General features: G+C 64.7%; 39 protein-coding genes and 1 pseudogene. 21 read left to right on the plus strand and 19 right to left on the minus strand.

Annotated features, from left to right (window positions below; genetic code table 11):
• Positions 1–114: 114 nt before the first annotated feature.
• Entirely contained in the window at positions 115–906 is a 792-nt protein-coding gene (ccsA, locus tag QMX78_RS03690; RefSeq protein ID WP_282266645.1) for a cytochrome c biogenesis protein CcsA, read from the minus strand.
• A 110-nt stretch (positions 907–1,016) separates the two neighbouring features.
• Here ccsA and ffh point away from each other — a divergent pair, with 110 nt between their 5' ends.
• The 5 genes from ffh to cls all read left to right on the plus strand — a co-directional run bounded on the left by ffh (position 1,017) and on the right by cls (position 6,390).
• Complete coding sequence (gene ffh / locus QMX78_RS03695; protein WP_282266648.1) at positions 1,017–2,396, plus strand: signal recognition particle protein; 1,380 nt, start codon at positions 1,017–1,019, stop codon at positions 2,394–2,396.
• Between the two features lie 38 nt (positions 2,397–2,434).
• Positions 2,435–2,869 carry a hypothetical protein gene (locus tag QMX78_RS03700; RefSeq protein WP_282266650.1) on the plus strand — a complete coding sequence of 145 codons (435 nt, stop codon included), beginning with the start codon at positions 2,435–2,437 and terminating at the stop codon, positions 2,867–2,869.
• Between the two features lie 32 nt (positions 2,870–2,901).
• Positions 2,902–3,975, plus strand: a complete 1,074-nt coding sequence (locus tag QMX78_RS03705) for a nitronate monooxygenase (RefSeq protein ID WP_282266652.1) — start codon at positions 2,902–2,904, stop codon at positions 3,973–3,975.
• Positions 3,972–4,766, plus strand: coding sequence for an aminotransferase class IV (locus QMX78_RS03710; protein WP_282266654.1), 795 nt, complete (start codon positions 3,972–3,974; stop codon positions 4,764–4,766). Before QMX78_RS03705 ends, QMX78_RS03710 begins: the two co-directional genes overlap by 4 nt.
• 127 nt (positions 4,767–4,893) lie before the next feature.
• Positions 4,894–6,390, plus strand: a complete 1,497-nt coding sequence (gene cls / locus QMX78_RS03715) for a cardiolipin synthase (RefSeq protein WP_282266656.1) — start codon at positions 4,894–4,896, stop codon at positions 6,388–6,390.
• Between the two features lie 9 nt (positions 6,391–6,399).
• Here cls and QMX78_RS03720 read toward each other — a convergent pair whose 3' ends face one another.
• From QMX78_RS03720 to rlmJ, 4 genes are all read right to left on the minus strand, one after another.
• Complete coding sequence (locus QMX78_RS03720; protein ID WP_282266658.1) at positions 6,400–7,020, minus strand: HD domain-containing phosphohydrolase; 621 nt, start codon at positions 7,018–7,020, stop codon at positions 6,400–6,402.
• Positions 7,021–7,118: 98 nt separating this feature from the next.
• Positions 7,119–10,706 (minus strand): transcription-repair coupling factor, encoded by a 3,588-nt coding sequence (gene mfd / locus QMX78_RS03725; RefSeq protein ID WP_282266660.1) that lies wholly within the window; start codon positions 10,704–10,706, stop codon positions 7,119–7,121.
• Positions 10,707–10,842: 136 nt separating this feature from the next.
• Positions 10,843–11,388, minus strand: a complete 546-nt coding sequence (locus QMX78_RS03730) for a GNAT family N-acetyltransferase (protein WP_282266665.1) — start codon at positions 11,386–11,388, stop codon at positions 10,843–10,845.
• Between the two features lie 96 nt (positions 11,389–11,484).
• Complete coding sequence (gene rlmJ / locus QMX78_RS03735) at positions 11,485–12,342, minus strand: 23S rRNA (adenine(2030)-N(6))-methyltransferase RlmJ (RefSeq protein WP_282266667.1); 858 nt, start codon at positions 12,340–12,342, stop codon at positions 11,485–11,487.
• A gap of 154 nt (positions 12,343–12,496) precedes the next feature.
• Here rlmJ and creB point away from each other — a divergent pair, with 154 nt between their 5' ends.
• The 4 genes from creB to QMX78_RS03755 all read left to right on the plus strand — a co-directional run bounded on the left by creB (position 12,497) and on the right by QMX78_RS03755 (position 16,545).
• Entirely contained in the window at positions 12,497–13,198 is a 702-nt protein-coding gene (gene creB / locus QMX78_RS03740; protein ID WP_282266669.1) for a two-component system response regulator CreB, read from the plus strand.
• Positions 13,199–13,201: 3 nt separating this feature from the next.
• Complete coding sequence (creC, locus tag QMX78_RS03745) at positions 13,202–14,638, plus strand: two-component system sensor histidine kinase CreC (RefSeq protein ID WP_282266671.1); 1,437 nt, start codon at positions 13,202–13,204, stop codon at positions 14,636–14,638.
• An 82-nt stretch (positions 14,639–14,720) separates the two neighbouring features.
• Entirely contained in the window at positions 14,721–16,067 is a 1,347-nt protein-coding gene (creD, locus tag QMX78_RS03750) for a cell envelope integrity protein CreD (RefSeq protein ID WP_282266672.1), read from the plus strand.
• A 79-nt stretch (positions 16,068–16,146) separates the two neighbouring features.
• The gene (locus QMX78_RS03755) at positions 16,147–16,545 is read left to right on the plus strand and encodes a hypothetical protein (protein ID WP_282266673.1); all 399 of its coding nucleotides are present in this window, start codon (positions 16,147–16,149) and stop codon (positions 16,543–16,545) included.
• A gap of 304 nt (positions 16,546–16,849) precedes the next feature.
• Here the strand turns inward: QMX78_RS03755 and QMX78_RS03760 are convergent, their stop codons facing one another.
• Positions 16,850–17,296: a hypothetical protein gene (locus tag QMX78_RS03760; protein WP_282266675.1), complete on the minus strand. Its 447-nt coding sequence runs from the start codon at positions 17,294–17,296 to the stop codon at positions 16,850–16,852.
• Positions 17,297–17,394: 98 nt separating this feature from the next.
• Here QMX78_RS03760 and QMX78_RS03765 point away from each other — a divergent pair, with 98 nt between their 5' ends.
• From QMX78_RS03765 to QMX78_RS03775, 3 genes are all read left to right on the plus strand, one after another.
• Complete coding sequence (locus tag QMX78_RS03765) at positions 17,395–18,987, plus strand: M20/M25/M40 family metallo-hydrolase (RefSeq protein ID WP_282266677.1); 1,593 nt, start codon at positions 17,395–17,397, stop codon at positions 18,985–18,987.
• Positions 18,988–19,682: 695 nt separating this feature from the next.
• Positions 19,683–21,083: a glutamate--tRNA ligase gene (gene gltX, locus QMX78_RS03770; RefSeq protein WP_282266679.1), complete on the plus strand. Its 1,401-nt coding sequence runs from the start codon at positions 19,683–19,685 to the stop codon at positions 21,081–21,083.
• 13 nt (positions 21,084–21,096) lie between these two features.
• Positions 21,097–21,582, plus strand: coding sequence for a Fur family transcriptional regulator (locus QMX78_RS03775; protein WP_282266682.1), 486 nt, complete (start codon positions 21,097–21,099; stop codon positions 21,580–21,582).
• 303 nt (positions 21,583–21,885) lie between these two features.
• Here the strand turns inward: QMX78_RS03775 and QMX78_RS03780 are convergent, their stop codons facing one another.
• The 7 genes from QMX78_RS03780 to QMX78_RS03810 form a co-directional block, all read right to left on the minus strand.
• Positions 21,886–23,586, minus strand: a complete 1,701-nt coding sequence (locus QMX78_RS03780) for an amidohydrolase (protein ID WP_282266684.1) — start codon at positions 23,584–23,586, stop codon at positions 21,886–21,888.
• 483 nt (positions 23,587–24,069) lie between these two features.
• Positions 24,070–25,227, minus strand: a complete 1,158-nt coding sequence (locus tag QMX78_RS03785; RefSeq protein WP_282266686.1) for an HlyD family secretion protein — start codon at positions 25,225–25,227, stop codon at positions 24,070–24,072.
• Positions 25,224–26,888, minus strand: coding sequence for an MFS transporter (locus QMX78_RS03790; protein ID WP_282266688.1), 1,665 nt, complete (start codon positions 26,886–26,888; stop codon positions 25,224–25,226). The genes QMX78_RS03785 and QMX78_RS03790 overlap by 4 nt, the downstream gene beginning before the upstream one ends.
• Positions 26,885–27,454 (minus strand): TetR/AcrR family transcriptional regulator, encoded by a 570-nt coding sequence (locus QMX78_RS03795; protein WP_282266690.1) that lies wholly within the window; start codon positions 27,452–27,454, stop codon positions 26,885–26,887. The genes QMX78_RS03790 and QMX78_RS03795 overlap by 4 nt, the downstream gene beginning before the upstream one ends.
• A gap of 76 nt (positions 27,455–27,530) precedes the next feature.
• Complete coding sequence (locus QMX78_RS03800) at positions 27,531–28,742, minus strand: MFS transporter (RefSeq protein WP_282266692.1); 1,212 nt, start codon at positions 28,740–28,742, stop codon at positions 27,531–27,533.
• Positions 28,739–29,167 (minus strand): MarR family winged helix-turn-helix transcriptional regulator, encoded by a 429-nt coding sequence (locus QMX78_RS03805; RefSeq protein ID WP_282266694.1) that lies wholly within the window; start codon positions 29,165–29,167, stop codon positions 28,739–28,741. Before QMX78_RS03805 ends, QMX78_RS03800 begins: the two co-directional genes overlap by 4 nt.
• Positions 29,168–29,742: 575 nt before the next feature.
• Positions 29,743–31,941 carry a TonB-dependent receptor gene (locus QMX78_RS03810; protein WP_282266696.1) on the minus strand — a complete coding sequence of 733 codons (2,199 nt, stop codon included), beginning with the start codon at positions 31,939–31,941 and terminating at the stop codon, positions 29,743–29,745.
• Between the two features lie 138 nt (positions 31,942–32,079).
• Here QMX78_RS03810 and QMX78_RS03815 point away from each other — a divergent pair, with 138 nt between their 5' ends.
• Positions 32,080–32,496, plus strand: a complete 417-nt coding sequence (locus tag QMX78_RS03815; protein WP_282266698.1) for a MerC domain-containing protein — start codon at positions 32,080–32,082, stop codon at positions 32,494–32,496.
• 105 nt (positions 32,497–32,601) lie between these two features.
• Positions 32,602–32,781, plus strand: coding sequence for a 30S ribosomal protein THX (locus QMX78_RS03820; RefSeq protein WP_282266700.1), 180 nt, complete (start codon positions 32,602–32,604; stop codon positions 32,779–32,781).
• A 105-nt stretch (positions 32,782–32,886) separates the two neighbouring features.
• On the opposite strand, the gene QMX78_RS03825 is transcribed toward QMX78_RS03820, so the two are convergent.
• From QMX78_RS03825 to QMX78_RS03835, 3 genes and pseudogenes are all read right to left on the minus strand, one after another.
• Entirely contained in the window at positions 32,887–34,137 is a 1,251-nt protein-coding gene (locus QMX78_RS03825; protein WP_282266702.1) for an ectonucleotide pyrophosphatase/phosphodiesterase, read from the minus strand.
• A gap of 154 nt (positions 34,138–34,291) precedes the next feature.
• A pseudogene (locus QMX78_RS03830) lies at positions 34,292–34,762 on the minus strand (methylated-DNA--[protein]-cysteine S-methyltransferase); the annotation flags it as partial.
• A complete protein-coding gene (locus QMX78_RS03835) occupies positions 34,759–36,249 on the minus strand; it encodes a DNA-3-methyladenine glycosylase 2 (RefSeq protein WP_282266706.1) in 1,491 nt (496 codons plus the stop codon). The gene QMX78_RS03835 and the pseudogene QMX78_RS03830, both read right to left, overlap by 4 nt.
• Before the next feature lie 164 nt (positions 36,250–36,413).
• On the opposite strand from QMX78_RS03835, the gene QMX78_RS03840 reads away from it, so the two are divergent.
• From QMX78_RS03840 to ubiM, 3 genes are all read left to right on the plus strand, one after another.
• On the plus strand, positions 36,414–37,571 hold the full coding sequence (locus tag QMX78_RS03840) for a hypothetical protein (protein WP_282266709.1): 1,158 nt from the start codon (positions 36,414–36,416) through the stop codon (positions 37,569–37,571).
• A 79-nt stretch (positions 37,572–37,650) separates the two neighbouring features.
• Entirely contained in the window at positions 37,651–38,211 is a 561-nt protein-coding gene (locus tag QMX78_RS03845; protein WP_282266710.1) for a DUF4019 domain-containing protein, read from the plus strand.
• A gap of 145 nt (positions 38,212–38,356) precedes the next feature.
• A complete protein-coding gene (gene ubiM / locus QMX78_RS03850; protein WP_282266726.1) occupies positions 38,357–39,535 on the plus strand; it encodes a 5-demethoxyubiquinol-8 5-hydroxylase UbiM in 1,179 nt (392 codons plus the stop codon).
• 235 nt (positions 39,536–39,770) lie between these two features.
• Here the strand turns inward: ubiM and QMX78_RS03855 are convergent, their stop codons facing one another.
• Positions 39,771–40,034, minus strand: coding sequence for an RNA-binding S4 domain-containing protein (locus QMX78_RS03855; RefSeq protein WP_282266712.1), 264 nt, complete (start codon positions 40,032–40,034; stop codon positions 39,771–39,773).
• Between the two features lie 195 nt (positions 40,035–40,229).
• On the opposite strand from QMX78_RS03855, the gene QMX78_RS03860 reads away from it, so the two are divergent.
• The 4 genes from QMX78_RS03860 to QMX78_RS03875 all read left to right on the plus strand — a co-directional run bounded on the left by QMX78_RS03860 (position 40,230) and on the right by QMX78_RS03875 (position 45,980).
• The gene (locus QMX78_RS03860; RefSeq protein WP_282266714.1) at positions 40,230–42,191 is read left to right on the plus strand and encodes a DEAD/DEAH box helicase; all 1,962 of its coding nucleotides are present in this window, start codon (positions 40,230–40,232) and stop codon (positions 42,189–42,191) included.
• Positions 42,192–42,432: 241 nt separating this feature from the next.
• Positions 42,433–44,058 carry a diguanylate cyclase gene (locus QMX78_RS03865; RefSeq protein WP_343239163.1) on the plus strand — a complete coding sequence of 542 codons (1,626 nt, stop codon included), beginning with the start codon at positions 42,433–42,435 and terminating at the stop codon, positions 44,056–44,058.
• A gap of 54 nt (positions 44,059–44,112) precedes the next feature.
• Positions 44,113–44,835 (plus strand): pseudouridine synthase, encoded by a 723-nt coding sequence (locus QMX78_RS03870; RefSeq protein ID WP_282266718.1) that lies wholly within the window; start codon positions 44,113–44,115, stop codon positions 44,833–44,835.
• 80 nt (positions 44,836–44,915) lie between these two features.
• Positions 44,916–45,980, plus strand: coding sequence for a sensor domain-containing diguanylate cyclase (locus QMX78_RS03875; protein ID WP_282266720.1), 1,065 nt, complete (start codon positions 44,916–44,918; stop codon positions 45,978–45,980).
• 163 nt (positions 45,981–46,143) lie between these two features.
• On the opposite strand, the gene QMX78_RS03880 is transcribed toward QMX78_RS03875, so the two are convergent.
• Together QMX78_RS03880 and QMX78_RS03885 are read right to left on the minus strand one after the other, a co-directional pair.
• On the minus strand, positions 46,144–47,064 hold the full coding sequence (locus QMX78_RS03880; protein ID WP_282266722.1) for a DMT family transporter: 921 nt from the start codon (positions 47,062–47,064) through the stop codon (positions 46,144–46,146).
• 46 nt (positions 47,065–47,110) lie between these two features.
• The gene (locus tag QMX78_RS03885) at positions 47,111–47,938 is read right to left on the minus strand and encodes a DUF72 domain-containing protein (protein ID WP_282266724.1); all 828 of its coding nucleotides are present in this window, start codon (positions 47,936–47,938) and stop codon (positions 47,111–47,113) included.
• Positions 47,939–48,174 lie beyond the last annotated feature (236 nt).

The following is a 48,174-nucleotide window of genomic DNA, read 5'->3' on the forward strand; positions in this document are numbered from 1 at the left end:
GCTTACGCCGCTCCTACAAGATGGCGGTGGGCTGATGTATTGCTGGAAAGGCCCTTGCCGAGCATGGCTCGGCACTACCGGGGCGCAACGCAATGCCCATTGCCAGGGAATGGCTCAGCCGCGACCCAGCACCAGCTCGATCACGAAGCGGCTGCCGAAGAACGCCAGCAGCAGCAGCGCCATCGCGGTCAGGGTCCAGTGCACGGCCTTGCTGCCACGCCAGCCGTAGCGGCGGCGGCCGATCAGCAAGGTGCCGAAGACGATCCACGACAGCACGCTGAGCACCGTCTTGTGCACCAGCTTCTGCTCCAGCAGGTTGTCGACGAACAGCACGCCGGTCAGCAGGGTCAGGGTCAGCAGGCAGAAGCCGACCGTGATCGTGCGGAACAGCAGGGTTTCCAGGTCAGCCAGCGGCGGCAGGGCGCGCAACCAGGGGCGGAAGTCGCGGCGACGCAGGGCCCGCTCCTGCAGCCACAGCATGATCGCCAACAGCGCGGCCACGCTCAGCGTGGCGTAGGCCAGCAGTGCGAGCCAGGCATGGGTTGCCAGGCGCCAGCCCAGCAGCTTGCTCGGTTCGTGGCCGTAGCCGTGGTAGGCCAGCAGCAGGATCGCCGCCATCGGGAACACCACCACGCCCAGCGCCGACATGCGTCCGCGTGCGCCAACCACGGCGGTCAGTGCCGCCATGCCCAGGCCCACCAGCGACAGCGCCGCGAAGAAGTGCATGTCCGGCCCGCCAGCGGTCTTCATCGCCACCATCAGGTGGTAACCGGCGTGCAGCAGCACGGCGGCGATGGTCGGCAGCAGCCAGCTGCGTGGGGGCGGACTGCGTTCGCCGGCCAGCCCGCGTACCAGCAGGGCGGTGGACACCAGATAGAGTGCGGCGGCGATGAGAACGATTGTCATCGCTGCAGTTTCGCATACAGGCCCGTCGCTGGCGATCTGAACCGGCGGTGGCGGCGGCTGGCCGTTATACTGACTGTCTCTGTTTCCACGATTTCCGCAGGTTCCGTCGCATGTTCGAGTCACTGACCCAGCGCCTTTCCGGCACCATCGAGCGCCTGCGTGGGCGCGGCCGCCTGACTGAAGAAAACATCCGCGAGGCCACCCGCGAGGTGCGCATCGCCCTGCTGGAGGCCGATGTGGCCCTGCCGGTGGTGCAGGCCCTGATCGAGAAGATCAAGGTTCGCGCGGTTGGCCAGGAGGTTCTCAAGTCGCTTACCCCGGGCCAGGCCCTGATCAAGGTCGTGCGCGACGAGCTGACCGCCGTCATGGGCGCCCAGGCCACCGACCTGAACCTCAACGTGCCTGCGCCGGCCATCATCCTGATGGCGGGCCTGCAGGGTGCCGGCAAGACCACCACGGTCGGCAAGCTGGCCAAGCACCTGAAGGAAAAGCGCAAGAAGAAGGTGATGGTGGTTTCCGCCGACGTTTATCGTCCGGCCGCCATCGAGCAGTTGAAGACCCTGGCCGAACAGGTCGGCGTGCTGTTCTTCCCGTCCGCGCCCGACCAGAAGCCGGTCGACATCGTTCGCGCTGCCATCGATGACGCGCGCAAGTCGTTCGCCGACGTGCTGCTGGTCGATACCGCCGGCCGCCTGGCCATCGACGAAGCGATGATGGCCGAGATCAAGGCCCTGCACGCCGCGGTCAACCCGGCCGAAACCCTGTTCGTGGTCGATGCCATGACCGGCCAGGACGCGGCCAACACTGCCAAGGCCTTCGGCGAAGCGCTGCCGTTGACCGGCGTGGTGCTGACCAAGACCGACGGTGACGCCCGTGGCGGCGCCGCGCTGAGCGTGCGCTACATCACCGGCAAGCCGATCAAGTTCACCGGTACCGGTGAAAAGGTCGACGGCCTGGATGTGTTCCATCCGGAACGTGTGGCCAGCCGCATCCTCGACATGGGCGACGTGCTGTCGCTGGTGGAGCAGGTCGAGCAGCAGGTCGACAAGGACAAGGCACAGAAGCTGGCCGAGAAAGTCGCCAAGGGCAAGAAGTTCGATCTGAACGACATGCGCGACCAGCTGGAGCAGATGCAGAACATGGGCGGCATCGGCGGCCTGATGGACAAGTTGCCAGGCCTGGGCCAGATCCCCGAGCACCTCAAGGCGCAGGTCAGCCAGAGCAAGGAAGTGCCGCGCATGATCGCCATCATCGGCTCGATGACCAAGAAGGAGCGCCGCAACCCGGGCCTGCTCAATGGCTCGCGCCGTGCCCGCATCGCGCGTGGCTCCGGCACCCAGCCGGCCGACGTCAACAAGCTGATGAAGCAGTACATGCAGATGGAAAAGATGATGGGCAAGCTGGCCGGTGGCGGCATGAAGGGCATGATGCGCAACATGAAGGGCATGCTCGGCGCCATGGGTGGCAAGGGCGGCCTGCCGTTCCGTTGATAACGTTTGATTCCAACCGGTTGAACAGGGAGTGGTGCATGAAGAACAGGATGTATCTGGTTTTGGCGGTGCTGGCGCTGGGCGCATGTGGCGAGGACCGCTCGCTGTCGCAGAAGGCGGGCAGCGCGATCAGCGGCACCGCCACCGATTTCGTTGCCGGCCTGGGTGAGGGCGTCGACAAGCGCATGTCGCTCAAGCTCGACGTCGCGCCGGAAGTGGTCAGCAACGGCATGACCGTGACCTTGGGCAAGAGCCGCGGCATGGGCTCCAAGGATGCGTCGGTCTATGTGGTGGCAACCAAGCCTTACAAGGGTGCATTCCTGGCACGTGCACTGGACGAGTCCGGCGCTGAAATCGGCCGCTCGCGGGTGGACGTGGATTTCGCTGCCGATGATGCGCAGTATGTGAACTTCACCTTCAACGAAGAGATGGACAGCCAGCTGGTGCGTTCCTACGCACTTTCGCTGCGCTGAGTAGCGCGGGCATCGGCGGTATGATCACCGCCATGCACAACGCCCTCATCTCAGCCCGGACCGAAGCGTTCTGCCAGCGCTTCGGTCTTGAACTTCCCATCCTGCTGGCGCCGATGGCCGGCGCCTGCCCGGTACCGCTGTCTGCAGCGCTTGCCAATGCCGGCAGCATGGGCGCGATGGGCGCGGTACTGTCCACGCCGGAACAGATCAGCCAGTGGATGCAGGCATTCGGCCAGCAGTCGCAGGGGCCGGCGCAGGTGAACGTGTGGGTGCCGGATGCGGCTCCGCGGCGGGACCCTGCCGCCGAAACGGCGACGCGTGAGTTTCTTGCGCAATGGGGGCCGCAGGTCGCGGCGGAAGCCGGTGATGCCGGTCCTGCCGATTTTGACGCCCAGTTCGATGCGCTGGTTGCCGCCCGGCCGGCGGTGGCATCAACCATCATGGGGGTGTTTTCCGCCGCACAGGTGGCACGATTGCAGGCTGCCGGCATTGCCTGGTTTGCCTGCGCGACCACCTTGAGTGAAGCACTGCAGGCGCAGGCCGCTGGTGCTGATGCGGTGGTTGCGCAGGGCATGGAGGCGGGCGGCCATCGTGGTGCGTTTGACCCAGCACTCGCCGAACGGCAGATGGTCGGTCTGTTCGCCTTGCTGCCGCGTCTGGTCGATCACCTGAGCGTGCCGGTGATCGCCGCTGGTGGCATTGCCGATGGTCGTGGTGTCGCGGCGGCCCTGATGTTGGGTGCCAGCGCGGTGCAGGTGGGCACGGCATTCCTGGCTGCCGATGAATCCGATATTCCCGCGGCGTGGAAGCAGGCGTTGGCCGTTGCCGAGCCCGAAGCCACGCGTGCGACGCGGGCCTTCAGTGGCCGACTTGGACGCGCCCTCGATACCGCCTATGTGCGAGCTGCCGAGGCGGCCGACGCGCCAGCACCTCGTCCCTATCCGGTGCAGCGCGGACTGACTGCCGGCATGCGCAAGCAGGCCAGTGCCACCAACCAGCTCGATGCGATGCAGGCGTGGGCAGGGCAGTCGGCATGGATGGCCAGGCGCGCACCGGCGGTGCAGATCCTGCGTGGGATGTGGGCACAGGCGCAGGCGCTGCCGTGACGGTGCTGTTCTGCAACGGGCAATTGGCCGATGCCGGTGCGTTGAGCGCGGCGCTGGTCAATTACGGACACTTCACCTCGTTGCAGGTGCGCGCTGGCGCGGTGCAGGGCTGGGCGCTGCATATGCAGCGGCTGCAACAGGGCACGCGTGAGCTGTTCGATGTTGAGCTGGATGGCACGCAGCTGGTGGCATGGCTGCGGCAGGCATTGCAGCAGCTCGACGCGGCGGATGCATCGGTAAGGATCACGGTGTTTTCGCGTCAGTTCGATTTCCGCCAGCCGCTGCGTGCGGTGCCGGTGGATGTATTGATCGCCATCGCCGCGCCGGCATCGATTCCAGCGCTTGCACGTTCAGTGCTGCCGCTGCCGTATCAACGCGAGTTGGCGCATATCAAGCACGTGGGGACGTTCCCGCTGTTCCACCTGCGCAGGCAAGCCTTGCAACGCGGATTCGATGACGCCTTGTTTATCGATGTGCAAGGCCGCATCAGCGAAGGCACGACCTGGAACCTGGCGTTCTGGGACGGCGCGCAGGTGTGCTGGCCACAGGCCTCGGCGCTGCGTGGCAGCACCGAGCGTCTGCTGATGGACGGCGTGGCCGCGCTTGGTCAGGCGCAGACCCAGGTTGAAGTGCACTTGCCGTCATTGGCCCGGTTCAGTGGCGCGGTGGCATTCAATGCCTCCGGTATCTGGCCATTGGCAGCCATTGGTGAACAGCGTATGGGGCAGTCCGATGTGTTGCTGGCCCACCTGCAGGCCGCGTTGGCGCAAGCGCCTTGGCTGGCGCTGTAACGCGGGAAGGAGCTGTGCGTGCAGGCCACGGGTTGGCGTGGCTTGATCAGCTGTGCACCGTGTGCATTTCATGTCGTTCGCGTTGCGTCGGCTGCACTCGATCGTACTACTGGCGGGAGATCGCACGATGTTGGACCTGAGTGACCCGCATGCGACCCTGCATTGGCTGATGAGCATGTTGCTGTTGGTGCTGCACCTGGTGATCGCAGCAAGGGCGCTTACCCGCGCCAACCGGACTCCTGCATCCCGCGCAGCCTGGGTACTGGTGATCATGCTGGCACCGGTGATTGGCATGCTGGCTTACCTATTGCTCGGTGAAACCAATGTTGGCTGGGCGCGTCTGCGTCGGCTGCGGCAGACAGCGCGGATGCTCGCGGACTTGAATGACGCGGCCCACAATGACGTCGAGCTGGCATCGCTGCCTGCGGCAGCATCATCGTTGTTTGCCTTGGCGACATCGATCAACGGCGCACAGCCTCTACGCGGCAACCGCATCGTTCTGCTCGGCGCCAACGGCAGCCATCCGACAACACCCATGGACGATTGCAGGGCTGCCATCAACGCCCTGGTGCACGATATCGAGCAGGCGCAGCAGAGTGTGCACATTGCCTTCTATATCTGGCTGGATGACGAAGCTGGCGGTCGTGTTGCCGACGCTGTTGCCGCCGCGGCAGGTCGTGGCGTGGCGTGCAGGGTGATGCTGGATGCGCTGGGTTCGCGCGGCTTCATCGGCGGCCCGCGTTGGACGCAGCTGACGCAAGCCGGGGTCAAGTTGCTACGGACTCTGGACGATCTCAATCGTCTGCAGCACATGGCGTTCAGTCGCATGGACCTGCGTGATCACCGCAAGATCGTGGTCATCGACAACCGCATTGCCTACTGCGGTAGCCAGAATTGCGCGGATCCGGAATTCCGGGTCAAGCCGCGTTTTGCACCGTGGATTGACCTGCTGCTGCGTTGCGAAGGTCCGGTGGTGGCGCAGACGCAGCGCTTGTTCCTGAGCGGTTGGATTCCGGAAAGCGGTGAGCAGGGTCTGGATGGATACGCGGCCGACATGGCGCAGCCCTTTGCCGATGGGTGCGTGGCGCTGGCGTTTGAAACCGGCCCGGTTACCCGTCACAACGTGATGACCGATATGTTTGCAGCCTGTGTCTATGCGGCGCAGCGCGAACTGGTGATCAGTACGCCATATTTCGTGCCGGACGAAGCGCTGCTGCGTGCGATCTGTGCGGCGCCCCGGCGCGGGGTACGCACGCGGCTGATCCTGCCCATGCACAATGACTCCTGGCTGGTTGGGAAAAGCAGTCGCAGCACCTATGCCGATCTGCTGCAGTGTGGCGTGGAGGTCTACGAGTACCCACTCGGCCTGCTGCACGCAAAGTCGCTGACCATCGACGGCGAGATTGCCCTGGTCGGCTCGGCCAACATGGACCGCCGCAGTCTGGAATTGAACTTCGAGAACAACCTGCTGATCGCCGACAGTACGGTCACCGCCAGCATCGTGCGGCGACAGGAAGGCTATCTGTCGGTATCCGAGCCGGTGCTGTTGTCGCAGGTCATGGCGTGGCCGCTGCCAATCCGCTTGCTGCAGAACGCCGTGGCGATGATGTCGCCGGTGTTGTGACGCGATGGCTCAGACAGCGGGTGCACCATCACCGCGCAGCAGGCCCATGAATTCGCCGAACAGGCGCCGGTCGATCAAGCGCCCGCGGTCGTTGGCCAGGATCTCGATGGCCCGCTGTATCGGCATCGGGCCACGGTAGGGGCGCTGCGAGGTCAGTGCGTCGAAGCCATCGACGATGGTCAGGATGCGTGATTCCAACGGAATGTCTTCGCCCTGCAGGCCGTGCGGGTAACCGCTGCCATCCCAGGCTTCATGGTGATGGCGGATCAGCGTGGCAACGGCTTTGGCATCACTGCGGCCGGTGCTGGCGAACAGACGTGCGCCGCGCTCCGGATGGGTGCGCATCACCGAAATCTTGTCGTCGTCGAGTTTGCCGGGGTGCAACAGGACCTCATCACGGATGCCGATCTTGCCAACATCATGGAAGCGTGCGGCCAGCACGAGATGGCCGATGCGCTCTTCGGACAGATCGCAGCGGCGACCCATGGCCCGGGCAAGTTGCGAAACGCGATCGCAGTGGTGGTCGGTATAGCTGTCGCGCTGGTCCAGCGCGGCAGCCAGTACATCGATGGCGCAGTAGCTGTCATCCGGTGGATGCGACAGGCCCACGGGCGTGGTGATGGTCAACATGATGACGGAGCCGCGTGGGGTGGCGGCTGCGAGGGTAAGAGAGGGGGCGTCATTTTCGACGCCCTTTCATCTTCACGCAATGTTGACAGCTGGCTTTTTCAGGCGCGGCCGGGATGCAACGTGGTCAACAACGCGCGTGCGGCATTGAAGCGGTCGGCGCTTTCCGGCAGAGGATGCTTGATGCGCAGCTTGTCCGGGCCATCCATCTGGTAGAGCTTGGGTTGCTTCTGGATCAGCTGGATCACCACCATCGGATCGATGTTGGGCTTGCTGTCGAAGACGATGCGGCCACCGTTCTCGCCCAGTTCCAGTTTGCGGATGCCCAGTTCGTTGGCCTGCAGCTTGAGCTCGGCGATGGCGAACAGATGCTTGACCGGATCCGGCAGCAGGCCGAAGCGATCGATCATTTCCACCTGCAGTTCGCGCAGGCGCTCGTTGTCGCGCGCCGAGCTGATGCGCTTGTACAAGGTCAGGCGGGTATGCACATCTGGCAGGTAGTCTTCCGGAATCAAAGCCGGTACATGCAGCTCCACATCGGCACCGCGCGCTTCCTCGCCCGCATCCAGGTCCGGCAGCTTGCCCGACTTGATCGAACGCACCGCGCGCTCCAGTAGCTCGGTGTAGAGGCTGAAGCCGATCTCGGCCATCTGCCCGCTCTGATCCTCGCCGAGCAGCTCACCGGCACCTCGGATCTCAAGATCGTGGGTGGCCAGTGTGAAACCGGCGCCCAGTTCGTCCATCGAGGCGATGGCATCCAGGCGCTTCTGTGCGTCTGGCGTGATCGAACGTTTGTCCGGCACCAGCAGGTAGGCATACGCACGATGATGCGAGCGACCAACGCGGCCACGCAGCTGATGCAACTGCGCAAGGCCAAAGCGGTCGGCGCGGTTGATGATGATGGTGTTGGCGTTGGGGATGTCGATGCCTGACTCGATGATGGTACTGGCCAGCAGCACATTGAAGCGCTGCTTCTGGAAATCCAGCATCACCCGTTCCAGCTCGCGCTCGGGCATCTGCCCGTGGGCCATGCCGATGCGTGCTTCGGGTACCAGTTCGGACAGCTCGCGCTGCATCCGCCCCATGCTTTCCACATCGTTGTGCAGGAAGTACAGCTGGCCGCCACGCGACAACTCGCGCTGGAAGGCTTCGCGCAGCTGCGCGTTGTCCCATGCGGTGACGAAGGTCTTCACCGCCAGGCGGTTCGGCGGCGGGGTGGCGATGATCGACAGGTCGCGCAGGCCGGCCATGGCCATGTTCAAGGTACGCGGGATAGGCGTCGCGGTCAGGGTCAGCAGGTGCACGTTGGCGCGCATCGCCTTCAGGGCTTCCTTCTGGCGCACGCCAAAGCGCTGTTCTTCATCGACGATGACCAGGCCCAGGTCCTTGAACTTCACGTCCGGCTGCAGCAGGCGGTGCGTTCCGATGATCACATCGATGGTGCCTTCGGCGACCTTGTCGAGTTCGGCCTTGATCTCCTTGCTGGTCTTGAAGCGCGACAGCACTTCCACGCGCAGCGGGTAATCGGCGAAACGGTCGCGGAAGTTGCGATAGTGCTGTTCGGCCAGCAGCGTGGTCGGCACCAGTACTGCAACCTGCTTGCCGCCGCTTGCCGCGGCGAACGCAGCACGTACCGCGACCTCGGTTTTGCCGAAGCCGACGTCACCGCAGACCACGCGGTCCATCGGCTGGCTGGATTGCAGGTCACGCAGGGTGGCCTCGATGGCCGCCTGCTGGTCGGGGGTTTCCTCGAACGGGAAGCCTGCCGCGAACGGCTCGTACATCGAACGGTCGATATCCAGTGCCAGGCCCGCACGGGCGCGGCGACGGGCCTGGATTTCCAGCAGCTCGGCGGCAACGTCGCGGACTTTCTCCGCAGCCTTGCGCTTGGCCTTGGCCCACTGCTCGCCACCGAGCGAATGCAGCGGCGCGGTTTCCGGCGACGCGCCGGAGTAGCGGCTGATCAGGTGCAGTTGCGCGACCGGTACATACAGGCGGTCGCCCTTGGCGTATTCGATCTCCAGGAATTCGCCGGGCATGCCGCCGACATCCATCGCGATCAATCCGCGGTAGCGGCCCACACCATGATCTTCATGGACGATGGGCGCGCCTTCGGTCAGCTCGCCAAGGTCACGGATGATGGACTCGGGCTCGCGCCCGGCACGCCGCGTACGCCGCGCCTGGCCGGCGCGCTCGGGGAACAGCTGGCGCTCGGTAAGCACCGCCAAGGCCGGTTCGCTGAGCGCAAAGCCGTCATCCAGCGGTGCAACGGTAATGGCGAACTTGAGCCCCTCTCCCTTCGGGAGAGGGGTTGGGGAGAGGGTAGGGGGCGCAAGCCCACCAGCTGTCTGGCTTTGGCTAGCAGCCTTACCCCCATCCGACCCTTCGGGCCACCTTCCCCCGATGGGGGAAGGAAGAAAGTCGTTGAAGCTGCCCACAACCTCAGGCCGCAATTCAGCAGCCTGCAGCACTTCCAACAATGCCTCACGCCGTCCCGGCGAATCCGCCGCGATCAGCACCCGGCCCGGGTAGTGCTCGATGAAAGACTTCAGTGCCTGCCCCGCCGGCGCATCCTTGGCGGCGACCGGCAACGGCGGCAGTGGCTGGTCACCCAGCGGCTGCGCCTCGGCGGCGCGCGGATGATCGGCCGCGCAGACTTCCACGCGCGGCAGTTTGTTGAACTGCTCGCGCAGCTTGTCCGGTGACTGGTAGATCTCGTCCGGCGGCAGCAGCGGCCGTTCGATATCGTGGCGACGCTGCTCGTAACGGCTGTTGGTCTGCAGCCAGAACGCCTCGGAGGCTTCGCTGACGCCGCTGCCGAGCACGGTCATGAAACCGTCCGGCAGGTAGTCGAACAGGGTCGCGGTCTGGTTGAAGAACAGCGGCAGCATGTATTCGATGCCCGAAGGTGCCAGACCTGCCTTCAGGTCCTGGTACAGCGGGCTGCGCCGGGTATCCACATCGAAGCGTTCGCGCAGCGATGCCAGCACCTTGTTGAGGCTGGCGTCATCCATCGGCACTTCGCGGCCGGGCAGCATCTTCACTGCCGTCACCTTGTCCAGCGAACGCTGCGATTCCGGGTCGAACTCGCGGATGGAATCGATGTCCTCGTCCAGCAGCTCGATGCGCAACGGCGCGTCGGCGCCCATTGGATAGACATCGAGCAGGCCGCCACGCACGGCGAAATCACCCGGGTCCATCACCTGCACGACATTGCGGTAGCCGGCGCTTTCCAGGCGGCGTTTCTCCGCGTCCATGTCCAGGCGCTGGCCGACCTTCAGGTCGAAGCTGCCGCCGACGATGTAGCTCAATGGCGCCAGCCGCTGCAGCAGGGTCTGCACCGGCACCACGACGATGCCTTGCTTCAGCGTCGGCAGGCGGTGCAATGCGGCCAGACGCTGCGAAATGATGTCCGGGTGCGGGCTGAACTGGTCGTAGGGCAGGGTTTCCCAATCCGGGAACGGCACCACCGGCAACGGGCTGTTCGCACCAAGCAGGGTCTGCAGGTCAGCGGCCAGCTGATGCGCGCTGTGGTTGTCGCGGGTGATCAGCAGCAGCGGTTTGGCGTGCGCCTGCGCGGCGCAGGCGACATGCCAGGCCAGCGCACTGCTGGAAGCCGGAGCGCGCCACCAGGCGCGGAGCTGGCCCGAACGGGGCAGCGGCGGAATGGGGTAGGTAATAGGCGACATGAACCGCGAATTTTACCAGATGCGTCCCGGTCGCCCGTTTGGGTCTGATCTGAGTTGCAGATGTGGGCGTTGCAGGGCCGATAACGCGACAGGCGCCTTGCCGGCGCCTGTCGTGGGCTGAATGGAGAACCGGCGCTTAGTTGGCCAGTTCCAGCACCATCCGCACCAGTCCGGGGGCGGCGGAAGGGTGTGGCACCTGCTTGAAGCCAAGTGACGCGGCCAGCTGCAGCATTGGCTCGTTGTCCTGGGCGATATCGCCGTACAGGCGATCCAGGTATTTGCCGCGCGCCCATTTGACCAGTTTGCGCATCAACTGCCGGCCCAGACCCTGACCGGCAAGGAAGCCGCTGACCAGGATGGCGTACTCGGCATCGCGGGTACCCGGGATGATGGAAGCACGCGCGACCGCGCCAACAACCGCTTCGCCGGGTGGCAGCGGCTCGGCTGCGACCAGTGCGATCTCGGTTTTCGGGTTCGGGTGGGTCAGGCGCTGGGCGGTCTCATCCGACAGTGATTCCACCGACTGCAGGAACTTGTCGCGCACTTCTTCCGGCCCGAACAGGGCAAATGCGCCCTGCAGCGGCGCACCGTCTTCAGGGCGGATGGGTCGTATCAGCAGCTCACGGCCGCTGGGAGCCTTGAAATTTTCATGCCACGGGGGCATGCGGTTGCGTGTGGCCATGACTACGTTTCCTCCAAAGTCGCCTGATTCTGTCACCGCGGCTGCTACGTTCTGTGAACGCGGTCCAAAGCGGCTGCAGATTGCCGGCGCCGCCTGTCATTCGGGCGTCTTCAGCCACTCCAGCCGGGTCGAGGTGCCGGTTTCACCCAGATACTGCTTCAGGACCGGCAAGGCCGGGGCCAATACCTGCTCGAACTGCCATGGCGGGTTCAGTAACAGCATCCCGCTACCATTCAGACGCAGCGGAGAGTCGTCGGCCCTCACCATGAATTCGGCAACCAGGATGGACTTGGCCGGCAGTGCGGCCGCCTTGCGGAAGAACGGCTGCAGGGTGCGTCGTTGCTTGATCGGGTACCAGACTGCGCATTGCGCCTGTGGCATCCGGGTAAGAATCTCACGTAGGGTTGAGATAATCAGCGGGTACTCGGCGTCCTGCACCTCATACGGCGGATCGATCAGCACCAGCGCCCGCCCGATCTTGATCGCGCCGCTCTTGGGCGGCAGGAAGGCGCGGATCGCTTCATAGCCGTTGCCGGCGTGCACCTGTACCCGGCGATCGTGGGCAAACAGCTCCTTGAGCGCGGTGACCTCATCCTTCTGCAGCTCGCAGGCGGCCATGCGGTCCTGTTCGCGCAGGGCGCGCGCGGCCAGCAGCGGCGAGCCGGGGTAGGAGATCAAGGCGCCGACCGGGTTGTCGGCCTGCACCGCGCGCAGGTAGTGCTCGACCACTTCGGGCAGCGACGGGGTAGTCATCAGCCGCAGCACGCCTTCGTCGATCTCGGCGGTTTTGCGGCTTTCCTCGGCGGACAGCAGGTAACGGCCGCGGCCGGCATGCGTGTCCAGCACGAAGAAGGGCGAGTCTTTGCGCTTGAGCGCGTCGATCATCGCCAGCATGACGATGTGCTTGAGGACGTCGGCGTGGTTACCGGCGTGGAAGGCGTGGCGATAATTCATCGGCGAAGTTTACGGCTTGCGGCGTGGTGTGGGCGTTTTCATTGGAGGGAGCCGGTTGGGCGCCTGTGTGCGCGGCGGTGCTGGGGGTCGATCCGACGGGTTCAAAGGCGTGCCGATCGCTGTCGGCTGCAGCAAGGCCAGCTATGCTGATGCAATGTCCAGCCAACCTGCCCGGGTACTCGTCGTCGAAGACGAGGCCGCCATCGCCGACACCCTTCTTTATGCGCTGCGCAGCGAAGGCTATGCCGCCAGTCACTGCACGCTGGGCCGCGAAGCGCTGGCCTTGCTGCGCCAGCATGGTGCCGACGTGGTGGTGCTGGACGTCGGCCTGCCCGACCTTGGGGGCTTCGAGGTCTGCCGTGAACTGCGCACTTTCAGCCAGGTGCCGGTGATCTTCCTGACCGCCCGCAACGACGAGTTCGACCGCGTATTGGGGCTGGAGCTGGGCGCCGACGACTATGTGACTAAGCCGTTCTCGCCGCGCGAGATGGTGGCCCGGGTGCGCGCGCGCCTGCGCCGGACCGCGCCTGCTGCACCAGTTGCAGCGGAGGAGGGGGGCTGGAAGCAGCTGGGGCGGTTCGCAATTGACCACGACGGCCGCCGCATCCGTTACGACGAGGCGCTGCTGGACCTGACCCGCTACGAATACGCCTTGCTGGCGGCACTGCTGCAGCGGCCCGGGGCGATCCTGAGCCGGGCGCAGCTGATGGAGCGTGGCTGGGACCACGCCAGCGACAGCACCGACCGTACCGTCGATACCCACGTCAAAACCCTGCGCGCAAAGCTGCGTGCGGCCGGCGCGCAAGGCGAGCCGATCCGCACCCATCGTGGCGTCGGCTACGCCCTGGATGTCTGACCGATGCGGATCGGGCTGAAGCTGTTCCTGGGGTTCTTCCTGATTGTCGGCATCGCCGCGTTCTTCGTGATGCGCGTGTTCGTCAACGAAGTGAAGCCCGGCGTGCGCCAGGCGATGGAGTCCACCTTGGTGGACGCCGCCAATGTGCTGGCGGTGATGGCTGCGCCGGATCTGAAGGCCGGCCACATCGGCGAGGGTGACTTCGCCGCGCGCCTGGCCACCGCCCAGCGCCGCGATCCCAAGGCGATGGTGTGGCGTTTCCCCAAGCGCAGCATCGATTACCGGGTGACGGTGACCAACGCGCAGGGAATCGTGGTCTACGACTCGCGCGGGCAGGACGTGGGCCGCGACAACTCGCGCTGGAATGATGTCTACCGAACGCTGCGCGGTGAGTACGGGGCGCGTTCCAGTCCGGAGATACCGGGCGACGAAACCAACACCGTGATGCACGTGGCCGCGCCGATGTACGACCCGGCTGACGGACGCACCCTGATCGGCGTGCTGACGCTGTCGCAGCCCAACGACACCATCGATCCCTTCATCGTTGCCAGCCAGCGCGCCATCATCGCGCGCGGTGCCTGGTTGATCGGACTGTCGGCGCTGATCGGCCTGCTGATGACCTGGTGGCTGTCGCGCGGCATCAGCGGGCTGAGTCGTTATGCCAAGGCCGTCAGCGCCGGTGAGCTGGTGGCGCCGCCGAAGCGGCGCCGCGACGAGATCGGCGACCTCGGCCAGGCGCTGGAAACCATGCGCCGCAAGCTCGAAGGCAAGGCCTATGTCGAGCAGTACGTGCAGTCGCTGACCCACGAGATGAAGAGCCCGCTGGCGGCAATACGTGGTGCTGCCGAACTCCTGCAGGAGCCCTTGCCGGAAGCTGACCGGCAGCGTTTCGCCGCCAACATCGTGCAGCAGGAGCGGCGCCTGACCGAAACCATCGACCAGTTGCTGCGGCTTGCCGAGGTTGAACAGCACGGTTGGCTGCAGCGGCGCACCGAGGTGGATCTGGTCGCGGTCTGCCGCGCGCTGGCCGAGGATGCGGCGCCGCGCCTGCAGGCTGGGCAGATCCAACTGGATGTGGAACTGCCGGAGTGCGCAGCGGTGCAGGGCGATGCCTTCCTGCTGCGGCAGGCGCTGTCCAACCTGCTGGACAACGCGATTGCGTTTTCCGCGCCGGGCGGTCGCATCGTGCTCAGCGTGCAGCGGCAGCAGCAGAACTGGCGCATCGCCGTGCGCGACAACGGCCCCGGTGTGCCGGAGTACGCGCAGGAGCGGGTGTTCGAGCGTTTCTACTCGCTGGCGCGACCGGGCACGGGGCAGCGCAGTTCCGGCCTGGGCCTGCCATTCGTGGCTGAAGTGGCGCGCCTGCATGGCGGCGTCGCGGAGCTGGGCAACCATCCTGAAGGTGGCGCCGAAGCGCGCCTGCTGCTGCCGGCCGGCTGACTTCACATTCGCTTCAAACTCGGCACAAACCCTGCTCACCAGCGGTGTTCAACCTGTCCCTGTTTCCACACGAGGACGGGACATGACTTCCCTGAAACTGCTGTTGCGCTTCGCCATTGTCGGCGGGCTGGTGTTGTTGCTGCTGATTCCCCTGCTGCTGATCCGCAGCACCATCAATGAGCGTGAGCGTTACCGCGACGAGGCGGTCGAACGGGTATCGCAGAGCTGGGCCGGCGAACAGTCGCTGATCGGCCCGGTGCGGGTGCTGCCGTGGACCCAGCAGCGCGAAGTCGAGATTCCGGCCGAGGGCAACAATCCGCGCAAGACTGAAATGCGCGTTGAAAGTGGCTATGACCTGCAGATGCCGACGCGCTTGAATGTGCAGGGCAATATGCGCACCGACGAGCGCACCGTCGGTCTGTTCAAGGTGCCTGTCTACAACTGGCAGGCCAAACTGCAGGCCGAGTTCGCCGAGAGCAGCTATGTGGCGGTGCCGGGGCGCACCTACGGTCGTCCCTATCTGGCCTTGGGCGTGTCCGATGTGCGCGGTCTTGTAGGCACGCCGAACCTGCGCGTCGATGGCCATGCGATCCAACTGCAACCCGGTTCCGGCGCTCTGGAGGGAACCTCCAAGGGCCTGCATGCGCCGCTGTCGGTATTGCCGGATTCGGTGCAGGGCGTGCTGCGCGAGGGGGGCAAGGTAGAGCTGGAGTTCGTGCTCGGCGGTACCCGATCGCTGGCGGTTGCGCCGGTGGGTGACGACACCCGGGTGTCGTTGTCTTCGACCTGGCAGCATCCGCTGTTCGGCGGCAGTTTCCTGCCCAACGAGCGCAGCATCGATGCCAGCGGCTTCAAGGCGGAGTGGGCGGTGTCATCGCTGGCCTCGGCGGCACAGGCACAGCTGGTCAGGGCGATCCGCAGCGACGGCGGCAGCGTGGAGGCTTTGAACGTGGCCTTGGTGGACCCGGTGGACACCTATACGCAGGTGGACCGTGCCAGCAAGTACGGCATCCTGTTCGTGCTGCTGACCTTCGTTGGCTTTGCATTGTTCGAGCTGATCAAGCAGCTGAAGATCCACCCGCTGCAGTACCTGCTGGTTGGCCTGGCATTGGCGATCTTCTTCCTGCTGCTGCTGAGCCTGTCCGAGCAGATTGCGTTCTGGAAGGCGTATCTGATTGCAGCGGCGGCGTGTATCGGCTTGCAGGGCTTCTATCTGAGCGGGGTGCTGCAAAGCTGGAAGCGCGGTGTCGGTTTCGCAACGATGCTGACCATGTTGTACGGCGTGCTGTACGTGCTGCTGGTCTCGGAGAACAACGCGCTGCTGATGGGTTCGCTGCTGCTGTTCGGCATCCTCGCCGCGATCATGTGGGTCACCCGCAAGGTCGATTGGTACGAGCTGAGCAATCGTGCGGTGAGCAAGCAGGCTTGATCTGGCAGTTGCGATGACAGGGCGGGGTGGCGTTGGCCATCCCGCCTCTTTCGCAGGGAGGAATGAAATGAATCGTGCATTGATCCATCGCCGTGCGCAGCGCTTGTTGCCGGCGGGTATCGAGACCTGCGGCTTGTTGCACTTCGGCTTGGCGCCGGGGCAGGTGGAGCGGGCGCTATTGGGCAGTGTGTTTGCTGGTGGGCAGGCGCAAGGGGTTGTGGCGCTGCGCTTGTCGTTGTCGACGGCGTTGGCGATTCGGCGCAAGGGGCTGCGGTATTTCGAAGCGGACGATTGGGTTTATTCAGCGTTTGCCGAGGCTCATTCGTCGGATGCCGGTGGTTTTGCGTGTGGAGCTGAGGGCTTGGGTGCGCTGCCGACGACGCATGGCGCTGGATACTCCGCCGTCGCTCAAGATGGCCGTTCGTGGTTTGTGGTGCTGCCGGTGGAACGTCTCGTGGTTTATGGGTGGTGGGAGTGAGGGGCGCCGAGTTCTCGCCATGTTGCGCACTTGCTCCCTTCTCTCGCGTTCGCGAGGAACACTGGGCCTTCTGCCATAAAGGCGGGGTGCTTGAAGGGCCGGCCCCGCGAAGGCGGGCAGCGTGCGCTCACCGGCCTGCATGACACGTCCCTTCTCCCGCTTGTGGGAGAAGGTGCCCGGAGGGCGGATGAGGGGAGCTTTTGCCTTGGCTGTTGCTGTGAAAATGATTGCTGATTGCTGATTGCTGATTGCTGATTGCTGATTGCCAAAGCCAAAGCCAAAGCCAAAGCCAAAGCGGGAGCTTTCACTCCCCTGCGGGGAGCGAGTCACTTTTCTTTGCTTGTGCAAAGAAGAAGTAACCAAAAGAAACACACCCTGCCTCCGCGCCCACGCCGCTGCGCGACGCGGGTTCACTCCGCTGGCAGGATTTTTCGACGATACATCCTTGTATCGTCGAAAAACGACGCACATCCATGTGCGCCGCCCCGTGCGGGGTCTTGTCTGCCAGCTCCGTCGCTGCGGAAGGGGCCCGGTAAGTCAACGGTGGAGGCAACAGCAACAGCAACAGCAACAGCTGCAACGGCAACGGCAACGGCAACAAGCGCAACGACTGTGGGCTGATACGGATAGGGGTTGCGCACTCATTGAGAACTGCCGGGATGTGTTCCGGATGCCAATGACCTTGCTCGGCAACGTCGGCGGCAGCCTGCGCGGGCGTATGTGCTGGTGACCCGCCCAGGCTGAATCGCACCGTCGTTGCTAAACCATGACCATTGGCCGACTCGGCAGCTGCTGTTCACTGGCTAGACTCGGTGGTTTGTCGTCATTGGGCCTTGGGCCGGGGAAAGCATGATCAAGCGGGGTTTGTTGGCGTTGTGCATGGGCTTGGCGGTGAGCGCTACGGCGCAGGCGGCCGAGCAGGTGGATCTGGACATGGTCAGCAAGATCCGCCAGGAGGCATTCCACCGTTCGCAGGTGATGGATACCTTCAGCCATCTGACCGAAACCATCGGCCCGCGCCTGACCAATTCGCCGGCCATGATCCAGGCCAATGCCTGGAGCCGCAGCAAGTTCAACGAGTGGGGCCTGGTCAACGTGCACGACGAGGCCTTCGAGGACTTCGGCCGGGGCTGGGAGTTCAGCTCGGCCAGTGTCGAGATGCTGGGCCAGCGCGTACAGCCGCTGCACGCCCTGCCCAAGGCGTGGACGCCGGGCACCAATGGCGCGGTGGAAGGCGAGCTGATCCAGGTCGAGATCAAGAAGCTGGCCGATCTTGAGAAGTACAAGGGAAAGCTGCGCGGCAAGATCCTGCTGCTGGGTGATGCGCGTGAATACAAGCGTGGCACCGAGTCCGATTCGCATCGGCATGACGCGACCTCGCTGGAAGGCCTGCAGGCGTTCACCATCCCCAAGGCGGCGGAAGAGGACCGCGCAAAGCGGTTGAAGGAGTTCAACGAGCGCCAGGAACTGACCAAGGCGGTCAATGCGTTCTTCATCGACGAAGGTGCGTTGGCGTCGATCAGCATCAGCGGCTGGGACAACGGCATCATCCGCGTGGCCGGTGGTGGTTCGCGCAAGGCCGGCGAGTCGGTGGGTATCCCGGAGCTGGCGATGATTGCCGAGCATTTCAATCCGTTGGTGCGGGCGCTCAAGGACAAGCAGACGGTGACGCTGCGGGTCAACGTGGATGCGCGCTTCACCGACGAGACCAATCAGCCTGGTCACAACACGCTGGCCGAGATCCGTGGCAGCAGCAAGGCCGACGAGATCGTGATGCTGGGTGCGCACATGGATTCCTGGCACACCGGTACCGGCGCGGCTGACAACGCTGCGGGCGTGGCGGTGATGATGGAGGCGATGCGCATCCTCAAGGCGGTGGGTGCCAAGCCCAAGCGCACGATCCGGGTGGGTCTGTGGAGTGGTGAGGAGCAGGGCCTGATTGGTTCGCAGGCGTATGTTGCGCAGCATTTCGCACGTTATCCGGAGCCGACCGATGCGACGCAGAAGGCGCTGCCGGCGTCGTTGCGCGAGCCGACGGGTCCGTTGCAGAAGCTGCGTGACTACGAGAAGTTCCAGGTCTACTTCAACATGGACAATGGTTCGGGTCGGTTCCGTGGCATCTATGCGCAGGAAAACATGGCGGCGATGCCAATCTTCGAGGCGTGGTTGAAGCCGTTCAACGATGTGGGTGCGACCACGGTGGCTACGCGCAATACCGGCAGCACCGATCACATCAGCTATGACCGGGTGGGCCTACCGGGCTTCCAGTTCATCCAGGATCGTCTGGATTACTTCAGCAATGTGCATCACAGCCATCTGGATACCTGGGATCACGCCGAGGCGGAGGATCTGAAGCAGGCGGCGGCGATTGTTGCGTCGTTCGTCTATAACGCTGCGATGCGCGAGGAGCGGTTCCCGCGCAAGCCGTTGTTGGAGAAGTAAGCTAGTCGGGTTTGCTTGAAGGAAGGGCCGCGTTGCGGCCCTTCTGCTTTTGGGGAAGAGCAAGCAATGCTCGATGATTCCCTTGTCCCGCATGCGGGGGAAGGTGCCCGAAGAGCCTGCCCCCGCGAAGGCGGGGGTGCCCGGGGGGCGGATGGGGGGAGCTTTGGCTTTGGCTTCGGTTGTTGTTGTAAGCAACAGCAACAGCAAGATCAAGATCAAGGGCTTTCGCTCCCCTGCGGGGAGCGAGTCACTTTGACCAGCCGTTCGGCTGTTGAAGAGCACTTCTTTGCTTGTGCAAAGAACAAGTAACCAAAAGAAACACACCCTGCCTCCGCGCCCACGCCGCTACGCGGCGCGGGTCCACTCCGCTGGCAGGATTTTTCGACGAGACATCCATGTCTCGTCGTAAAACGACGCACATCCTTGTGCGTCGCCCCATGCGGGGTCTTGTCTGCCAGCTCCGTCGCTGCGGAAGGGGCCCGGTAAGGCAAAGGCAGGAGCAACGGCAACGGCCGAAATCAGAGCCAGAGCTGCCCTCACCCCAACCCCTCTCCCGTGAACGGGAGAGGGGCTTGCAGCTGCAGGTTGCGGGCTTTGCTGCGTTTTCTGGCCGGTGCGCGAAGGGCTGAAGCGGGTTCGAAGCACCGGCAGGGGGGAAAAGGTAAAATGCCCCGATTCCAACTTCTGCGCCCGTCATGACCGTCCGTACCCGCTTTGCCCCCAGTCCCACCGGCTACCTGCACATTGGTGGCGCCCGCACCGCGCTGTATTGCTGGCTGGAGGCGCGTCACCGTGGCGGTGAGTTCGTGCTGCGCATTGAAGATACCGACCGCGAGCGCTCCACCCAGGCCGCCATCGACGCCATCCTCGAGGCGATGGACTGGCTGGGCCTGGGCTATGACGAAGGCCCGATCTACCAGACCGCGCGCGTTGCCCGCTACCAGGAAGTGGCCGAGCAGCTGATCGCGTCGGGCAAGGCTTATTACGCCTACGAGACCAAGGAAGAGCTGGACGCCATGCGTGAAGCCGCCATGGCCAAGCAGGAAAAGCCGCGCTACAACGGCGCCGCCCGCGAGCTCAACCTGCCGTACAAGGACGACCCGAACCGCGTCATCCGCTTCAAGAACCCACTTGAAGGCACGGTGCTGTTCGATGACCTGATCAAGGGCAATATCGAGATTGCCAACAGCGAGCTGGATGACATGGTCATCTTCCGCCCGGATGGTTACCCGACCTACAACTTCGCGGTGGTGGTCGACGATTGGGACATGAACATCAATGAGGTCATCCGCGGTGATGATCACATCAATAACACCCCGCGCCAGATCAACCTGTACGAGGCCATCGGCGCACCGGTGCCGAAGTTCGGCCATATGCCGATGATCCTGGACGAGCAGGGCGCAAAGCTGTCCAAGCGCACCGGCGCGGCCGACGTGATGCAGTACAAGGACGCCGGCTACCTGCCCGAGGCGCTGCTGAGCTACCTGGCCCGTCTGGGCTGGTCGCACGGTGACCAGGAGATCTTCACCCGCCAGGAGCTGATCGACCTGTTCGATGTCACCAACTGCAACTCCAAGGCCGCTCGCCTGGATATGGCCAAGCTGGGCTGGGTCAACCAGCACTTCCTGAAGACCGAGACGCCGGAGTCCATCGTTCCGCACCTGGTCTACCAGTTGGAAAAGCTCGGTCTGGACATCAGCAAGGGCCCGGCCCCGATCGATGTGGTGATCGCCCTGCGTGAACGCGTGCAGACCTTGAAGGAAATGGCCGAGAAGGCCGTGGTCTGGTACACCCCGCTGAGCGAATACGACGAAGCAGCCGTGGGCAAGCACTTCAAGGCCGGCGCCGAGGTCCCGCTGGCCAAGGCCCGCGAGTTGCTGGCAGCAGCTGAATGGACCGCCGAGGGCGTGTCCGTGGCACTGCACGAGGTGGCTGCCCAGCTGGAAATTGGCATGGGTAAGGTCGCCCAGCCGCTGCGCGTGGCCATCACCGGCACCCAGGTGAGCCCTGACATTTCCCATACCGTGTATCTGGCTGGGCGCGACGAGGCCTTGAAACGCATCGACGCCGCACTCATCAAGATCCCAACGGCCTGACCCCGAGGTAGACATGACCGACGCACACTCCTGTACCGCCCCGCACCACCACGTCGAAGACGCGGCCGGCTTTGTCGCGGTGGTCGAACGGGTGTGCCGTGAGCGCGGATTGCGGCTGACCCCGATCCGCGCCAACGTGCTGCGGCTGATCGCCGAGGCCGGCAAGCCGGTCAAGGCTTACGAATTGCTGGAATGGGTGCGTGAAGGCAAGGGTGTGGGCGCCGATGCCCCGCCCACGGTCTATCGCGCGCTGGATTTCCTGATGGCCAATGGCTTCGTGCACAAGCTGTCGTCGGTCAACTCCTTCGTCGCCTGCCACCACCCGAGCAGCAACCAACATTCGGTGCCGTTCCTGATCTGCGACCGCTGCCATAGCGCAGTGGAGCTGGAAGACCGTGACATCGTCCGCCAGCTGGAAGCCCGTGCCAAGGAGCTCGGTTTCAAGCCGCAGGCACAGACGCTGGAAGTTCACGGCCTGTGCGCGAACTGCGCAGGCTGAGTCTTTAGCCCCTCTCCCTGCGGGGTGAGAGGGGCAGCTTGCGAACCATTGGTTCGCTGCCCATCGAACGCCTTTGCGCCAGTGCAAGGGCCGGGGTGCGGAGCAGGGGTTGGGGTGAGGGTAAGGTATCGCCCCGGCAAGGCTGAAATCTCGCAGCCCTCTGTTCTTTTGTAGGAGCGGCGTAAGCCGCGAAGCCGATAGGCCTCGACCGCCCCGGTCATATCGGTGCGGGCAATGCGCTATCGGCTTCGGATGTTGCAGTGGTTTCGCGGCTTACGCCGCTCCTACAACAGCCTGTCGTGCTTACGGTTTTGGTTCTGCTTCGTAGACGACGACGCCATCCTTGATGGTCTGCAGCACCTTGATGGTGTGCAGCTGGCTGCGTTCGATAGTCATTGGGTTGTCCGACAGCAGCACCAGGTCTGCGCGCTTGCCGACTTCGATCGAACCCTTGCTGCTCTCCTCGCCGTACTGGCGCGCGGCCCACAAGGTGATCGCCTTCAGCGCGGTCGCCGGTGATACGCGCTGCTCCGGTCCCAGCACGCGACCGCTACGGGTCACGCGGTTGACCGTTGCATCCAGCACCCGCATTGAATCCGGAAACACCACCGGTGCATCGTGGTGGGAGGTGAACACCATGCCCGCGTCCAGCACCCATTGCGTGGGCGAGATGTTCTCGGCGCGCTCCGGACCCAGCACCGAGTCGCGGTGCCAATCGCCCCAGTAATAGGTATGCATCGGGAACAGCGACGGGAAGATGCCAAGACGGCGCAGTTCGCCAACCTGGTCCTTGCGCAGGGTCTGGCCGTGGATCAGCACGGGGACGAGATGCTTGTCCGGGTACTTGGCTTCTGCGACGGCGACGGCGTGGATCAGCTGATCAATGGCGGCATCACCATTGGCATGTGCCTGTACTTGCCAACCACGGCCCCACGTCTGGGTGATGAGGTCGTCGACCTTGGCGGTGGGGAAGGCGGGATAGCCTGCATAGTCCGGCTTCTCGCCCTCGGGGACGTTGAAATAAGGCTTGGTCAGCCACGCGGTTTTGCCCTGTGGCGAGCCATCCAGGCTGATCTTCACACCGGCGATGCGGAAGTGGTCGGTGTAGTTCAGGCCATAAAAGGGACCTTGCATGGCCGGGTTCTGCAAGGCCACTTCGATATCCGGATAGGACGCCACGTCGATCTTGAGCTTGCCGGCCTTGGCCGCCATCGGCAGCAGCTGCAAGGTGCCGGCGTCGGTCTTGGCGTCCTGGGCGGTGGTGTAGCCGTATTTCATGTACAGCGCCTGGCCGGCTTCGAGCATGGCCAGCGACTGTTCGGCAGTCATCGCCGGCATCAGCTTGGCCAGGGCGATGTTGTGCGCGCTTTCCTCCAGCACACCGTCAGGCACATTGCTGCCGGGTTCGCGGCGGATCACGCCACCGGATGGATTGGGCGTGTTGGCAGTGATGCCCGCCATTTCCAACGCCTTGCTGTTATAGGCACCGAGATGGCCGGACTGGTGCATCAGGATGATCGGGATGTCGGTGGCGATCGCATCCAGGTCCTGCCGGGTTGGATGGCGCTGTTCGACCAGCTGCGAATCGTCGTAGCCGAAGCCGATCAGCACCTTGTAGCCTTCGGGTGTGCTCGGATGCGCGCGGAACTCGCGCATGATCTTCTGCAAGGCGGGGATCGAGTTGCCTTCACCATCAGGTGCGGGCAGCAGGTTTGCCGACAGCGCCTGCAGCCCGACGCCTGAAACGTGGCCGTGCGCGTCGATGAAGCCCGGCGTCAGCGTATGACCCTGCAAATTGATCTGCTGCGCCTGCGGGCTGAAACGGAGCGCTGCCTTGCGGGTGCCGACAAAGGCGATGCGCCCGTCGCGTACGACGATGGCTTCCGCTTCGGGGTGGTGGTCGTCCACGGTGACGATGGGCCCACCGGAATACAGCGTGTCTGCTGCGTTGGCGGAGGTGGCCGTGAGTGCGGCCAGGACGGAGAGCGCCAGAATCAGTTTCACCGAGGATTCTCCCGGCTGTGAGCAGGGCTACAGCCTAGCGCAATCGGGCGAAGGCCTTGCTCCCTCCCTTGCGCAGCAGGGGAGGGTTGGGGAGGGGTTGGCTTTGTGCCGTTCTCGCAATGTCAGCTTCGCGGTTTATGCCGTTCCCACAAGATGGTCGGTAACGCCCTTGCCGAGCATGGCTCGGCACTACCGCTGTTGCCCCCTCCCTTGCGTAGCAGGGGAGGGCTGGGGAGGGGTTGGCTTTGTGCCGTTCTCGCAATGTCAGCTTCGCGGTTTACGCCGTTCCCACAAGATGGTCGGTAACGCCCTTGCCGAGCATGGCTCGGTACTACCGCTGTTGTTCCCTCCCTTGCGCAGCAGGGGAGGGCTGGGGAGGGCTGGGGAGGGGTTGGCTTTGTGCCGTTCTCGCAATGTCAGCTTCGCGGCTTACGCCGCTCCCACAAGATGGTCGGTAACGCCCTTGCCGAGCATGGCTCGGCACTACCACTGTTGCTCCCTCCCTTGCGCAGCAGGGGAGGGTTGGGGAGGGGTTGGGTTTTGCGCAGGCGCCGCCGCTGTGTCCACTTCCACCACCACCGACATGCCGGGGCGCAGGCGTGCGGCCAGCGGCTGGTCGGGGTCGATGGCGATGCGGATCGGTAGCCGCTGCACCACCTTGGTGAAATTGCCGCTGGCGTTGTCGGGCTTGAGCACCGAAAACTCCGAGCCGGTGGCCGGGGCGATCTGCTCGATGTGGCCACGCAGTTTTTTGCCCTGGAAGGCATCGACACTGAATGTCGCGGGCTGGCCGATCGCCATGTTCCAGGTCTGGCCTTCCTTGTAGTTGGCTACTACCCATAGCGTGTCCGGGACCAGGAACAGCAACTGGCTGCCGGCGGTAACGTACTGCCCAAGCCGAACGGTCGCTTCTGATACCTGGCCATCACGCGGCGCCTTGATGACGGTGTTGTCGAGGTCGATCTTCGCCAGTTCGAGAGCGGCTTCAGCCATGGCGACCTTCGCCTCCAGGCCCTTGCGCGCCACTTCGGTGGAGGTGAGGGTTTCCTCTGCGATATGGATGGCCGCCTGCGATTGCGCCACGCCAGCAGTCGCCGCCTGCGCCGAGGCGCGCAGCTTGTCGCGGTCGCTGTTGGAAATCAGTTGCTGTGCGGCCAGGGTTTCATAGCGCTGCAACTCGGTGCGGCTGCGTTGCTGCTCTGCCTGCTGCGCCGAGTGGTTTGCACGAGCCGAACTGATCTGCGCGCGGTTCTGTGCCTGGCTCTGGTCGGAGTTGGCCAGCTGCGCGCGTGCATCTTCTAGGGACGCCTGCGCTTGATCCACCTTCTGCCGGTAGATGCGCTCATCGATGCGCAGCAGTGGCTGGCCTTGTTTGACATGGTCGAAGTCGCTGACCAGCACTTCTGTGACATAGCCGTTGACCTGCGGTGCCAGCACGGTCACCTGGCCACGCACATAGGCATCGTCGGTGTGCATGAGCGTGCTGTTGAACGGCCACAACTGCCAGGCGCGCAGGATCAACGTCAATCCGACCAGGGCGACGATGATCATCAGCACTACCGCACGGCGACTCGGGCGGTTGTACTTGGATACCGGCGTGGGCGCCGGGGGGGGAGTGTTCTTTTCGGTCTTGTTGCTCATGATTCTGCTCGGTTGTCCTGGGCCACGGCACGGTCACGCCGGATCACCTGTTTCACGCGGGGATTGCGCAGCGTCACTTCCAGTAGCAGCCAGGTCAGGAAGCAGATCGCGACCCAGCCACTGAAGGCGAATACATCGTTGAAGGCGCGTACATTGGCCTCGCGTTTGGCCGCCGCTGCCAAGGCGGCATTGGCCTGTGCCTTGAGTTGTACCGGGTCGGTGATGACGCGGGCGTAGGCTTGCTGCTGTATCTGCAGGCGGTGCGCCACCTGTGGATCGGCGGGATTGAGCTGGCTGACCAGTGCGGTCGAATAGAGGTGTTCGCGCTGCAGCTGGTAACTGCTCAGGAACGCCGAGCCGGCGAGACTGCCGAAGCTCTGGGTCAGTGACAGGATCACGATGAAGGACACGATATGGTCCAGCCCGCGCGCCATTGCCTGACGTATGCCCATCAGCATCAATGGGCCCATGAACATGCCGCTGCCCACCGCCGCCAGGAACTGGCTGAGGGCGAAATCCATCGGCCGGTCCATGCTGGTGCGGTGCTGGTCGAGGAAGGCGGCACTGCCGAGCAGGATGATCGACACGAGCAGCTGCGGGATCAGCGCCTTCGGCCCGAAGGTCAACGCACCGGCAGCGATGCCGACCAGCACGCCGATCAGGATGACTCCGAACAGGGGCGCCATCTGGTCCGGGCCCATGCCCAGCGTGCGCATCATCGAGATCATCCCGTAGGACTGCTCGTTGGTCAGGAAGCGAATCAGGAACGCGCCGACGATGAAGCGCAGCATCACCGGCCCCATCAGCCAGCGCACCTGCAGCAGCGGGTTGCGACGCTGGTGCTCGATGCACAGGCCGGTGGTGATCAATACCACGGCGGCGGCCAATACCCAGCCCAGCCACGGTGAATCGAACCACCAATGCAGATAGCCCTGGCTCAATACCACCACCAGCAGCGCCAAGCCCGGCGCGAGCAGGGCGAAGGTAAGAAAGTCGGTGCGTTCGAAAACCTTGATCTGGATGCCGGGCGGGAGCTTCAGTACCACCACCGCGGCGAACGAGCACAGCGCCAAGCCGGCTTCAAACAGATACAGGTTCTGCCATTCACCATGGTCGAGCAGGCTGGGGGACAACAGCCACGCCAAAGGCACCGCCAGCTGCGACAGGCCAACGCCGATCACCAGCAGGTTGCCCACGTATTTGCGCGGCAAGGCCTGCAGCATGTACAGCGTGCCCAGCGTGGTACAGGCGGCACCGGCAAAGCCGCTGCCAGCGCGTACCAGCAAGGTGGTCGTGTTGTTGCCGACAAACAGATGCAGCACCGCCAATGCGGCATAGGTGCCCAGGCCGATCTCGGCGAACAGGCGGATGCCGTATTCCTGGCGGAATTTGAACACCAGCAGGTTGGCACTGACGTTGACCATCAGGTAGGCGGCGACCAGCCAGTTGGCCTCACTGGCCTGCAGCCCCATCTGGCCGGTGATCAACGGCAGGTTGGCGCTGATCAGGGCATTGCCCAACCCGCCGGTGATCGCCACCAGCACTGCCACGGCGGCATAGGCCGCACGCCGGTGCGGCGGATGCCAGGGCATCGAGGCCGAGCCGGGCAGGCTGGGCTTCTCGTGCTCTTCCCAGTCCGGAATGGGCTTGAGGGGCTTCATGTGCGTTCCGTTGCAGCGTGCACGGACAGGCCGGGACGCAGCAATTCAATCGCACGCCGTGCGAGGGTGGCGCGATCTTCGACGGTGCGGCCGCGCAGGGCGGCGCCGAGCATGCTGGAAATCAAGGAGATATCCGACAGCTGCAGGTCAAGCCGGCACAGCCGTGCGGCCTTGGCCCGCAGCAGCGCCGGTTCGGACAGGCCGAGAATGCGCTCGCGTGCGGCCTTGATCGTGGGCTCGTCCGGGTCCACTGCGCGCCAGTAGTCGGCCAAGGCAGGCGAATGCACGATGCGCCTGGCCATGCCGATGATCAGCTCGAACAGGGCATCGTCGCGCTCGCCCAGCTCCTGCAGGTGCGCTTCGATCTTTTCCACGGTCCGCTGCAGCAGGGCTTCGATCAGCGCGGTGCGGTCGGGGAAGTTGCGGTACAACGTTGCCCGGCCCACGCCGGCGTGAGCCACCACCAGATCAAGTGGAGCGGTGATGCCATGCTCGCCGAACACGGCGTCGGCCGCATCCAACAGCAAGGCACGGCGCACGGCGGCATCGGAACGAATGGAAGTCATGCCCATATGATCCGGACAAAAATGTCCGGTTTCAATGGGCAGCATGGAACGGGCCGTTGCGGCGGCCCGTTCCCGTTCAGCTCGCGGCGAGCTGGCGGCGCAGTGGTGCTTCGCGGATCGGCAGGTTGATCAGTGCTGCAGCAGCGGCCAATGCCATGTCCGCGTACCACATCCAGCTGTAGTCGCCGCCGTATTCCAGTGCCACGCCACCCAGCCAGGCACCGAAGAACGCGCCGATCTGGTGCGAGAACAGGGTCAGGCCGAACAGGGTGCCCATGTGACGCGGACCGAACAGCTTGCCGACCAGTCCCGCGGTGGGCGGCACCGTCGCCAGCCAGGTGAAGCCCAGTGCGGCGGCGAACACATAGAAGGTCATCGGTGTCGGCGGTGATGCCAGATAGACCGCGATCAACACCGCGCGGCTGAGGTACATCCAGAACAGCAGCCACTTCATGCGGAAGCGTTCGCCAAGCGCACCGATGATCAGGCTGCCGGCAACATTGAACAGGCCGATCAGGGCAATCGACACCGAGGCCACGTTCGGCGGCAACCCGCAAAGCGCGATTTCGCCGGGCAGGTGGGTGACCAGGAAGGCGATATGCACGCCACAGGTGAAGAAGCCCAGATGCAGGCACCAGTAACTGCGGTCACGCAGGGCGCGCTGCAGCTGCGGGCGCAACGCTTCGCCGTCGTCACTGGCCTCGTTGCGTGGCGCGCGCTTGCGCAGCGGCCAGGCCAATGGCAATGACAGCAGCACGATGAAGGCCAACGCATACAAGGCCTTGATCCAGCCGAATGCACTGAGCAGCAGCTGCACCAGTGGTGCGAACAGGAATTGGCCGAGTGAGCCGCCGGCATTGATGACGCCGGCGGCCATCGAGCGCTTCTGCGCGGGAATACGCCAAGCGGTTGCGCCGATCAGCACCGAGAAACTGCCGGCACCGGCACCGGCTGCCAGCAGCAGGCCGAAGCTGAGGTTAAGCCCCCAGGCGCCGGGCAGCAGGGTTGCCGCGATCAGGCCTACCGCCAGTAGCACGCCGCCGCCGACCAGTACCGGCAGCGGTCCGCGCTGGTCGGCCATGGCACCGAAGAATGGCTGCACTGCGCCCCATACGAATTGGCCGATCGCCAGCGAGAAACTGATCTGGGCGATGCCAAGCCCGGTCGAAACATGGATGGGATCGATCAACAGACCGCTGGTCTGGCGCACGCCCATGGTCACCATCAGGATGCTGGAGGCAGCGAGCAACAACAGCCAGGGAGTGCGCGTGGGGGCGTGCGTGTTCATGCTGGCTGCTCCTGTTCCAGTGCCTGGGTGAGCGCTTCCAGCTGGTGGTTGAGATCTTCGATGCGCTTGCCGCCGAACAGCGTTTCGACTTCCTGTTGGGCTTGTTGCCAGAGAGGAAAGGCCTTCTGCAGGCGACGCTTGCCTGTTGCGGTGATATGCAGCTGGCGCTGGCGGGAGTCCTCGCCGGGGGCGGAGCTGAGCAGGCCGGCTTCGAGCAACGGCTTGAGGTTTCGGGTAAGGGTGGTGCGGTCCATGCCCAACGCATCAGCGAGTTCGCCCAGTGGCCGCGGCTGGCTGGAGCGACGCAGGATGGAATAGGCGTTGAGGCTTAGGTCGGCGGGTGCGAGATGGCGATCATAGAGCTGGGAAACGCGGCGCGTGGCGCGGCGCAGCTGGAAGCAGGTGCAGGGGCTGGAAGCGTCCATCGGCGTGTGGGGCAGGGCGATGGATGGGAGTTTATGTGTATATGCACGTAATTGCGAGAGGCGCATCCTGGCGACTCTGGCGCATTGTGCGTTTGGCTTAGGTCATGGCTTTAGCTTTAGCTGTGGCAGTGGCTTTGGCAGTGGCTTTGGCTTTGGCTTTGGCTGTGGCTTTGGCTGTGGCTTTGGCTGTGGCTGTGGCTGTGGCTGTGGCTTTCCCTTCTCCCGCTTGCGGGGGAAGGTGCCCGGAGGGCGGATGGGGGCTCTTGATTTGTCTCCATCTGAGTGGGTTACCAAAGCGGGGGTTCTGCACAAACATAAAAACCACCTGGAGGTGGTTTTTATGTTTGCTTGAGTAGCCAAGCAGGAGAGCGAAATGCAGGAGCAGAACTAAATGCAGGAGCAGAAGCTTGCCCTCACCCCTACCCCTCTCCCACAAGCGGGAGAGGGGAAAGACAGGAGCAGGAGCCAAAGCTCAAAGCCAAAGCTCAAAGCCAAAGCTCAAAGCCAAAGCTCAAAGCCAAAGCTCAAAGCTAAAGCTCAAAGCCAAAGCCAAAGCCAAAGCCTGCATCAAGCCTTTAGAACCAGGCGCGGATGCCAAACGCCACGCCACGGCCCGGCAACGGCGAGTAGTCCCGCAGCAGCGAGGTATGCGGGCGTGCCTCACGATCGGTCAGGTTGCTGCCATCAAGGAACACTTCGTAGCTGTTGCTGCCATTGCGATCCCAGCGGTACGCAACGTGTGCATCCACCAGGGTGTAGCCGGCGCTGGTTTCCTCGTTCACTGCAACATCCTTCTGGCTGCCGTAGCGCACCGCACCCAACGACGCGCGCCAGCCACCCAGCGACCAGTGCAGGTCGGCACCAACACGGGCCGGCGCGATGCGCGGCAGGTAGCCGCCATTGGCCAACTCGACGTTGTAGTTGTGTGCGTGGTCACCGTGCGGCACGGCGATGGCGACATTGCGGGTGCCGCTGCCATCAAGCTCGGCCTTCACGTAGTCGCCGAACACGCGCAGGTCCCAGTCGCCGGCCACGTTCTCCAGCATGTGCCAGGTGGCCTCTGCCTCGGCGCCCTTGAAGGTGGCGTCGTTCTGGGTCCAGGTGCGCACCGGCAGGCCGCCTTCGACCACGCCGGTGTCGGCCAGGTAGATGAAGTCCTTGAACTTGGTCTGGTAGATCGCTGCCTGCAGGTCGAAGCGTTCGTTATGCGCATGCAAGCCCAGCTCGACGCGACGACCGCGCTCGGTATCCATGTTGGCGTTGCCGATTTCCAGCGAGCGGGTGGCGATGTGGGCGCCGGCGGCGTACAGCTCTTCGTTGGTCGGTGCACGCTCGGAGGCGTCCACGCCGAAGCGCAGGTCGAAGGTGTCGTTCAAGGCCCAGATGCCGGACGCCGACAGATTGGTCGCGCCGAAGCTGCGGTTGCGCTGGGCATCGTTCGGGTCGAGCTTGACCCGGTCATGGCGTGCACCCAGTTCCAGCTTGAATGGGCCGAACTGCTTTTCCTGCAACACGAAAGCACCAATGGTGTCGGTGGTGGTGCCCGGCACGAAGGCTTCTTCGCCGGTTGCGCCAAAGTCGCTGCTGCCGAACTGCACACCGAAAGCACCATCCCAACCAGCAAGCGGTTGCTGCACGGCTTCGACGCGGCCTTCAAAGCCCTTGTTGGTGAAGCGGGTGGACGGTGTGCCGGCTTCCAGTTCGGTGTGCTCGTAATCGGTATAGCCGCCGCGTACGGTCAGGCTCTTCAGGAACGCGGTCGGGTTGTACAGGCCGCCCTTCAGGTCGAAGCGGTTCTGCACCATGTCGATGCGCACATCATGCTCGTCGCCTTCCTCTTCGTGATCATGGTCATGGTCGTCGTGGTCATGATCGTGGTCATCGTCGGCGTGCACGTGGGCACCGTTTGGAATGCCGTAGTTGCTGCGGTAGGTGCCCAGCGAGGCACCGAGGAAGCCGTTCTCACCGAACCAGGTGGCACCGACACCGCCGGCGCGGGTGCGCGTGGAGCTGTTGTCGAGGCGACCGCGGGTGCCGGCGTCTTCGTCGTGGGCGTCATGATCATCGTGGCCATCGGCATCCAGCGCGTGCGGGTCGATCGCATAGCCGGGGATGCGGTAGTCATCACCGTTGCGGATCAGTCCGTCGACATGCAGGACAAGGTTGTCGCCACTGACGCCGTCCAGGCGGAACATGCCGCTACGCTCATTGTTGACCGAGTTGCCGCGGACTTCGGCGCGACCGCTGAGCGGGCGGTCCGGAACCTCGCTGGCAATACGGCCATCGACCACGTTCACTGCGCCACCAATGGCACCGCTGCCGAACAGCAGGGTGGCCGGGCCTTTCAATACCTCGATCTGGTCAGCCAGGAAGGGTTCGATGGCGGAGGCGTGGTCGGCGCTGACGGTGGAGGCGTCCATGTTGCCGACGCCATTGGAGACCACCGCCACGCGCGGGCCTTCCTGGCCGCGGATGATCGGACGGCCGACACCGGGGCCGAAGAAGGTGCTCTGCACGCCTGGCAGCTTGGCGACGGTGTCGCCCAGGGTGCCGGACTTGTGTTCATCCAGATCGGTGCCTGCCAGCACTTCGACCGGGCGTGCCAGTGATTCGGCCGAACCCTGCAGCGGCGAGGCGGTGACCTTGACCGCGCTCAACTCCGTCAGGTGGTGGCTTTGGCTGGCGTCGTCATCGGCAGCGCTGGCAACCGCGGGCAGGGCGGCCATCAAGGCTAGGAACAGCAGGTGATGCTTGGTGCGGCGGGGAAGGGACATGGGGTTCTCTCTGTTACTGTGTATCACTGGGGTGGCAATCTGAACCGGAGGCGGCAGGGGGCTGGCGCAGGCGGCTAGGGCGGGGAGGACAATAATGTTATATTATTCCATAACGTTCTGCCGCCCCTGCTGGAAGTCATGCCCACCCAACCCAACGGACTACGCAAATTCCTCGATCGCTTTGGCGCGACCGGATCCCTGATCTGTGCGGTGCATTGCGCGTTGTTGCCGGCATTGCTGGCGGTCGCGCCGGCGCTGGGGCTGTCGTTCTGGCTCAGTGACGGCGTCGAGTTCACCATCGTCGTCTTCGTTACCGTGCTGGGTCTGTTCAGTCTGATCTGGGGGTATCTGCGCCACCGCGCGCTGATGGCCTTGTTGCTGCTGGTGCCCGGGCTGCTGTTGTTGTGGGCGGGCCTGTTGCATTCGGAGCTGCATCATTCGCAGGTTCCGCATGCGGTGGTGATGACCTTGGGTGGCGTGCTGGTGGGCTTGGCACATGTGGTCAACCTGCGCTTGAACCACGTGCATGTACACGACGCCAGCTGCGCACATTGAGGGGCGCATGGTAGGCTTCCTGTCCATGCGCGAGGGCGCTTGTTGTGGCCCCGCCAAACCCGTGCATGCACGGGGTAACTGATTACAAACCAAGGAGTTGACGACATGGGTAAGGGTGACCGTAAGACCGCCAAGGGCAAGCGCTACAACGCCAGCTATGGCATTTCGCGCTCGCACGTGAGCAAGGTGGCCGTGGGCGCTGCTGCGCCGGTCGCCAAGAAGACCGTCACCAAGGCTGCCGCCAAGAAGGCTGTTGCCAAGAAGACCGTCGCCAAGGCCGGCTGATCCAGCCAGGCAGTGGTTACAGAAAAGCGGCGCATTGCGCCGCTTTTTTTGTGTTCGTGATAGTTCCCGGGTGCGCTGCGCTTACCCGGGCTACCCCGGGCTGTCTCACTTCGATTGGCGTAGTGCCTGGTCCAGTGCGTGCGGATCGCCATCGTTGGGCTGGGCCGGGATGCCGATCAGGCGGGTAAGCAGCGGATAGACGTCGACGTTGTCGAAGGCGGTAAGCTGCTTGCCCTGCGCGAAGGCCGGGCCGCGGGCAACGAATACCGCCTGCATCGACGGCAGCGCGGGGTCGTAGCCATGCGAGCCGCGATCGCCCGGCGGGCGCTTGGCGATGGTGTCACGCGTCACTGCATCCCAGCCCTCCTGCATCTGGCAGACGATGGCCGGCACGCGTGGGTTGCTGCCGTAATGCCAGCGCGTCGGCAGCTGCGCCTTGTTCCAGCACTGGTAATGCGCGTGTTCGCCGAGCAATGCCTTTTCCGCCTCGGCCTGCTTGCCCGGCAGCGGGGCGAAGCCTACCGACTGGCCTACCGACACCACCTTGGCGACATCGGCCGGCACCATGTCCTCAATCGCCACCGCATTGCCGAACTTGACCGTTGCCATGCCGTGATCGGACACGACAATCACGTTGGTGTGGTCGAGCAGGCCGTCGCGGCGCATGCCGTCGACCAGCTGGCCGACGGCGGCATCAACCTGCTGCAACGCTGCTTTGTACTCGGGCGAATCCGGGCCGTGCTCATGCCCGGCCTTGTCCACGTGCTCCATGTAGGTGGCAACAAAACGCGGCTTGATCGCGTCCGGCGCGCCATGCAGCCAGGCCAGGACCTGGTTCATGCGCTCGGGCAGCGGCACGCTCTCGTCGTATATGCGCCATTGATTGGCATGCAGGCCGCGCACCGGTGCTTCACTGCCGGGCCAGGACCAGGTGGCACTCTTGAACCCGGCCTTGCGCACGCTGACCCAGATCGGTTCGCCGCCATCCCACCAGGCTGCGTTCTGTACGGCGGTGCGGTCACTGACCTTGAATTCGCCAAGTGCATCGGCGCTCATCGCGTTGTGCACCAAGCCGTGGTGGTCGGGGCGCAGGCCGGTGACCAGGGTGTAGTGGTTGGGGAAGGTGAGGGCCGGATAGGACGGGCGCATGCCGACGCTGCGTACGCCTTCACGGGCCAGGCGCATCAGGTTGGGACTGTCTGCTTCGCTGAGCTTGTCCGCGCGCAGGCCGTCGATGGAAATCATCAATACGGTGGGCGGTACTTCCGGAGCGATGGTGGGCGAGGAAGGCGTGGTGGCGCAGGCTGCAAGCAGTGCGCAGGCCACTGCAGTGGCCGGAATGCGTAGAAAAGTCATGCCGCAATGATAGGCCGGGCCGGTGACCGTACAAATACAACCTTAGCCATGTTGCCTGTGGAGGGGCGCTAGCGGCCCGGGTTGGCAAAGCGCATCCGGGGACCCCGCGCGCTCACACAAACAGGTCCGCCACACGCTCACCTTCGCTGGGCACGCCCTCCAGCTTCAACAAGGCTGCCTTGGTCGGCAGGCTACCACCGAAACCGGTCAGTGCGCCGTTGTTGCCGATTACCCGATGGCAGGGCAGCACGATCGGCAATGGATTGCGGCCATTGGCAGCGCCGACTGCACGCGTCGCGGTGGGCCGGCCGATGCGCTCGGCCAGCTGCCGGTAGCTCCAGGTTGCGCCAAAAGGGATCTGCGCCAGGGTGTGCCAGACCTGCAACTGGAATTCGGTACCCACCGGCGCCAATTCCAGCTGGAACTCCTGGCGTTCACCGCGCAGGTATTGCAGCAACTGGCGGCGTGGCTCGGCGACCGCATCGGGGTCGCGCTGCCAGTGTTCGCGGCCCTTGGCGTCGTGGCGGTTTTCGGCGAACAGGATGTGGCGTACGCCGACGTGGTCGACGGCGACCGTCAGTGCGCCGATGGGGCTGTCGAAACGGTCGTAATAGAGGGTGTTCATGCGCTGGCCTCCGTAGCTGCCTTGGAATTCTTTCTCTCGGTTGGCACTGCCAGGTGCCACAGATGCAGCACTGCATAGGCGCGCCATGGCCGCCACAGCTGGGAGCGACGTTCGGTTTCGCGCTCACTCAGGCGTTGGCCTTCGCCCAGTACCTGCTGCAGCACCAGATCACCGGCAGGGAAGGCATCGGGAAGTCCCATCGCCCGCAGTGCCATGTAATGGGCGGTCCACGGGCCAATACCTGGCAGGGCCGTGGCTTTCTGCACGAAGCTTTCCAGCGTCTGTGCACGGCTGAAATCCAGCCGCTGTTCGGCGCAGGCGCGGGCGATTGCACGCAGGGTGGCGGCGCGGGTGCGCGGCAGGCCGATGCTCTCCAGCGCTGCGTCGACCAGCGTTGCCGGTGCCGGGAACTGCCGGTCCAGGCCCTCGGGCATACCGGGCAGGTGCTCGCCGAAGCGGTCGACCAGCCGTCGCGCCAGCGTGGTTGCCGCAGCGACGCTGACCTGCTGGCCGAGGACGGCGCGTGCGGCGACTTCAAAGCCGTCCCAGCCGCCGGGAATACGCAGCCCCGGCCGCTCGGCCAAGCCGCGGGCGAGCAGGGGTTCCTGGCCCAGGGTGGCATGGACGGTGCGCAGGTCGGCATCCAGGTCGAAGACGCGGCGCACCTTGGCGACGATGGCGGGAATGGCGCGTGGATCGGTGGTGCCCAGCTGCAGGCGCAGTTCCGGGCGCCTGGGGTCGGCGGTGACCCGGATCAGGCTGGCAACGCCGTTGGCGACGACCACGCGTTGGTAGCTGCTTTCGTCGATGCATTCGATACCCGGCAGCGAGCGGCGGCGCAGGAACGCCAGCATCAACGGGAAGTCCAGCGGCGGTCGGTAGGCCAGGCGCAATACAGGTTCGCCACCGGCCACCGCGCCGTGCTGCTTGCGCAGCGCGCTCGGCGGCATGCCGCAGCCTTCGAGGAAGGCGCTGTTGAAGCGTCGCAGGCTGTTGAAGCCGGCGGCCAGTGCGACCTGGGTTACCGGCAGCGCGGTTTCGGTCAGCAGTTGCTTGGCCAGCAACAGACGGCGGGTGGTGTGCAACTGCGCCGGCGTAGCTCCAAGCTTGGCCACGAACAGCCGTTGCAGTTGGCGCGCGCTGATCCCCATTGCTTCGGCCAGCGCGGTCGCTGGCTGCTCCTGCAGGATGCCTTCGTTGAGTAGGGCCAATGCCTGATGCAGGGTCTGGTCCTGCAGCAGATTGGCGTCATCCGGTGACAGTTCGGGGCGGCAGCGCAGGCAGGGCCGGTAGCCGGCGGCGCTGGCGGCTGCGGCGCTGGGGTAGTAGCTGACGTTCTCGGGCTTGGGCGGTGGAGCCGGGCAAACCGGCCGGCAATAGATGCCGGTGCTGCGCACAGCGGTGAAGAACAGGCCGTCAAAGCGCGCATCACGCGCCAGGCGGGCTTGTTCGCATTGCACATGGGCGGGCATCAGGAGGTTTTGCATGGCCCCAGTCTAGGCGCGGCCGGCGGCCGGTACTGGCCATTTTCGGACATCAATGCGTGTGACGCTGTGTTGATTCATCGGACGTTGCGGCAGGGTGGGTGTTGCGCACTAGACTGTCCACTTCCTGGCGCGGCTGCGCCGTCGCGCGGACCTGATTGCTCTCCATGTTGCCCAAGTTCTGGTGGTCGCCGTTGTTGTGCGTCGGGCTGTTGGCCTGCAATCCGCAGACCGGCGAGAAAAAGCCCGTGGCCGACCCTGCTACCGCACTGGCCGCCGATGGCGACCACATGGTGTCGATCAATGCCGCTGATGCGCCGGCCCCGCCGGCACCGGTGTTGCCGGCCAAGGACAAACCCTGGCCCGAGCTGCTGCTGGAAAACGGCAAGGCCTGGGTCAGCTGTGGCACCGACTATGCGGGCGAGAATGGCGATGGCACCGAACTGGCTGCATTTGACCGCGCCAGCATGGATGCGGCACTGGAACCCTGCAAGGAGCGCGGCCTGGTGCGGGTGCGCTACGCCGGCAAGATCAATCCTTCGTTCGCGGCGATGATGACGCGTCTGGCGGTTGTGGCCGACGCGATGAAGATCAGCCGGCGCATCCTCGATCTGGATTCCAGCGGCGGCCAGGTGGAAGCAGCCATCGTTGCCGGTGACAGCATCGGCGAGTCTGGCTGGACCATCTGGGTGCGCGAAGGTTCGGTCTGCCACAGTGCCTGCGTGTTCGTGCTGGCGGCGGGCGACAACCGCTTGATCTCCGGCAAGGTTGGCATCCACCGCATGATGCGGATCAGCTCCAGCGCCAGTTCGCGTGCGGAGTTGAACAAGGAGCTGCACGAGGTCTACGACAACGTGAAGGACTACCTGCAGCGCAACGGCGTGGCGGTGGGCGTGGCCGACCTGATGATGACCGTGCCCAACCGCAGCCTGCGGGTGCTGACCAACGAAGAGCTCAAGCAGTACGGGCTGGACGGCACCAATGCGGTGCAGGATGACCTGGAGCGCATCAAGCAGATGCGCAAGTGCGGCGATGACTTCGTACGCCGCAAGGATTCCTTCCTGATCGCCTTCGACCGCGAGTGCAAGGTGGAAGGTGCTGATCTGGAGGCGGTCAACCGCTGCGGGCAGGCGTTGAAGGAGCAGTTCGGCTTCCCGGATGAGGTCTGCCCGGAGGAAAGCCCGCTGTCGGAAATCGACACCGCCATGCTCGAGCCGATGCCGACCGCCATCCCGACCGGCGCCGCGGAGTCGGTGGTGGCGCCGGCTGCGGTAGCTGCACCAGCCGTCAGTGCGCAGGTGGGTGCTTCCAGTACACGAAAATGAACAAATGAAAGGATGCGGAAGCTCGTAAACCGTGATTGGATTGGCATTCCGTTCAACTGAAAGCGTCATGGAGAGAGCTATGCGACCCAGTTGTTTGTTGATGGTGCTGTCCCTGGCCGTACCGGCTGCAGGCGTTTTTGCGCAGGCACCCGCAGCGGCCCCAGCCCCAGCGCGGGCTGCGGCCCCGGCCGCCCCCGCGCCCGCACCGGTGTCAGCCGCCGCACGGCCGGCGCCAGCGCTCAGTGCAGCGCAGCAGGCGCAGGTGGCCAAGCAGGATGCGGAGATGACCGCCGCCGCACAGCGGGTGGCGCAGCTGGTGGATGGCCAGCAGGCGGCCACCGTATGGGACGGTGCCTCGGCGGTGGCGCGCAAGGCGGTGACCCGCGATGTGTTCGCCAACAACGTCAATGCCGACCGCGCCAAGCTGGGCGCACTGGTATCGCGTGGCAAGCCATCGATCACCCGCGTGCAATACCCGGCCGGTGCCTCGGTGCCGGAGGGCATCTACTTGAACGTCAGCTTCCCGACCCGCTTTGCCAACAATGCCCAGCCGGTGCGCGAGCTGGTCTCGTTCCGCCTGGATGAGGACAAGGTGTGGCGCGCCTCCGGCTATAGCGTGCGCGCGGCCTCGGCCAACTAAGCGCCACTGCCGGCAAGGCAAAGCACACGGGCGCCGCAGGGCGCCCGATGTGTTTGCGGGCTGATTGCCGCATGCCTGATCTGGATCAATGAATCCTTACACCGGCCTGCTTACCCTGCCTGCGGTAGGCATAACGGAGTGGCACATGCGCAAGGTGGATGTGGTGGTGGTGGGAGCCGGCCCGGCCGGCTTGAGTCTGGCCCGCAGCCTGGCAGGCAGCGGCCTGTCGCTGGCGTTGATCGAACAGCAGCCGCTGGCCGCGCTGGCCGAGCCGGCCTTCGACGGCCGCGAGATCGCGCTGACCCACGCCTCGCGGCAGATCATGCGCAGCATGGGCCTGTGGCAGCGCATCGATCCGGCCGAGATCTCGCCGTTGCGCAGTGCCAAGGTGATGAATGGCAGCTCGCCGTTCGCGCTGGGTTTCGCCGCGCAGGGCGAGGGCGTCGATGAGCTGGGCTGGCTGATTCCCAATCACCTGATCCGGCGTGCAGCCTGGGAGGCGGTGCAGGGCCAGGCGGGGCTGGAGCTGCTGGATGGGCGCTCGGTCACTGCAATCGATGCCGGCGAGGCGTACAGCACGGTCAGCATGAGCGACGGCAGTCAGCTGCGCGCGCGACTGGTGGTCGCCGCCGACAGCCGCTTCTCGGCGACCCGGCGGATGATGGGTATCGGTGCGCAGATGCGTGACTTCGGCAAGTCCATGCTGGTCTGCCGGATGCAGTGCGAGCGACCGCATGAGCACGCCGCCTGGGAATGGTTCGGCTACGAGCGGACCTTGGCGATGCTGCCCTTGCCGGGCAACCAGGCCTCGGCGGTGATCACCATGCCGCCACAGCAGCTGCAGCAGTTGCTGGCACTGGATGAGGCCGACTTCGGCCGCACCGTCAGCGGCTTCTTCGAACACCGCCTGGGAGCGATGACTCCGATGGGGACGCGCCATGCCTATCCGCTGGTGGGGGTGTATGCGCACCGCTTCGTCGGCAAGCGCTATGCCTTGATCGGCGACGCGGCGGTCGGCATGCATCCGGTCACCGCGCATGGCTTCAATTTTGGCCTGCACAGCCAGCAACGGCTGGCGAAGCTGTTGCTGGAGGCGGTGCGTGGCGGTGGCGATATCGGTGCGGACGGCCTGTTGGGCAGCTACCAGCGTGGTCATCGGCTGGCGACACGGCCGTTGTACGAGGCCACCAATGCCATTGCCGGGCTTTATAACGACAGCCGGCTGCCGGCACGCCTGCTGCGCGGCGCGGCATTGCGGGCCGCGCAGGGCGTGGTTCCGTTCAGGAAGTTGATTGCCGGGCATCTGACCCAGGCGCGCGCGTAGCGGGGGGCTCGCGGGTTTGTAGGAGCGGCGTAAGCCGCGAAGCCGGTGCGGGTGGCAGGCGAGGGTGCGATGCCGGACAGGGTGTGAGCTTCGCGGCTTACGCCGCTCCTACAAACGCTGCGGCGCCGACGGGTGCCGGGAAAGCCCCTGCCGAGCATGGCTCGGCACTACAGGCGCTCCTGCAGCGCTGATGTGGCGCTGGGACGGCCCCTGCCGAGCATGGCTCGGCACTACCTCACTCATCTTCGTCTTCGTCGTCTTCTTCGGCGCGATTCGGGTCCGGATCGGCGAGGACGTTGATCAGGACATCGCCAAGCGCCACCTGCTGGCCGCCGCGGATCTTGCAGGCCTTGCGCAGCTCCACCACGCCATCCACGGTGACCTGGCCGTCGGCAATGATCATTTTTGCCTCGCCGCCGCTGGTGACCAGATCGGCCAGTTTCAGCAGCTGCTTCAGTTCCACGTAATCGCGGTCAAGTTCAAATTCGATGGTCTGCATGGTGTTCACGGAGAAAAACGAGTGCTATTGTGCGCCATCGGCGACCCGTGCGGGTGCTCCAACAGGGGCCACGCGGCGGCCGGTTGTGTTCGTAAGCTGAACGCAAATCTAGCCATGCGCGACAGCTGAGCTGTTTAGAGCGCACAATATGCGTCTTTTCGCCCGCCCGTTCGCGGCGGTGCCCCCGGAGTTACCATGTCCCAAGATACCCCCGCGCCGCTGCTGTTTGCAGATCTCGGCCTATCCGAGCCTGTGATGAAGGCAGTGGCCGAAGTCGGTTACGAGACCCCGTCGCCGATCCAGGCTGCCACCATTCCGGCAATGCTGGAAGGCCGCGACGTGCTCGGCCAGGCGCAGACCGGCACCGGCAAGACCGGCGCCTTCGCGCTGCCGGTGCTGTCCAACATCAATCTTTCCGCCACCAAGCCGCAGGTGCTGGTGCTGGCCCCGACCCGCGAACTGGCCATCCAGGTCGCCGAGGCGTTCCAGACCTATTCGGCGTCGATGCCGGGCTTCCGCGTGCTGCCGGTGTACGGCGGCCAGCCCTACGGCCAGCAGCTGTCGGCCCTGCGCCGTGGCGTGCACGTCGTGGTTGGCACCCCGGGCCGCGTGATCGACCACCTCGATCGCGGCACCCTGGACCTGTCCGAGCTGAAGACGCTGGTGCTCGACGAAGCCGACGAAATGCTGCGCATGGGCTTCATCGACGACGTTGAAGCCGTGCTCAAGAAGCTGCCGGAAACCCGTCAGGTCGCGCTGTTCTCGGCCACCATGCCGCAGCAGATCCGTCGCATCGCGCAGACCTACCTGCGTGAGCCGGTGGAAGTGACCATCGCTTCCAAGACCACCACCTCGGCCAACATCCGCCAGCGTTACTGGTGGGTGGCGGGCATGCACAAGCTGGACGCGCTGACCCGCATCCTGGAAGTGGAACCCTTCGACGCGATGATCATCTTCGCGCGTACCAAGGCGGGTACCGAGGAGCTTGCCACCAAGTTGCAGGCGCGTGGCCTGGCCGCTGCCGCCATCAATGGCGACATGCAGCAGGCCCAGCGTGAGCGCACCATCGCCATGCTGAAGGACGGCAAGCTCGACATCCTGGTGGCCACCGACGTGGCCGCCCGTGGTCTGGACGTGGAGCGCATCAGCCACGTACTGAACTACGACATCCCGTACGACACCGAAAGCTACGTGCACCGTATCGGTCGTACCGGCCGTGCCGGCCGCAGCGGTGAGGCGATCCTGTTCGTCACCCCGCGCGAGAAGGGCATGCTGCGCCAGATCGAGCGCGCAACCCGCCAGCCGATCGAAGAAATGCAGCTGCCGAGCGTGGATGCGGTCAACGATCACCGCGTGACCAAGTTCATGGACCGCATCAGCCAGGCCCTGGCTGCCGGCGACATGGATTTCTACCGCGACCTGCTGCAGCGCTACGAAGGCGAGCACAACGTGCCGGCCATCGATATTGCCGCTGCGCTGGCCAAGCTGCTGCAGGGCGATTCGCCGTTCCTGCTGACCCCGCCGGTGCGTGAGCGCCGCGAGCAGTCGTTCGAGCGCAGCGAGCGTCCGGCGCGTGACGGCGGCTTCCATCGCCGTGACGAGCGCGGTGACCGTGGTGATCGCCCGGCCCGCTTCGAGCCGCGTTTCGAGCGTGCGCCGCGTCATGATGATGGCGAGCGCGCACCGCGCCCGCCGCGTGGCGAAGGTGATTTCGAGTCGCGTCCGCGTCGCGAAATGCCGCCGCGCAGCGCGCCGGAGTTCGGCATGGAGACCTACCGCATTGAAGTCGGTCATACCCATGGTGTGAAGCCTGCCAATATCGTCGGCGCGATCGCCAACGAAGCCGGCCTGGAAAGCCGTTTCATCGGCCGCATCGATATCCACGATGGTCACTCGGTGTTGGACCTGCCGGCTGACATGCCGACCGACGTGCTGCAGCACCTGAAGAAGGTGTGGGTGTCGGGCCAGCAGTTGCAGATGCGCAAGGTCGAGGCGGGTGAGGATCACGGCGCCGCTGCGCCGTCGTTCAAGCCGCGTTTCGACAAGGGTGACGGCAAGCCGGGCGGTCGTCCGTCGGGTCCGCGCGGCCCGCGTCCGGGCGGTCCTGGTGGTTCGCGTCCGGGTGGCTTCAAGCCGCGCGGCCCGCGCAACTACTGATCCGGCCCGTCCAACGCGTGTGACCAGACAACCCCGGCAATGCCGGGGTTGTCTGTTTCTGACCGTTTGTCGGCCTGTCAGGACCGGATGGGACGACAAGTCCAAGCCGCGACCGTCTTCACGTACTGCTCGCAGCGGGTTATTGCGATAATGCTGCTTATCCGCGTCGGGGAACGCGAGAGGGAAGCTCATGGCAGTAGGGGGAGGGGCAGGTACTGGCAGGGTCGGATGTAGATGGGCCGTGCTTCTGCTGCTGTCGACGTTCTTTGCATTGTGGCCGTTGCTGGGCGCCGCCCAACCGCTGCAGGTGGGCCGTGATTTCCTGATTGCCGGCGCCGCAACGGCTGAGCAGGCGCCTTTGCGTGCCTGCAGTGCCGAAGCCTTGGCGCGGATGCGCCCTGCCATTGAAATTGCCGCGCCCGAAGGCGGTTGGTCGGGTGCGCCGCAAGGCGTGGGCGTATTCAATGTGTTTGCCGGCGAGGTGATGATTTTCCACGGCGACCGCCAGGTCTGCGGTGATATGCAGGATGCCCGCACCCGCGACTCACGTTTCCGTGCTGGCGTCGGCCTGGTGGTGGTGCCCAAGCAGGGCACGGTAGAGCCGATCCGGGTGGCCTGGGAGTCGCCGCTGAAGCCGCGCTGGATTCCCACCGTGCACCTGGCCGCGCCCAGCCCGCTGCAGCAGCAGGACACCTTGCGGCTGGTGGTGCGCACCGCCTGCGTGGCGATTGCGCTGGCCTTGGCCCTGTCCGCGTTGATGGGGTTCGCCACCACGCGCGGACGCGACTTCCTGATCTATACCCTGGTCTGCGGGCTGTTGGTGGTGTGGCAGGCGGTGCTGAGTGGACTCAGTGGCTATCCAGAGCCGTGGCTGCCGGTGGATGGCCACGCGCCGGTATGGATGGTCTCGGTATCAGCGCTCAGCTATGCGGTGATGGGCTGGGTGCTGTGGCGGATGTGCGGTGGTCGTCGTGTGCTGCGTGGCTCGCGGCCGTGGATGCGGGGGCTGATGGTCGTGCTGGCGCTGGTCGCGTTGGCCGCGCCGTTCATGCCTTGGCCGTTGTTGGCGTGGATGGCGGTGGCGCTGGACGATTTCTTCACGTTGATCTGCATGACCTCGGTAGGCATTGCCATCGTTGCGCTGCGACGGCGTAACTTCCAGGCGCTGGATGGGCTGGTGGCGGTGATCCCGCTGTTGGTGATGGCGCTGGCCGACCTGATGGACAACCGCCTGCTGGTGGAGTTCCGGGTCGAGGCGATCCAGGTCTCGGTTACCTGGTTCCTGATGATGGCGGCTTACTCCCTCAATCGCAGCCTCAGCCAGCTGCGCCAGCAACGCGATGAGATGCGCGAGCTTGCCGATACCGACACCTTGACCGGCCTGCCGAATCGCCGCGCTGGCCTGCGCCAGCTCGACCACTATCTGCGCGAGGCCAAGGCTGGCGGGCTGCCGCTGTCGATTGGCTTCCTGGACATCGATCTGTTCAAGCAGATCAACGACAACTATGGCCACGATGGCGGCGACCAGGTGCTGATATCGGTGGCCAATACCTTGTTGACCGGTGTGCGCAGCCGCAGCGACGTGATCCGCATGGGCGGCGAGGAATTCCTGATCCTGCTGCCGGGAATCGGCGCTGACGCGGCGCGTCCGCGGCTGGAGCAGCTGCGCGAAAAACTCACCGTACAGGCGCGCGGGCTCAAGCATGAAGGCCTGGTGGTCACTGCCAGTATTGGTCTTGCCGAGCTGCAGTACCGCGACAATGACGTGGCCGGGCTGCTGCGGCGGGCCGACAATGCCATGTACCAGGCCAAGCGCAGCGGCCGGGACCAGGTGGTGGATGCGCGCGATATCCGGGAAGTGCCCTGAACAGGCAATCCGGCCGCGCTGTTCCGGCCGCGGGTGATGGCGGATAATTCGCCGATGACAATCCGAATCAACAAGCACATTGCCGAAACCGGCTTCTGTTCGCGCCGTGAGGCCGATCGCCTGCTGTCCGCCCGTCGCGTCACCGTCAATGGCATCGTCGCCGGCACCGGCGCGGTCGTGGGCGAGGGCGACGAGGTCAAGGTGGACGGCCAGCCGCTGCGCGCCCGTGCGGTGCAGAAGAGCACCGGCCGCCGCCATGTCTATATCGTGCTGAACAAGCCGGTAGGCATCACCTGCACCACCGAGAGCGCGGTCAAGGACAACATCGTCGAGTTCGTCGGCCACGAGCAGCGCATCTTCCCGATCGGTCGCCTGGACAAGGATTCGGAAGGACTGATCCTGATGACCAGCAACGGCGACATCGTCAACCAGATCCTGCGTGCCGAGAACGGCCACCAGAAGGAGTATCTGGTAGCGGTCAACAAGCCGGTCACCGACGAGTTCCTGCGCGGCATGGCGCGTGGCGTGCGCATCCACAACGAGATGACCTTGCCGTGCCGCACCAGCCGCATCGCCAAGTACGGTTTCCGCATCATCCTGGAGCAGGGCTTGAACCGGCAGATCCGTCTGATGGCCGCCGAGTTCGGTTATCGCGTCACCCAGCTGCGCCGTGTGCGCATCGACAACGTCAAGATCGGTGCGCTCAAGCCCGGTCAATGGCGCAACCTGAGCGAGCAGGAGCTGCGCGGGTTGCTGCCGCAACAGCAGCAGTGGTGAAGTGTGACACGCTCACCGCGCTTTGCGCGGTGAGCCGCTAGACTCTGCTGCGCCTCCATCCTGCCGCTTTGGACCCGTGCATGATCAAGCCCGCATTGCCTGCCCATGAAGCCGAACGTATTGCCGCGCTGCAGCGTTACCGGGTGCTGGACACCGCACGCGAGCAGGAGTTCGATGACCTGGTGACCATCGCCCGCACCATCTGCGGCACGCCGATGGGGGCGGTGACCCTGATTGATCGCGACCGGCAATGGTTCAAGGCCCTGCAGGGCCTGGACGGTGAACAGACCCCGCGCGACGAGGCGTTCTGCGCCCACACCATCCTCAAGCCGCAGGAACTGACCGTGGTGGCCGATGCGCGCCAGGATCAGCGTTTCAGTGGCAACCCCTCGGTGTTGGGTGATCCACATATCCGCTTCTACGCCGGTGCGCCGCTGCTCAGCAGCGATGGCTATGCACTGGGCTCGCTGTGCGTGTTCGATTCGGTGCCGGCGCAGCTGGGCACCCCACAGGCCGAGGCATTGCGCGCGCTGTCGCGGCAGGTCAGCCGGATGATGGAAATGCGCCTGCTGCGGATCGAGATCGATCATCACCAGGCCGAGCACGATTGGTACGAGGCGCACCTGCTTGAGTACTACCAGCAGCTGGAGCAGCTCAATGTGGAGCTGTCCGAGCAGACCCGTACGGACCCGCTGACGGGGCTGCCCAATCGCCGCGCGCTGTCCGCTGCGCTGACGGAAGCGATCGGACGTGCAGGTGAGGTTGCGCCGGTGGTGGCCATCGTTGATATCGACCACTTCAAGCTGGTCAATGACATCCATGGCCATACCGAAGGTGATCGGGTGCTGGTCGAGCTGTCCAGCGTGCTGAAGTCACAGTTTGCCGCGCGCGGCATGGCCGCGCGTTATGGTGGCGAGGAGTTCGTCATCCTGATGCCGGATACACCGCTGCAACAAGCCGAGCTGCAATGCGAATACCTGCGTGAGTCGGTGGGCATGCTGCCGATCGGCCGGCCGATTTCGGTGAGTATCGGCCTTGCCGTGCACCGCGCAGGTGACGCACCAGGCGAAACCCTGCGCCGTGCCGATGCCGCGCTCTACCAGGCCAAGGCCGAGGGCCGTGATCGGGTGGTTGTGGCGGGCTGAGCCGAGATGGCATAGCCCGGGGAAGCGCAGCGCACCCGGGAATCAAGTTGCCGCGCGGCCAACATATTTCGTCCATACGACGTCTTTGGCCCAAGCGTTCGGTAGGTGTCTGAGGCGAGCCCCGGGTGCGCTGCGCTTACCCGGGCTACATGGCGGCAAGCGATCAGGCCTGACCGGTGCTTGCCGCAGCCGGCCGCAGCCGGTTCAACAGCGGGTGCAGGAACACGCCACCAAGAATGATCGCAACGCCCAGATAGAACTGCGGCGTCAGCTCATGCTGCTCGCCAAGGAACAACATCGCCAGCACGATCGCGTAGACCGGTTCCAGGTTGGTCACCAACTGCGTGGTGTAGGCGCTCAAGTGCCTTAGCGCGACCAATGCCAAGGCAAACGGCAGCAGCGTGCACAGGCCGGACAGGGCCAGCAGCAACAGGCCGTCGTGCAGGTTGGGCAGCACCCACAGGTCACTGGCCAGGGCCGGCAGCAACAGCGGCATGACGGGCGCCAGCAGGGTCAGGGTCAAGGTGCCTGCACCCAGTTCCACCGCAGTGACCGTCAGCGGATCGGCGTGGCCGACCATGCGCTTGTTGAGCGAGCCGAACAGCGCCACCAGCAATGCGGAGGCGGCACCGACCGCCACGCCCAATCGCATGCCATCGGGCACGCCGCCAACCACCAATGCGACACCGGGCAGCACCACCACGCCCAGCGCCAATTCGCGCATCTGGAAGGGACGCCGCGCAATCCATGGCTCGATGATGGCGGTGAACACCGGCGCCAGTGCGATGCAGGTGGCCGCAACCGAGGCATTGGCCAGCTTCACCGCGCCGTAGAAGGTAAGCCAGTGCAGTGCCACCAGTGCGCCGATGCCGGCATAGCCCAGCACCAGCCGCAGGTTCAAGCCCGACAGCCCGCGCCAGACGCGCGGCAGCAGTGCCAGCATCGCCACCACCAGCAACATCCGCCACCACACCAGTGGCAACGCAGGCAGGGTGATCAGCTTGCCGAGGATGGCGGTGACGCCCCATAGCAGGACGCAGAAGTGGATCTGCAGCAGGGCTTTGCGGGTGTCGTTGGTAGGCATCGCCGTATTGTCGCCGATGCGGCGTGGTTGCGCCGCGCCGCGGGCTTCAGTTTGCGTCGATCAGCCGTTGCAGTTCGCGTGCCGCCGCTGGGTTGCGGTGCTTGGCGGCGCTGATAAAGTACAGGAAGACCTCGCGTGGTGCGGCGGCTGCAGATGGTGCGGCCAGATGCGGCAGTTCGGTTGCGTCTTCGCCCTTGCGCCAACGCCGGACGCGATCGGCCCACGGTGCAAGCTCACTGGCCGGATAGCCGGTAGCGTGCTCGTCGCGGCTGCCCATCAGGCGTGCATAGACGAAGTCGCCGGACAAGTCGGCAGCGTTGGGATAGGCGACGGAGTCGGTATAGACCAGCGCGATGCCGTGCTGGCGGATCAGCGCCACCAGCTCGGCATCGAAGCAGCCGGGATCGCGAACTTCCAGGGCATGGCGCTGGCGGCGGCCATTGACCTGCTGTGGCAGTAATTGCAGGAACGCCGCGAGATCTTCGCGGTCCAGCGTGCGCCCGGCGTCGAACTGCCACAGCAGTGGCCCAAGCCGATCGCCGAGATGGCTGATGCCATCGATGAAGTCCTCGATCTGCCCGCCGCTGGCGGCGAGTTTGCGCGCAGTGACAATACGCTTGGGCGCCTTGGCCGAGAACATGAAGCCCTCCGGCGTGGCATCGCGCCAAGCGGCATAGATATGCGGCTTCTGCGCGCCGTAATAGGTGCCGTTGATCTCGATGCTGGTCAGCTGCTGGCTGGCATATTCCAGTTCACGCCGCTGCACCAGACCAACCGGATAGAAGGTGCCACCGCGCCACGGCACATAGGTCCAGCCACCGATGCCGATATGCACGCCGGGCGCATGTGCTGCGCTGGAAAACAGATCGTTCAAGACAATGCCCCGATGCTTTGTGGGAGCGGTGCAAGCCGCGAAGCCGACAATGTACCTGCACAAGGTAGTGCCGAGCCATGCTCGGCAGGGGCTTTCCCGGTAAACCATCTGCCAACGGAACCGGATGAGTCGCGTTGCCAGCACTGCATCAGTTCGCAAAGAGCTTACCCCTCCCCAACCCTCCCCTTGGCCTCCGGCCAAAGGGAGGGAGCGTAGTGCCGAGCATGGCTCGGCAC

This window comes from Stenotrophomonas sp. PS02298 (assembly GCF_029959445.1).
GTDB lineage: Bacteria > Pseudomonadota > Gammaproteobacteria > Xanthomonadales > Xanthomonadaceae > Stenotrophomonas.

What these genes read in the sequence shown, in the direction of transcription:
- QMX78_RS03795 (WP_282266690.1), bottom strand. Translation starts at nt 27,454, where the DNA reads ATGACTTCCATTCGTTCCGATGCCGCCGTGCGCCGTGCCTTGCTGTTG.
- rlmJ (WP_282266667.1), bottom strand. Translation starts at nt 12,342, where the DNA reads ATGAATTATCGCCACGCCTTCCACGCCGGTAACCACGCCGACGTCCTC.
- creC (WP_282266671.1), top strand. Translation starts at nt 13,202, where the DNA reads ATGCGGATCGGGCTGAAGCTGTTCCTGGGGTTCTTCCTGATTGTCGGC.
- creB (WP_282266669.1), top strand. Translation starts at nt 12,497, where the DNA reads ATGTCCAGCCAACCTGCCCGGGTACTCGTCGTCGAAGACGAGGCCGCC.
- mfd (WP_282266660.1), bottom strand. Translation starts at nt 10,706, where the DNA reads ATGTCGCCTATTACCTACCCCATTCCGCCGCTGCCCCGTTCGGGCCAG.
- QMX78_RS03825 (WP_282266702.1), bottom strand. Translation starts at nt 34,137, where the DNA reads ATGACTTTTCTACGCATTCCGGCCACTGCAGTGGCCTGCGCACTGCTT.
- QMX78_RS03785 (WP_282266686.1), bottom strand. Translation starts at nt 25,227, where the DNA reads ATGAGCAACAAGACCGAAAAGAACACTCCCCCCCCGGCGCCCACGCCG.
- QMX78_RS03730 (WP_282266665.1), bottom strand. Translation starts at nt 11,388, where the DNA reads ATGGCCACACGCAACCGCATGCCCCCGTGGCATGAAAATTTCAAGGCT.
- creD (WP_282266672.1), top strand. Translation starts at nt 14,721, where the DNA reads ATGACTTCCCTGAAACTGCTGTTGCGCTTCGCCATTGTCGGCGGGCTG.
- QMX78_RS03820 (WP_282266700.1), top strand. Translation starts at nt 32,602, where the DNA reads ATGGGTAAGGGTGACCGTAAGACCGCCAAGGGCAAGCGCTACAACGCC.
- gltX (WP_282266679.1), top strand. Translation starts at nt 19,683, where the DNA reads ATGACCGTCCGTACCCGCTTTGCCCCCAGTCCCACCGGCTACCTGCAC.
- QMX78_RS03790 (WP_282266688.1), bottom strand. Translation starts at nt 26,888, where the DNA reads ATGAAGCCCCTCAAGCCCATTCCGGACTGGGAAGAGCACGAGAAGCCC.
- QMX78_RS03855 (WP_282266712.1), bottom strand. Translation starts at nt 40,034, where the DNA reads ATGCAGACCATCGAATTTGAACTTGACCGCGATTACGTGGAACTGAAG.
- QMX78_RS03775 (WP_282266682.1), top strand. Translation starts at nt 21,097, where the DNA reads ATGACCGACGCACACTCCTGTACCGCCCCGCACCACCACGTCGAAGAC.
- QMX78_RS03765 (WP_282266677.1), top strand. Translation starts at nt 17,395, where the DNA reads ATGATCAAGCGGGGTTTGTTGGCGTTGTGCATGGGCTTGGCGGTGAGC.
- QMX78_RS03870 (WP_282266718.1), top strand. Translation starts at nt 44,113, where the DNA reads ATGACAATCCGAATCAACAAGCACATTGCCGAAACCGGCTTCTGTTCG.
- QMX78_RS03705 (WP_282266652.1), top strand. Translation starts at nt 2,902, where the DNA reads ATGCACAACGCCCTCATCTCAGCCCGGACCGAAGCGTTCTGCCAGCGC.
- QMX78_RS03840 (WP_282266709.1), top strand. Translation starts at nt 36,414, where the DNA reads ATGTTGCCCAAGTTCTGGTGGTCGCCGTTGTTGTGCGTCGGGCTGTTG.
- QMX78_RS03835 (WP_282266706.1), bottom strand. Translation starts at nt 36,249, where the DNA reads ATGCAAAACCTCCTGATGCCCGCCCATGTGCAATGCGAACAAGCCCGC.
- ubiM (WP_282266726.1), top strand. Translation starts at nt 38,357, where the DNA reads ATGCGCAAGGTGGATGTGGTGGTGGTGGGAGCCGGCCCGGCCGGCTTG.
- QMX78_RS03805 (WP_282266694.1), bottom strand. Translation starts at nt 29,167, where the DNA reads ATGGACGCTTCCAGCCCCTGCACCTGCTTCCAGCTGCGCCGCGCCACG.
- ffh (WP_282266648.1), top strand. Translation starts at nt 1,017, where the DNA reads ATGTTCGAGTCACTGACCCAGCGCCTTTCCGGCACCATCGAGCGCCTG.
- QMX78_RS03720 (WP_282266658.1), bottom strand. Translation starts at nt 7,020, where the DNA reads ATGTTGACCATCACCACGCCCGTGGGCCTGTCGCATCCACCGGATGAC.
- QMX78_RS03815 (WP_282266698.1), top strand. Translation starts at nt 32,080, where the DNA reads ATGCCCACCCAACCCAACGGACTACGCAAATTCCTCGATCGCTTTGGC.
- QMX78_RS03700 (WP_282266650.1), top strand. Translation starts at nt 2,435, where the DNA reads ATGAAGAACAGGATGTATCTGGTTTTGGCGGTGCTGGCGCTGGGCGCA.
- cls (WP_282266656.1), top strand. Translation starts at nt 4,894, where the DNA reads ATGTTGGACCTGAGTGACCCGCATGCGACCCTGCATTGGCTGATGAGC.
- QMX78_RS03810 (WP_282266696.1), bottom strand. Translation starts at nt 31,941, where the DNA reads ATGTCCCTTCCCCGCCGCACCAAGCATCACCTGCTGTTCCTAGCCTTG.
- QMX78_RS03860 (WP_282266714.1), top strand. Translation starts at nt 40,230, where the DNA reads ATGTCCCAAGATACCCCCGCGCCGCTGCTGTTTGCAGATCTCGGCCTA.
- QMX78_RS03800 (WP_282266692.1), bottom strand. Translation starts at nt 28,742, where the DNA reads ATGAACACGCACGCCCCCACGCGCACTCCCTGGCTGTTGTTGCTCGCT.
- ccsA (WP_282266645.1), bottom strand. Translation starts at nt 906, where the DNA reads ATGACAATCGTTCTCATCGCCGCCGCACTCTATCTGGTGTCCACCGCC.
- QMX78_RS03880 (WP_282266722.1), bottom strand. Translation starts at nt 47,064, where the DNA reads ATGCCTACCAACGACACCCGCAAAGCCCTGCTGCAGATCCACTTCTGC.
- QMX78_RS03875 (WP_282266720.1), top strand. Translation starts at nt 44,916, where the DNA reads ATGATCAAGCCCGCATTGCCTGCCCATGAAGCCGAACGTATTGCCGCG.
- QMX78_RS03845 (WP_282266710.1), top strand. Translation starts at nt 37,651, where the DNA reads ATGCGACCCAGTTGTTTGTTGATGGTGCTGTCCCTGGCCGTACCGGCT.